Source organism: Kribbella steppae (genome assembly GCF_004342025.1).
Taxonomy (GTDB): Bacteria; Actinomycetota; Actinomycetes; order Propionibacteriales; family Kribbellaceae; genus Kribbella; species Kribbella steppae.
Window position 1 is genome coordinate 394387 of sequence record NZ_SLWN01000002.1, and the last position, 55587, is coordinate 449973.

Annotated in this window: 62 protein-coding genes (2 of these 62 cut by a window edge); 25 read left to right on the top strand and 37 right to left on the bottom strand. The window is 68.6% G+C overall.

From position 1 onward, the window contains the following. Both EV652_RS06715 and EV652_RS06720 read left to right on the top strand, forming a co-directional pair. On the top strand, nt 1-194 hold the end of the coding sequence (locus EV652_RS06715; protein ID WP_132208108.1) for a carbohydrate ABC transporter permease. The gene continues 655 nt to the left of window position 1, outside the view; only the last 194 of its 849 coding nucleotides appear in the window; the start codon falls outside the window, past its left edge; it ends in the stop codon at nt 192-194. A gap of 28 nt (nt 195-222) precedes the next feature. After that, nucleotides 223-1515, top strand: a complete 1293-nt coding sequence (locus tag EV652_RS06720; RefSeq protein WP_132208109.1) for an alpha-L-fucosidase — start codon at nt 223-225, stop codon at nt 1513-1515. 96 nt (nt 1516-1611) lie between these two features. Here the strand turns inward: EV652_RS06720 and EV652_RS06725 are convergent, their stop codons facing one another. Next, on the bottom strand, nt 1612-2121 hold the full coding sequence (locus EV652_RS06725) for a MaoC family dehydratase (RefSeq protein ID WP_132208110.1): 510 nt from the start codon (nt 2119-2121) through the stop codon (nt 1612-1614). 128 nt (nt 2122-2249) lie between these two features. Continuing rightward, on the bottom strand, nt 2250-2807 hold the full coding sequence (locus tag EV652_RS06730; RefSeq protein ID WP_132208111.1) for a YflT domain-containing protein: 558 nt from the start codon (nt 2805-2807) through the stop codon (nt 2250-2252). A 75-nt stretch (nt 2808-2882) separates the two neighbouring features. On the opposite strand from EV652_RS06730, the gene corA reads away from it, so the two are divergent. Together corA and EV652_RS06740 are read left to right on the top strand one after the other, a co-directional pair. After that, nucleotides 2883-3989 carry a magnesium/cobalt transporter CorA gene (gene corA, locus EV652_RS06735; protein ID WP_242001608.1) on the top strand — a complete coding sequence of 369 codons (1107 nt, stop codon included), beginning with the start codon at nt 2883-2885 and terminating at the stop codon, nt 3987-3989. 187 nt (nt 3990-4176) lie between these two features. Continuing rightward, nucleotides 4177-5202 (top strand): ArsR/SmtB family transcription factor, encoded by a 1026-nt coding sequence (locus tag EV652_RS06740; RefSeq protein WP_132208112.1) that lies wholly within the window; start codon nt 4177-4179, stop codon nt 5200-5202. Between the two features lie 67 nt (nt 5203-5269). On the opposite strand, the gene EV652_RS06745 is transcribed toward EV652_RS06740, so the two are convergent. Next, nucleotides 5270-6460 (bottom strand): acyl-CoA dehydrogenase family protein, encoded by a 1191-nt coding sequence (locus EV652_RS06745; protein ID WP_132208113.1) that lies wholly within the window; start codon nt 6458-6460, stop codon nt 5270-5272. A 138-nt stretch (nt 6461-6598) separates the two neighbouring features. Then, nucleotides 6599-8059 (bottom strand): serine/threonine-protein kinase, encoded by a 1461-nt coding sequence (locus EV652_RS06750; protein ID WP_132208114.1) that lies wholly within the window; start codon nt 8057-8059, stop codon nt 6599-6601. A gap of 108 nt (nt 8060-8167) precedes the next feature. On the opposite strand from EV652_RS06750, the gene EV652_RS06755 reads away from it, so the two are divergent. After that, nucleotides 8168-8836, top strand: coding sequence for a peptidylprolyl isomerase (locus EV652_RS06755; protein ID WP_132208115.1), 669 nt, complete (start codon nt 8168-8170; stop codon nt 8834-8836). 47 nt (nt 8837-8883) lie between these two features. Further along, a complete protein-coding gene (locus tag EV652_RS06760; RefSeq protein ID WP_132208116.1) occupies nt 8884-9504 on the top strand; it encodes a VOC family protein in 621 nt (206 codons plus the stop codon). A 21-nt stretch (nt 9505-9525) separates the two neighbouring features. On the opposite strand, the gene EV652_RS06765 is transcribed toward EV652_RS06760, so the two are convergent. Beyond that, nucleotides 9526-10485 (bottom strand): HpcH/HpaI aldolase/citrate lyase family protein, encoded by a 960-nt coding sequence (locus tag EV652_RS06765; RefSeq protein ID WP_132208117.1) that lies wholly within the window; start codon nt 10483-10485, stop codon nt 9526-9528. A gap of 220 nt (nt 10486-10705) precedes the next feature. On the opposite strand from EV652_RS06765, the gene EV652_RS06770 reads away from it, so the two are divergent. The 8 genes from EV652_RS06770 to EV652_RS06805 all read left to right on the top strand — a co-directional run bounded on the left by EV652_RS06770 (nt 10706) and on the right by EV652_RS06805 (nt 17378). Beyond that, nucleotides 10706-11026, top strand: coding sequence for a hypothetical protein (locus EV652_RS06770; protein WP_132208118.1), 321 nt, complete (start codon nt 10706-10708; stop codon nt 11024-11026). A gap of 13 nt (nt 11027-11039) precedes the next feature. Beyond that, nucleotides 11040-11567: a hypothetical protein gene (locus tag EV652_RS06775; RefSeq protein WP_132208119.1), complete on the top strand. Its 528-nt coding sequence runs from the start codon at nt 11040-11042 to the stop codon at nt 11565-11567. A gap of 110 nt (nt 11568-11677) precedes the next feature. Further along, a complete protein-coding gene (locus tag EV652_RS06780; RefSeq protein ID WP_132208120.1) occupies nt 11678-12940 on the top strand; it encodes a magnesium transporter MgtE N-terminal domain-containing protein in 1263 nt (420 codons plus the stop codon). Further along, nucleotides 12930-13490, top strand: a complete 561-nt coding sequence (locus EV652_RS06785) for a DUF1003 domain-containing protein (RefSeq protein WP_132208121.1) — start codon at nt 12930-12932, stop codon at nt 13488-13490. The genes EV652_RS06780 and EV652_RS06785 overlap by 11 nt, the downstream gene beginning before the upstream one ends. 50 nt (nt 13491-13540) lie before the next feature. Then, nucleotides 13541-14437 carry a zinc metalloprotease HtpX gene (gene htpX / locus EV652_RS06790; protein WP_132208122.1) on the top strand — a complete coding sequence of 299 codons (897 nt, stop codon included), beginning with the start codon at nt 13541-13543 and terminating at the stop codon, nt 14435-14437. Nucleotides 14438-14440: 3 nt separating this feature from the next. Further along, entirely contained in the window at nt 14441-15004 is a 564-nt protein-coding gene (gene pspAB / locus EV652_RS06795; protein WP_132208123.1) for a PspA-associated protein PspAB, read from the top strand. A gap of 78 nt (nt 15005-15082) precedes the next feature. Further along, nucleotides 15083-16228, top strand: a complete 1146-nt coding sequence (locus EV652_RS06800) for an Mrp/NBP35 family ATP-binding protein (protein ID WP_132208124.1) — start codon at nt 15083-15085, stop codon at nt 16226-16228. A gap of 40 nt (nt 16229-16268) precedes the next feature. Then, nucleotides 16269-17378, top strand: coding sequence for a GNAT family N-acetyltransferase (locus EV652_RS06805; RefSeq protein WP_242001609.1), 1110 nt, complete (start codon nt 16269-16271; stop codon nt 17376-17378). A 5-nt stretch (nt 17379-17383) separates the two neighbouring features. On the opposite strand, the gene EV652_RS06810 is transcribed toward EV652_RS06805, so the two are convergent. The 8 genes from EV652_RS06810 to EV652_RS06845 all read right to left on the bottom strand — a co-directional run bounded on the left by EV652_RS06810 (nt 17384) and on the right by EV652_RS06845 (nt 23457). Then, nucleotides 17384-17725, bottom strand: a complete 342-nt coding sequence (locus tag EV652_RS06810; RefSeq protein ID WP_132208125.1) for a sec-independent translocase — start codon at nt 17723-17725, stop codon at nt 17384-17386. 131 nt (nt 17726-17856) lie between these two features. Beyond that, nucleotides 17857-19155: a S1C family serine protease gene (locus tag EV652_RS06815; RefSeq protein ID WP_242001610.1), complete on the bottom strand. Its 1299-nt coding sequence runs from the start codon at nt 19153-19155 to the stop codon at nt 17857-17859. 281 nt (nt 19156-19436) lie between these two features. Next, complete coding sequence (locus EV652_RS06820; RefSeq protein WP_132208127.1) at nt 19437-20495, bottom strand: sigma-E factor regulatory protein RseB domain-containing protein; 1059 nt, start codon at nt 20493-20495, stop codon at nt 19437-19439. 2 nt (nt 20496-20497) lie between these two features. Beyond that, nucleotides 20498-21109 (bottom strand): anti-sigma factor family protein, encoded by a 612-nt coding sequence (locus tag EV652_RS06825; RefSeq protein WP_132208128.1) that lies wholly within the window; start codon nt 21107-21109, stop codon nt 20498-20500. Continuing rightward, entirely contained in the window at nt 21106-21774 is a 669-nt protein-coding gene (gene sigE, locus EV652_RS06830; protein ID WP_132208129.1) for an RNA polymerase sigma factor SigE, read from the bottom strand. Before sigE ends, EV652_RS06825 begins: the two co-directional genes overlap by 4 nt. Before the next feature lie 152 nt (nt 21775-21926). Then, entirely contained in the window at nt 21927-22148 is a 222-nt protein-coding gene (locus tag EV652_RS06835; protein ID WP_132208130.1) for a biotin/lipoyl-binding carrier protein, read from the bottom strand. Nucleotides 22149-22186: 38 nt separating this feature from the next. Further along, nucleotides 22187-22534 carry a CGNR zinc finger domain-containing protein gene (locus tag EV652_RS46125; RefSeq protein ID WP_369409999.1) on the bottom strand — a complete coding sequence of 116 codons (348 nt, stop codon included), beginning with the start codon at nt 22532-22534 and terminating at the stop codon, nt 22187-22189. Nucleotides 22535-22593: 59 nt separating this feature from the next. Further along, nucleotides 22594-23457, bottom strand: coding sequence for an SIS domain-containing protein (locus tag EV652_RS06845; protein ID WP_242001611.1), 864 nt, complete (start codon nt 23455-23457; stop codon nt 22594-22596). Between the two features lie 119 nt (nt 23458-23576). On the opposite strand from EV652_RS06845, the gene EV652_RS06850 reads away from it, so the two are divergent. Both EV652_RS06850 and EV652_RS06855 read left to right on the top strand, forming a co-directional pair. Next, nucleotides 23577-24359, top strand: coding sequence for a DeoR/GlpR family DNA-binding transcription regulator (locus tag EV652_RS06850; protein WP_132208132.1), 783 nt, complete (start codon nt 23577-23579; stop codon nt 24357-24359). Nucleotides 24360-24537: 178 nt separating this feature from the next. Next, nucleotides 24538-25227, top strand: coding sequence for an O-methyltransferase (locus tag EV652_RS06855; RefSeq protein ID WP_132208133.1), 690 nt, complete (start codon nt 24538-24540; stop codon nt 25225-25227). 25 nt (nt 25228-25252) lie between these two features. Here EV652_RS06855 and EV652_RS06860 read toward each other — a convergent pair whose 3' ends face one another. From EV652_RS06860 to glgC, 9 genes are read right to left on the bottom strand one after another with little or no spacing between them, the layout of a single operon-like run. After that, nucleotides 25253-25792, bottom strand: a complete 540-nt coding sequence (locus EV652_RS06860) for a GNAT family N-acetyltransferase (RefSeq protein WP_132208134.1) — start codon at nt 25790-25792, stop codon at nt 25253-25255. Between the two features lie 2 nt (nt 25793-25794). Beyond that, a complete protein-coding gene (locus EV652_RS06865) occupies nt 25795-26517 on the bottom strand; it encodes an alpha/beta hydrolase family protein (protein ID WP_132208135.1) in 723 nt (240 codons plus the stop codon). After that, nucleotides 26510-27508: an amidohydrolase family protein gene (locus tag EV652_RS06870; RefSeq protein ID WP_132208136.1), complete on the bottom strand. Its 999-nt coding sequence runs from the start codon at nt 27506-27508 to the stop codon at nt 26510-26512. The genes EV652_RS06865 and EV652_RS06870 overlap by 8 nt, the downstream gene beginning before the upstream one ends. Beyond that, nucleotides 27508-28026: a 3-hydroxyanthranilate 3,4-dioxygenase gene (locus EV652_RS06875; protein WP_132208137.1), complete on the bottom strand. Its 519-nt coding sequence runs from the start codon at nt 28024-28026 to the stop codon at nt 27508-27510. The genes EV652_RS06870 and EV652_RS06875 overlap by 1 nt, the downstream gene beginning before the upstream one ends. A gap of 4 nt (nt 28027-28030) precedes the next feature. Then, nucleotides 28031-28462, bottom strand: a complete 432-nt coding sequence (locus EV652_RS06880; protein WP_132208138.1) for a RidA family protein — start codon at nt 28460-28462, stop codon at nt 28031-28033. After that, nucleotides 28459-29961, bottom strand: coding sequence for a 2-hydroxymuconic semialdehyde dehydrogenase (locus tag EV652_RS06885; protein WP_199238049.1), 1503 nt, complete (start codon nt 29959-29961; stop codon nt 28459-28461). The genes EV652_RS06880 and EV652_RS06885 overlap by 4 nt, the downstream gene beginning before the upstream one ends. Beyond that, complete coding sequence (locus EV652_RS06890) at nt 29958-31253, bottom strand: FAD-dependent oxidoreductase (RefSeq protein ID WP_132208139.1); 1296 nt, start codon at nt 31251-31253, stop codon at nt 29958-29960. The genes EV652_RS06885 and EV652_RS06890 overlap by 4 nt, the downstream gene beginning before the upstream one ends. Further along, complete coding sequence (gene kynU, locus EV652_RS06895) at nt 31250-32512, bottom strand: kynureninase (RefSeq protein WP_132208140.1); 1263 nt, start codon at nt 32510-32512, stop codon at nt 31250-31252. Before kynU ends, EV652_RS06890 begins: the two co-directional genes overlap by 4 nt. Next, nucleotides 32509-33771: a glucose-1-phosphate adenylyltransferase gene (glgC, locus tag EV652_RS06900; protein ID WP_132208141.1), complete on the bottom strand. Its 1263-nt coding sequence runs from the start codon at nt 33769-33771 to the stop codon at nt 32509-32511. Before glgC ends, kynU begins: the two co-directional genes overlap by 4 nt. A gap of 122 nt (nt 33772-33893) precedes the next feature. Between glgC and EV652_RS06905 the strand changes: the two genes are divergently transcribed. Together EV652_RS06905 and glgA are read left to right on the top strand one after the other, a co-directional pair. After that, entirely contained in the window at nt 33894-34442 is a 549-nt protein-coding gene (locus tag EV652_RS06905) for a GNAT family N-acetyltransferase (RefSeq protein WP_132208142.1), read from the top strand. An 18-nt stretch (nt 34443-34460) separates the two neighbouring features. Beyond that, nucleotides 34461-35618, top strand: a complete 1158-nt coding sequence (glgA, locus tag EV652_RS06910) for a glycogen synthase (RefSeq protein WP_132208143.1) — start codon at nt 34461-34463, stop codon at nt 35616-35618. A 14-nt stretch (nt 35619-35632) separates the two neighbouring features. Here glgA and EV652_RS06915 read toward each other — a convergent pair whose 3' ends face one another. After that, nucleotides 35633-36508 carry a helix-turn-helix domain-containing protein gene (locus EV652_RS06915; protein ID WP_132208144.1) on the bottom strand — a complete coding sequence of 292 codons (876 nt, stop codon included), beginning with the start codon at nt 36506-36508 and terminating at the stop codon, nt 35633-35635. A 103-nt stretch (nt 36509-36611) separates the two neighbouring features. Here EV652_RS06915 and EV652_RS45975 point away from each other — a divergent pair, with 103 nt between their 5' ends. After that, entirely contained in the window at nt 36612-37073 is a 462-nt protein-coding gene (locus EV652_RS45975) for an aldo/keto reductase (protein ID WP_305000197.1), read from the top strand. Nucleotides 37074-37087: 14 nt separating this feature from the next. Continuing rightward, complete coding sequence (locus EV652_RS45980) at nt 37088-37465, top strand: aldo/keto reductase (protein ID WP_305000199.1); 378 nt, start codon at nt 37088-37090, stop codon at nt 37463-37465. Nucleotides 37466-37514: 49 nt separating this feature from the next. Here EV652_RS45980 and EV652_RS06925 read toward each other — a convergent pair whose 3' ends face one another. From EV652_RS06925 to EV652_RS06940, 4 genes are all read right to left on the bottom strand, one after another. Beyond that, nucleotides 37515-37967: a group II truncated hemoglobin gene (locus EV652_RS06925; RefSeq protein WP_132208145.1), complete on the bottom strand. Its 453-nt coding sequence runs from the start codon at nt 37965-37967 to the stop codon at nt 37515-37517. 113 nt (nt 37968-38080) lie between these two features. Continuing rightward, a complete protein-coding gene (locus tag EV652_RS06930; RefSeq protein WP_132208146.1) occupies nt 38081-38365 on the bottom strand; it encodes a hypothetical protein in 285 nt (94 codons plus the stop codon). 40 nt (nt 38366-38405) lie between these two features. Beyond that, nucleotides 38406-39923: a leucyl aminopeptidase family protein gene (locus tag EV652_RS06935; protein ID WP_132208147.1), complete on the bottom strand. Its 1518-nt coding sequence runs from the start codon at nt 39921-39923 to the stop codon at nt 38406-38408. A gap of 137 nt (nt 39924-40060) precedes the next feature. After that, nucleotides 40061-40228, bottom strand: a complete 168-nt coding sequence (locus EV652_RS06940) for a DUF3117 domain-containing protein (protein WP_012923066.1) — start codon at nt 40226-40228, stop codon at nt 40061-40063. A gap of 164 nt (nt 40229-40392) precedes the next feature. Here EV652_RS06940 and EV652_RS06945 point away from each other — a divergent pair, with 164 nt between their 5' ends. The 4 genes from EV652_RS06945 (at nt 40393) to EV652_RS06960 (ending at nt 43447) form a co-directional block, all read left to right on the top strand. Next, entirely contained in the window at nt 40393-41211 is an 819-nt protein-coding gene (locus tag EV652_RS06945) for a PaaX family transcriptional regulator (protein WP_132208148.1), read from the top strand. 33 nt (nt 41212-41244) lie between these two features. Beyond that, complete coding sequence (locus tag EV652_RS06950) at nt 41245-42036, top strand: enoyl-CoA hydratase/isomerase family protein (protein ID WP_132208149.1); 792 nt, start codon at nt 41245-41247, stop codon at nt 42034-42036. A gap of 87 nt (nt 42037-42123) precedes the next feature. Next, entirely contained in the window at nt 42124-42972 is an 849-nt protein-coding gene (locus tag EV652_RS06955; RefSeq protein WP_255512583.1) for an alpha/beta hydrolase-fold protein, read from the top strand. Beyond that, nucleotides 42914-43447 (top strand): SBBP repeat-containing protein, encoded by a 534-nt coding sequence (locus EV652_RS06960; RefSeq protein WP_158441103.1) that lies wholly within the window; start codon nt 42914-42916, stop codon nt 43445-43447. The genes EV652_RS06955 and EV652_RS06960 overlap by 59 nt, the downstream gene beginning before the upstream one ends. 589 nt (nt 43448-44036) lie before the next feature. Here the strand turns inward: EV652_RS06960 and EV652_RS06965 are convergent. The 6 genes from EV652_RS06965 to EV652_RS06990 all read right to left on the bottom strand — a co-directional run bounded on the left by EV652_RS06965 (nt 44037) and on the right by EV652_RS06990 (nt 50324). Continuing rightward, nucleotides 44037-44597, bottom strand: a complete 561-nt coding sequence (locus EV652_RS06965) for a DNA-3-methyladenine glycosylase I (RefSeq protein ID WP_132208152.1) — start codon at nt 44595-44597, stop codon at nt 44037-44039. Then, nucleotides 44594-45073, bottom strand: a complete 480-nt coding sequence (locus EV652_RS06970; RefSeq protein ID WP_132208153.1) for an SRPBCC family protein — start codon at nt 45071-45073, stop codon at nt 44594-44596. Before EV652_RS06970 ends, EV652_RS06965 begins: the two co-directional genes overlap by 4 nt. A gap of 12 nt (nt 45074-45085) precedes the next feature. After that, the gene (locus tag EV652_RS06975; protein ID WP_369410004.1) at nt 45086-47521 is read right to left on the bottom strand and encodes a DivIVA domain-containing protein; all 2436 of its coding nucleotides are present in this window, start codon (nt 47519-47521) and stop codon (nt 45086-45088) included. A gap of 91 nt (nt 47522-47612) precedes the next feature. Further along, nucleotides 47613-48482: an LOG family protein gene (locus tag EV652_RS06980; RefSeq protein WP_132208155.1), complete on the bottom strand. Its 870-nt coding sequence runs from the start codon at nt 48480-48482 to the stop codon at nt 47613-47615. A 74-nt stretch (nt 48483-48556) separates the two neighbouring features. Continuing rightward, nucleotides 48557-49618 carry a succinyl-diaminopimelate desuccinylase gene (gene dapE, locus EV652_RS06985; RefSeq protein ID WP_132208156.1) on the bottom strand — a complete coding sequence of 354 codons (1062 nt, stop codon included), beginning with the start codon at nt 49616-49618 and terminating at the stop codon, nt 48557-48559. Nucleotides 49619-49652: 34 nt separating this feature from the next. Beyond that, nucleotides 49653-50324 carry a VOC family protein gene (locus tag EV652_RS06990; RefSeq protein WP_132208157.1) on the bottom strand — a complete coding sequence of 224 codons (672 nt, stop codon included), beginning with the start codon at nt 50322-50324 and terminating at the stop codon, nt 49653-49655. Nucleotides 50325-50380: 56 nt separating this feature from the next. On the opposite strand from EV652_RS06990, the gene EV652_RS06995 reads away from it, so the two are divergent. Beyond that, nucleotides 50381-51055 (top strand): maleylpyruvate isomerase family mycothiol-dependent enzyme, encoded by a 675-nt coding sequence (locus tag EV652_RS06995; protein WP_132208158.1) that lies wholly within the window; start codon nt 50381-50383, stop codon nt 51053-51055. Nucleotides 51056-51074: 19 nt separating this feature from the next. Here EV652_RS06995 and EV652_RS07000 read toward each other — a convergent pair whose 3' ends face one another. The 4 genes in view from EV652_RS07000 to EV652_RS07015 are tightly spaced (at most 18 nt apart) and all read right to left on the bottom strand, a layout consistent with a single transcriptional unit that may run on beyond the window. Next, nucleotides 51075-53132 (bottom strand): DUF4185 domain-containing protein, encoded by a 2058-nt coding sequence (locus EV652_RS07000; protein WP_132208159.1) that lies wholly within the window; start codon nt 53130-53132, stop codon nt 51075-51077. 18 nt (nt 53133-53150) lie between these two features. Then, nucleotides 53151-53948 (bottom strand): carbohydrate ABC transporter permease, encoded by a 798-nt coding sequence (locus EV652_RS07005; protein WP_132208160.1) that lies wholly within the window; start codon nt 53946-53948, stop codon nt 53151-53153. Continuing rightward, nucleotides 53938-54894: a carbohydrate ABC transporter permease gene (locus EV652_RS07010; protein WP_132208161.1), complete on the bottom strand. Its 957-nt coding sequence runs from the start codon at nt 54892-54894 to the stop codon at nt 53938-53940. Before EV652_RS07010 ends, EV652_RS07005 begins: the two co-directional genes overlap by 11 nt. Then, nucleotides 54894-55587 carry the end of an ABC transporter substrate-binding protein gene (locus EV652_RS07015; RefSeq protein WP_242001612.1) on the bottom strand. The gene runs 758 nt beyond the window's last position, so 694 of the gene's 1452 nt are visible here — the last part of the coding sequence; its start codon lies off the right edge, out of view; the stop codon is at nt 54894-54896. Before EV652_RS07015 ends, EV652_RS07010 begins: the two co-directional genes overlap by 1 nt.

A 55587-nucleotide genomic window follows, 5' to 3' on the forward strand; every position in this document is an offset into this window, starting at 1 on the left:
TCATCATCAACAGCGTCGCGGAGAAGGGCACGGTGCCGCTCGGCCTGGCCCAGTTCATCGGCCAGCAGGGCACTCAGTGGAACTTGATGATGGCGGCGTCCGTGATGGCGATGCTGCCGACCGTCCTGCTCGTCATCCTCCTGCAGAAACATCTCGTTCGCGGCCTCCTCGTCACGGGGCTGGGTGGCCGGTGAATCTCTACTACTCCAAGGAGTTGCTGACATGACCGACGCGCCTCCAGCGTCCTCCGTCGAGAAGTTCCGCGACTGGCGGTTCGGCCTGTTCGTCCACTGGGGCCTGTACTCGCTGCCCGCCCGGCACGAGTGGGTGAAGAACCGCGAGCGGCTGACCGACGAGGACTACCAGCCGTACTTCGACCACTTCGAGCCCGATCTCTACGATCCGCGCAAGTGGGCCGCCGCGGCCCGTGAGGCCGGCATGAAGTACGCCGTACTGACGACGAAGCACCACGAAGGCTTCTGCCTGTGGGACTCCGAGGTGTCCGACTACACGGTCACGAAGACGGCGTGGGGCAAGGACCTGGTCGGGCCGTTCGTCGAGGCGTGCCGGGCCGAGGGGCTCGGCGTCGGGTTCTACCACTCGCTGATCGACTGGCACCACCCCGAGTTCCCGATCGACCTGGTCCACCCGCAGCGCGACGACGAGGAGGCCATCGCCAAGGCGGCCGGCCGGGACGTCCAGGTGTACGCCGACTACCTGCACGCGCAGACCCGTGAGCTGCTGACGAACTACGGGCCGATCGACATCATGTGGTTCGACTTCTCGTATCCGGGCCGCACGTACCCCGACGGCCGCGACGGACACGGCAAGGGCCGGGACGACTGGCGGTCCGAGGAACTGATGGCGATGGTCCGGGAACTGCAGCCGGACATCCTGATCAACGACCGGCTGGACATCCCGGGCGACTTCGTCACGCCGGAGCAGTATCAGCCAGACGGACCGATGATGCGCGACGGGCAGCCGGTGCTGTGGGAGGCCTGCCAGACACTCAACGGCAGCTGGGGCTACGACCGCGACAACCTGGACTGGAAGTCGCCCGAGCTGCTGGTGAAGATGCTCATCGACTCGGTCTCCAAGGACGGCAACCTGCTGCTCAACGTCGGTCCGACCGGTCGAGGCGAGTTCGACCCGCGGGCGTTGGCCACGTTGTCCTCGATCGGTGAATGGTTCCGGCTGCACGAGCGGTCGGTGCGCGGCGCCCGTCCGAGCGAGTTCACCCCGCCGGGCGACAGCCGGTACACACAGAAGGGCGATCGGCTCTACCTGCACCTGTTCTCGTGGCCGATGGGCCACGTGCACCTGCCCGGGCTGGCGGGGAAGGTGAAGTACGCGCAGTTGCTGAACGACGCGTCGGAGATCAAGCGGATCGTCAACGACCCGCACCAGACCGCGCAGAACACCACCATGGGTGGCGTCTCGTCCGACGTCCTGACCCTGAAACTCCCCATCCAGAAGCCCAACGCTCTGGTCCCGGTGATCGAGCTGTTCCTCTAGACGATCCGTCCGCGGTTGGCGAGCGGCCTGTCCCGGGGTCTCACCCCTCCCCCGGCCAGGCCGCTCGTCTGCGCCCGACCCGCTCTGGCGACGGGGTCAGTTGCGGTCGATGGGGGTGGGGCGGCCGGGTTGCTCGCCGCCGCGGGCCTCGAGGTAGCTGTTCTTCGGGACCATCACCTTGCGGCGGAACAGGCAGACGACGGTGCCGTCCTGCTTGTAGCCCTTGGTCTCGACGTACACCACGCCGCGGTCGTCCTTGGACTTCGACTCCCACTTGTCCAGCACCACGGTCTCGCCGTAGATGGTGTCGCCGTGGAAGGTCGGGGCGACGTGCCGCAGCGACTCGATCTCCAGGTTGGCGATCGCCTTGCCACTCACGTCCGGTACCGACATCCCGAGCAGGATCGAGTAGATGTAGTTGCCCACCACAACGTTCTTGCCGAACTGGGTGGTCTCCATCGCGTAGTTCGTGTCCAGGTGCAGCGGGTGGTGGTTCATGGTGAGCAGGCAGAACAGGTGGTCGTCGTACTCGGTCACCGTCTTGCCCGGCCAGTGCTTGTAGACCGCCCCGACCTCGAACTCCTCGTAGCTACGCCCGAACTGCATCTTTCGGCTCCTTATCGGTGTCCCCGCAGCCCATGGTGCCGAATCCGGACGTGACTGTGCAGTAGCCCGCGCGTGGCCTACCTCTCAACCGGGCGAGACCTTCGTCACCCGGTGCATCCGGTACGGCGTCAGTCGTGCGGCTGCTGGAACGGGGTCTGCTGCTGGACGGGCCGTTGGGCCGGCTGCTCGGGGATCCGCGGGTTGACCTCACCCTTGAGGGCGAGCTTGGCCAGGTGATTGCGGGCCTCCTCGGCGTACTTGAAGTCGCACAGTACGTCGTACGTCGTCGCGACCACCGCGGTCCGGGAGGTGAAGTCACGCCGGCCGGCCGACTGCGCGTAGCCGAGGCCGCCGAAGACCAGGCCGAAGAAGGCACCGAGGACCACACCGGTCAGCACCGCGGCGATCCAGTTGCCGGTGGTGAACAGGCCGAGCAGCAGACCCACGAACAGACCGAACCACGCACCGCTGGCCAGGCCGGCGGTCAGCGCCTTGCCCCAGGTGAGCCGACCGGTGATCTTCTCCACCTGGCGGAGGTTGTTGCCGACGATGGTCGTGTGCTCGACCGGGAACTTCTCGTCCGAGAGATAGTCGACAGCGCGCTGCGCCTCCCGGTAGGTGTCATAGGTCCCGATTGTCAGGCCGCTCGGCCGGGGGTCCATCGAGGGCATGCCCTGCGTGGTCATCGTCGTTCCTCTCCACGTGCTTCCACCCCCATCATTGCTGACGGCTGGTTACCGCGCCTTGATAGCCTCGCCGTGATGACCGGGCGACGGTGGGACATGGGTGCGACACGCCGGATGGGACGCGTCTTCGCCCGGCGTTCCCCGGGGGTGCCGGAGCCGGTCGATCTGGTCGCCAGCGGCAAGCTGGACGGCGCTCTGGTCGACTGGGCGTTCTACCGCGCCGGCCGCCGCGACACCAAGGTCAACTCCTACACCGAGGCGCTCACCCGGGCCCGGCGCGGGCAGGGGTTCGTCTGGATCGGCCTGTTCCAGCCGAACCAGCGGCAACTCGACATCATCGGCGAGGAGTTCGGCCTGCACCCGCTGGCTCTCGAGGACGCCACCGAGGCGCACCAGCGCCCCAAGCTCGAGCGGTACGACGACACGTTGTTCTCCGTACTGAAGACGGTCACGTACGTGCCGCACGGGGATCTGACCGCCACCAGTGAGGTGGTGGCGACGGGTGAGGTGATGGTGTTCTGCGGGCCTGGGTTCGTCGTCACTGTCCGGCATGGTGAGCACAGCGAGCTGGCCGGTCTGCGGCAGCGGCTCGAGCAGGAGCCGGAGCACCTGGCCGCCGGTCCGGGTGTCGTACTGCACGCCATCGCGGACCATGTGGTCGACCGGTACCTCGAGGTCGCGGACGCCGTACAGGCCGATATCGACCTGATCGAGAGCGAGATGTTCAACCCGCGTGGCTGGCGGAAGATCGACCGGGTCTACCAGCTCAAGCGCGAGGTGCTGGAGCTGAAGCGGGCAGTGGCACCGCTGACCGGGCCGATGCGGGCGCTGTCGACGTTGCGGCACCCGTTGATCAGCGACGAGACCAGGAACTACTTCCGCGACGTCGACGACCACCTGCTGCGAGTGAAGGAGCAGGTGATCTCGTTCGACGAGTTGCTCAGCTCGATCCTGCAGGCCGGGCTGGCCCAGGTGCAGGTGTCCGAGAACGAGGACATGCGGCGGATCTCGTCGTGGGTGGCGATCCTGGCGGTGCCGACGATGATCGCCGGGATCTACGGGATGAACTTCGACTACATGCCGGAACTGCGGATGAAGTACGCGTACTTCGTCGTTCTCGGCGTGATGGCCACCGCGTGCACCGTGCTTTACCGGTTGTTCAAGCGCAACCACTGGCTCTGAGCCGCCCGCTGGCAACCTTCTGCCATGGCCGCCACTACCGAGCTTTTCGATGGTTCAAACGGTTGTGGATCGTTTGAGCGGCTTGATTGAATTCGCCCATCGCGGTCGGTCAGCAACCAACCACATTCTGCGACCGACAGCAGCGCGGGAATGTCGTGACGAACGGGCATCACCAGGGAGGACCGCCGTGCTACGCATCCACTTCACGCCGCGGGACCTCGCCCGCGTCACGGTCGCCGCCACCCCCGCTCCGCTGTGGGAGGTGCTGCTCAGCCTGCACATGCTGCAACAGTCCGACGGCCGGCTGGTCTTCGAGGACTGGCGCCGGCATGTGCGGGCCAAGGTCGCGCCGGACCAGATGCGGCTGCTGCTGGAGCTGACCCCGCCCAAGGGCTACTCCCCTGACTTCCTCACCCCGGCCGAGGCCGGACCGGACTTCGAGACCACGCTGGAGATGACACTGGCGACACCACGCCAGGAGATCCGCCACCAGCTGGAGCTGTTGAGCAAGTACCGCCCGATGTCGCCGTGGACGCGGGAGCTGGCGCAGGGCGAGCGGGCATCGCTGCACAAGCTGGGCCGGGCGATCCGGACCTACCACGCCGCGGCGATCGCGCCGTACTGGAAGTCGATCGGGACGCATGTGTCGGCCGACCATGCGCATCGCGGCGAGGCACTGGCGCGGCACGGGGTGGACCGGCTGCTGTCGACGCTGCACCCGCGAGTGCGATGGGTCGCGCCGGTGCTGCAGGTGCTGGACATGCACGACCGCGATCTCTACCTGGACGGGCGCGGCATCCAGCTGCAGCCGTCGGCGTTCTGCTGGCAGGTGCCGACCAAACTGCGCGACCCGGAGCTGAAGCCGATCCTGGTCTATCCGATCCAGCACGCGCCCGGCATCCTGCGGCAGCAGTCGATGGACGCGCTCCCGTCGAGCGAGCCGCTGAGCTCTCTGCTCGGCTCCACCCGTGCGGCCGCGCTGGAAGCCGCTGTCGCGGGTTGTACGACGACTGAGCTGGCCAAGCGCTGCAAGATCTCACCGGCCGCGGCCAGCCATCAGGCGACGGTACTGCGGCAGGCCGGGCTGATCACCACGCGCCGGGCCGGTGCGTCCGTCCGCCACGAGGTCACCCAGCTCGGTATCTGGCTCCTGTCCGGCCACGGCTCCGGCAGCCTCCGCCAGCCCCAACCACAGCCCCGTATGACGGCCTAGACCCTGCCCCGCCGCGTGCTTGGGCCGACCGGCACCGCCCCGCCCGTCGACCCAGCACGCCGGCTGGTCAGAGCTTGTAGTCCTCGAGCAGGCGGCGGCCGATGATCATCCGCTGGATGTCCGCCGTCCCCTCGCCGATCAGCAGCATCGGCGCCTCCCGGTAGAGCCGCTCGATCTCGTACTCCTTGGAGAATCCGTACCCTCCATGGATCCGGAACGAGTCCTCCACGACCTGGTGGCAGTACTCGCTGGCCAGGTATTTCGCCACCCCGGCCTCGAAGTCGTTGCGGGAGCCGGCGTCCTTCTTCCGCGCCGCCTTCACCATCAGCTCGTGCGCGGCCTCCACCTTGACCGCCATGTCGGCCAGCCGGAACAGCACCGCCTGGTGTTCGGCGATCTTCTTGCCGAACGTCTCCCGCTGCTGTGCGTACGAGATCCCCAGCTCGAACGCGCGCCGCGCCACCCCGCACCCGCGGGCAGCCACGTTCACCCGGCCGACCTCGACACCGTCCATCATCTGGTAGAAGCCCTTACCCGGTACGCCGCCCAGGATCTGGCCGGCGTCGATCCGGTAGCCGTCGAAGACCAGCTCGGTCGTGTCGACGCCCTTGTAGCCCATCTTCTCGATCTTGCCCGGCACGGTGAGGCCCTTGTCCACCTCACCGAACCCCGGCTCCTTCTCGACCAGGAAGGTGGTCATGTTCTTGTAGACCGAGTCCGCGCCCTCGTCGGTCTTCACCAGTACGGCGACCAGATTGCTCGAGCCACCGTTGGTCAGCCACATCTTCTGACCGTTGATCGTGTACGCATCGCCGTCACGCACAGCCTTGGTCTTGATCGCAGCCACGTCCGAACCACAGCCGGGCTCGGACATCGAGAACGCACCGCGCACCTCACCGGTCGCCATCCGCGGCAGGTACTTCTGCTTCTGCTCGTCGGTGCCGTGCTGCAGCAGCATGTACGCGACGATGAAGTGGGTGTTGATGATGCCGGACACGCTCATCCAGCCGCGGGCGATCTCCTCGACGCACAGCGCGTAGGTGAGCAGCGACTCGCCCAGGCCGCCGTACTCCTCCGGGATCATCAGGCCGAACAGGCCGAGCTCCTTGAGGCCCTCGACGATCTCGGTCGGGTACTCGTCGCGATGCTCCAGCTCGGTGGCGACCGGGAGGATCTCCGACTCGACGAACGCGCGGACCGTCTTCAGGATCTCTTCCTGGATATCGGTCAGCCCGTCGGTCTGCTGCAACCTGCTCATCGTCGGCTCCTTGGGTGTCGGTACGCCTTACCCGCGAGTATCGCGGTTCTCAGCATCCCGGCACGAGGGTGACACCCGCTGTGACACCGACCACCTGACGGAGGTCGCGTGCCTCACTCCGGTACGACGGACAGCCTGCTAGTCACCCTGGTTGCGCTCACCGTCGCCGTCCGGCCGCGGCAGGACCTGCCCCACGGCGGCGAAGAGTGCCGAGATCTGCGGAGTGCTCTGCCAGCGATGGTTCCGCTGGGCCTCGGCCAGGCGCTGACGCGCCTCGTAGAAGTGCTTGGACGCGGACTCGATGTTGCCGTTGTCCAGCGCTTCCGCGGCCTGGTCCAGGTCGCGGGCCGCCTCGCGCGGGGCCTTGCTCCGGCTCCCCTGCTCGGTCTGCCGCACCTGCGCGGCCAGCGTCCGCAACGACTGCACCAGCGCCGCCTGCGGGTTCGGCGTCTCCTTCGGAGTCGGCTTGGGCGACGGCGTCTTGGACGGAGTCTTCGAAGGCGTCGGCTTCGGCGTGGTCTTGGGCGCGGCAGACGCCTTGGCCACCGGCGCCGACGGCGTCCCACCGGCGGCAGCAGGCGGATCGGTCGTCACACTCTCCCGCAACATCAGACCGCCGATCACAGCGGCCAGCACGACTGCCATGGGCACGAGCACCTTGGCGAACGGGAAGCCCTTCCGCGGAGCCCGGTGCGTGCCGGTAGCTGCCGGCTCCTCTTCCCAATTCCCAACTCCGAGCGCTTCGGCCGGGGCGTCGTCCTGCTCAGCTGACGGCAGAAACGGCAGCACCTGCGTGTTCGGGGCTGCGGCCAGCAGCGCGGTGACCTCGGCAGCCGAGGTCGGGCGGTCCTCCGGGTCCTTGGCCAGGAGTTGCAGGACCAGGTTGGCGAGCGCCGGCTCCACATCCGTCCGATGGATGGGCTCCGGGGTCGCGTCGAGGTGCTGACGCATCACCGACTCCACGTTCGGTCCGGTGAAGGGCGGCGTACCGCTGAGGAGTTCGTACAGGACGCAGCCGAAGGAGTACCAGTCGCTGGCCGGGGTTGCCGACTGGCCGCGGACCTGCTCCGGTGAGACGTACGACGCCGTACCCAGGAGGACTCCGACGCCGGTGGTCTCCGTGCCGGCGCCCTTCGCGATACCGAAGTCGGTGATCTTGAGGGTGCCATCCGGTGCCAGCAGGAGGTTGGCGGGCTTCACGTCCCGGTGAACGATGCCGGCCGCGTGCGCCGCGTCGAGAGCACGCGCTCCCTGAGTGGCGATGTCGGCGACCAGCTTCCCGCTCGGCAGGCCCGAACTGCGCATCAGCTGCGCCAGGTCAGGGCCGGACACGAGTTCCATCACCAGGAACACGTGCTCGTCCTCAGTACCCACGTCGTACGTCGCGACGACGTTCGGGTGCATCAGCCGCGCGGCCGCCTGCGCCTCGGCGCGGAACCGCACGACCGCGTCCATCGGGTCGCCCTCGAGCCGCCGGAGCAGCTTCACCGCGACCTGCCGGGCCAGCACGGTGTCCTCGGCCTGCCACACCTCACCCGCGCCGCCTCTGCCCAGCAGAGTCAGCAGCCGGTAACGCCCTGCCAGTACCTCGCCGTTCACAACCACACCTTCCGCAGCGGACCGCAACACCTTAGGCGGCCCGGGCGACGAGATCGAGTCCGCACCTGAAACCTCTGCGGAGAGCGATGAAAGTACTACGGTGAGCTTATGAAGCGATCAATCACCGCCCTGATCGCGGCCGCCTTGGTCGCCGCGACGCTGACCACCACGACAGCCACCGCCACGGCCGCGCCTGTTCCGGCCGGTCACCCGAAGCCGGTGGTGAAGTGCGAGTTCACCCCGACGCCGGAGAATCCCGCCGCCAAGCCGGTCCGGATCCCATCGCCGGTCGCCCGCGCGAAGGGCACGGTCGACGTGTACTTCGTGACCAACTACGGACCCTTCGTGGTCCGGATGGACCGCACCAACGCACCCTGCGGGGTGCACAACTTCGTCCACCTGGTGAAGAGCCGGTTCTACGACTCCACCCAGTGCTTCCGGCTGACCAACTCGGCCCGGCTCGGAGTGCTGCAGTGCGGTGACATCTACCGGCAGGAGGAAGGTGGCCCGGGGTACAAGTTCCCCGACGAGGTCACCGGCCAGGAGACCTACCCGCGCGGGACCGTTGCCTACGGCAACCAGGGACCGGGGACCAACGGCAGTGAGTTCTTCGTCGTGCACTCGTTCGCGAACATCGCGCCGAACTACACCGTGCTGGGCCAGGTCATCTTCGGCATGTCCACCTTCGACCGGATGGTCGCCGCCGGTATCGCCGACCCCGACCAGGACGGCCCGCCGGTCAAGCCCATCCGCATCTTCAAGGTCTGGACCCGCTGAGCCCTCGGGGGAGGGTAATTCGGCGTTCATCGGGCTAGCTTGAGGTTGTGGGTACACGTGGACGGCCCCGGCATCCCGACGTACTGACACCAGCCGAGTGGCGGGTCGTGGACATGGTGCGGCACGGGATGTCGAACCGGGAGATCGCGCGGCGGCGTGGGATCAGCACCGATGCGGTGAAGTTCCACGTCGCGAACGCGGTGCTGAAGCTCGGCCTGGACCGCCGGGCCGAGCTTCGGACCTGGCGCGGCGTACCCGTGGACAGTGCCCTGCGAGGACAAGGAGAGCCGGCCATGGCAATGCAGCTAGGTGTGATCGGGCAGATCGCCCGGCCGGTCGGTGACATCCAGACCGCGGTCGACTTCTACGGCAAGGTGCTCGGGTTGCCGCATCTGTACACGTTCGGGGATCTCGCGTTCTTCGACTGTGGCGGGACCCGGCTGTTCCTCAGTGCGAACGACGGGCCGGTGGGCGAGCCCTCGGTGCTGTACTTCCAGGTGGACGACATCCAGGTCGCGTACGACGAACTGCGCGGGCGGGGCGTGGAGTTCGAGAACGCGCCGCACCTGATCCACAAGCACGACAACGGGGTCGAGGAATGGATGGCGTTCTTCCCCGACCCCGATGGTCACCTGCTCGCGATCATGGCGCAGGTGGCGCCGGCCTAGGGTGCGTCTGAGAGACGTGCCCTAGTCCTCGGGCTGCCAGATATCGGTGCGGGTCATGCCCGCGGCGCGGCCCTTGGCGGAGATGACGAGCGCCATCTTGCGGGAGGCCTCGTCGATCATCTCGTCCCCGAGCATCACCGCGCCGCGGGCACCGCCGGCCGCCGAGGTGTAGTGGTCGTAGGCGTCGAGGATGTTCTCGGCGTGGTCGTAGTCGTCCTGGCGAGGCGAGTACACCTCGTTCGCGGCGGCGATCTGGTCCGGGTGCAGCACCCACTTGCCGTCGAAGCCGAGCGCGGCCGACCGGCCGGCCACCCGGCGGAACCCGTCGACGTCCTTGATCTGCAGGTACGGCCCGTCGATCGCTTGCTTCCCGTGCGCACGCGCGGCCATCAGGATCTGCATCAAGATGTAGTGGTAGGCATCACCGACGTCGTACCCGGGCGGCTGCTCGCCGACCACCAGCGACTTCATGTTGATCGACGCCATGAAATCGGCCGGGCCGAAGATGATCGTCTCGACGCGCGGTGACGCCTGTGCGATCGCGTTCACGTTGGTCAGGCCTAGCGCGTTCTCAATCTGCGCCTCGATGCCGATCCGGCCCGGTTCCAGGCCGTGCACCTTCTCCAACTGGGTGAGCAGCAGGTCGAGCGCGACCACCTGCTCGGCGGTCTGCACCTTCGGCAGCATGATGCAGTCCAGGTTCGCGCCGGCGCCGGAGACCACCTCGATCACGTCGGCGTAGGTCCACTCGGTGGTCCAGTCGTTCACCCGGACCACCCGGAGCTTGGTGCCCCAGCCGCCTTCGTTGAGTGCGGCGACGATGTTCTTGCGCGCGTCCACCTTGGCGATCGGCGCGACCGAGTCCTCCAGGTCGAGGAACACCTGGTCGGCGTCCAGCCCCTTCGCCTTGGCCAGGAACCGCGGGTTCGACCCCGGAGTCGCCAGACAAGACCGCCTGCTGCGCAAGACCTGTTCCGCCATCACCGTTCCCTCTCCTCGGGTTACCCGCCGGTCACCGGCAGCGTACGGCGAAACCGCCGACGCTCCGGTGACCCGGCTCACTTCCCCTCAGAGTGTGTCCCGATTCACCGTGCGGTGAGGCCGCAGGCGCGGTTGATGGTTTGTGATGGTGTTGCCGGCAGCGTCCACACCCTCGGTGCGGAGGGTGACCGCACCGGTCGTGTGCTGCAGGCGAGGGTGCTTGAGTACGGCGGTGTACTCGCTGCGACCGGACTTCTTCGTCTTGACCGGCTGCCAGGTCATGCAGGTGCAGCAGGCCGCACGGACCGAACTGCGACGACTGGTCAAGGCAGCGTACGGCCCTCCCCCACTGCATCGTGCGGACTGCAGGACCGTGTACGAGCGCGCAGTACTTGATGCTTCCGGCAACGAGGCTGCTCGCGTGCTCCCGTCGGTGCCGATCCACAAGATCGCCGCCCTGATGCAGGAGCTGGGTGCACGCACTCGCTTCCAGGCTGGCGCGCAGGCAGCCATTCGGGACCTCGGCAACGGCTCGATGTGACAGTCTTGGACCTGTGACCATCGAGGACGCTGCTGCCGAGATCGCCGGTGTCATGAAGAAGGCCGGCCTGGTCTGGCTGTCGTGGAACGATGGCCGGCCGGCTCCGGCCTGGTTCGCCACGGTCGACGGGCAGTACGTCGTACTGGCGGATGCATCCGATGGTGCGGAGCAGCCACTGCCCGGGCTGGCCACGGCAGGTGCCGCCGAGGTCGTCGTACCGGCCAAGCCTGCAACCAGCCGGCTGGCCAGCTGGAAGGCGACGGTACGGCGGCTGGAGCCTGGCAGCGAGGAGTGGACCGCTGCGGCCCAGGTACTGCGCACAGAGCGGCTGAACGCAGCCGAATTGGACCAACAGCTCGAGCGGTGGAAGTCCGAGGCCGACCTGCTCGTGCTGGAGCCCACCGGTGAAATCACCGAGCGAGGCGGCCAGTACGACGACCGCCCACGGGCCGAGTCGCCGATCGGGACCCCCGCGACCACCCGGGGCAAGCCGCCGATCACCCTGCACCGCCGCATCCGCCGCCGCCCGCGCCTGAGCTGAGACGGTGTGTTGGCGGGTTAGCCTTCGATCATGAACGAGCGGAGCGAGTTCATCATCAGGCACAGTGTGGCCTTCCGCTCATCCGCGCCCGGAGCGAAGCGAGGACGGGGATGAGTGGTTCGCCGTCGCGCGTTTACGTGGCCCGGCTGGCTGGTCTCCCGGTGTACGACCCGAACGGGGACCAGGTCGGCAAGGTCCGCGACGTCGTGGTGATGTTGCGGCAGGGCACCCAGCCGCCGCGGGTCCTTGGGCTGGTGGTGGAGGTGTTCACCCGGCGGCGCATCTTCCTGCCGATGACCCGGGTGACGTCCGTCGACGCCGGGCACGTGATCACGACCGGTCTGGTCAACATGCGCCGATTCGAGCAACGGGCAACCGAAGTGCTGGTGCTCGGAGAGCTACTGGACCGCACAGTCACCATCAACGAGACCGGCACGACCGCAGTGGTGTTCGACATGGCCATGGAGCAGTGGCGGACGCGTGACTGGGTGATGTCGAAGGTGGCGGTCCGCGAGAGCTCCAAGCGGTTCCGGCGGCGCGGGCAGTCGCATGTGCTCGACTGGACCGACGTGAGCGGGTTCGCCCAGGTCGAGGAGGGTCAGGGCGCGACTCACATCCTGGCCGCGTTCGACTCGATGAAGCCCGCCGACCTGGCCGGCGTACTGCACGAGCTGTCTCCGAAGCGGCGCAAGGAGATCGCGGCCGCGCTGAACGACGAACGGCTGGCCGACGTACTGGAGGAGCTGCCCGAGGACGACCAGGTGGAGATCCTGGCCGGTCTGGACACCGAGCGGGCCGCCGACGTACTCGAGGAGATGTCCCCGGACGACGCGGCCGACCTGATCGCCGAGCTGCCGACCGAGACCGCTGAGCGGCTGCTGACCCTGATGGAGCCGGACGAGGCGGAGGACGTACGGCGCCTGCTGACGTATGAGGAGCGCACGGCCGGTGGACTGATGACGTCGGAGCCGGTGATCCTGCCCGCGGACGCGACCGTGGCAGACGCTCTGGCGCATGTGCGGAACGCCGAGCTGAGTCCGGCGCTGGCCGCGATGATCTACGTCTGCAGGCCACCACTGGAGACCCCCACCGGACGGTTCATCGGGGTCGGCCACATCCAACGGCTGCTGCGCGAACCGCCATCCGAGCTGGTGTCCGCCGTACTGGACACAGACCTGGACGGGCTGCGGCCGGACGACAGTCTGCACGTGGTCAGCAAGTACCTGGCCACCTACAACCTGGTGGCCGCACCGGTGCTCGACGACGAAGGCCGGCTGCTCGGAGCGGTGACCGTGGACGACGTACTCGACCACCTGCTGCCCGACGACTGGCGCGAATCCGGACCGCAGGAGGTGGACCGCCATGCCCCGTGACGACCGCAGCACCGACGACCGCCGTTCGCGGAGCAGCTCGGACGACCGCCGCCTGTTCCGGAACACCAACCGCCTGGACATCCCGCGCGAGCTGCGCCGCACGATCACCCTGCGGTCCGCGTACGACGCCGACGCGTTCGGACGGTTGTCGGAGCGGATCGCGCGGTTCCTCGGCACCGGGCGGTTCCTGGTCTACATGACCGCGACGATCCTGTTCTGGGTCGTCTGGAACATCTTCGCCCCGTCGAGTCTGCGCTTCGACGAGTACCCGTTCATCTTCCTCACGCTGGCGTTGAGCCTGCAGGCGTCGTACGCCGCTCCACTCATCCTGCTGGCGCAGAACCGGCAGGAGTCGCGCGACCGGGTCCAGTACGAACGCGACCGCGATGTCGACGCGCGCACCCGGGCGGACATGGAGTTCCTGGCCCGCGAGATGGCGTCGCTGCGGATGGCCGTCGGCGAGGTCGCCACTCGCGACTTCCTGCGCTCCGAACTGCGCTCGCTGCTGGCCGACCTGGACGTGAGGGGGCGCGAGGACGACCGCGTTTGACGCCTTTCGGGCCGAGCTACTCTCGCTAGCAGGTGAGGAAGGACGATGCGATGAAGACCCGCTTCAAGCCTGATCGTGGGCTGACCCGCAGAATGGTTGTCACCAGTTTCCTGCTCGGTCTGCTGTACGTCGGTTTCGTGGCCCTGCTGATCGCGCTGACGAAGAGCGCCGTACTGGCCGTCGTGATCGCGGGTGGGGCGCTGTTCGCGCAGTACTGGTTCTCCGACCGGATCGCGCTGTACGCGATGCGCGGCCGGATCGTCAGCCCCGAGGAGGCGCCACAGCTGCACGGCGCGATCGACCGGCTGTGCGCGCTGGCCGACATGCCCAAGCCGAAGGTCGCCGTCGCGGACGTCGATCTGCCGAACGCGTTCGCGACCGGCCGCAACCCGGACAAGGCGGTCGTCTGCGTGACGACCGGGATCCTGCGCCGGCTGGACGCCGACGAGCTCGAAGGTGTCCTCGCCCACGAGCTGTCCCACGTCGCCCATCGGGACGTTGCCGTGATGACCATCGCGTCGTTCCTCGGCGTCCTCGCCGGCCTGATCACCCGCTTCGGTCTGTACGGCGGCCTGGGTCGAAACCGCGACCAGAACGCGGCGCTGGTGGTTCTGACCGTCGTCCTGGTGTCCGTGATCGTGTACGCCATCTCGTTCATGCTGACCCGGGCCTTGTCGCGCTATCGCGAGCTGGCCGCTGACCGGGCTGCCGCCATGCTGACCGGCCGACCGTCGGCGCTGGCGTCCGCGCTGACCAAGATCAGCGGGGACATCGCCCGGATCCCGTCCCGCGACCTGCGTCAGGCCGAGGCGTTCAACGCGTTCTTCTTCGCGCCGGCGCGCTCGGGCGGTTTCAGCCTCTCGTCGCTGTTCTCCACCCACCCGCCGCTCGAGACGCGACTCGACCGCCTCGCGGTGCTCGCTCGCGAGTTGGGGGAGCAGGCTTAGTCCATGGGCCTTCTCGACATCCTGCTCGGCCGGAGCAAAGCCGTCCCGCCGAACCTCGACCAGCTCTTCTCGCTGCCCTCGGCCGCGATCACCCTGGAGACCGCGGCCGGCTACCGGCCGACCGGCAGTGGTTCGGTCTGTTTCAAGGCTGCGGAGGGCGGCGGGTTCTCGACGCTGCGGGAGGAGGTCGACAAGCTGCTCGCGCTCGACAACGGCAAGTTCACCAGCCACACCGACGCGTACGGCTTCACCTGGCTCGTCCGGCAGACGACCCCCGACGACGTCGAAGGGCTCGTCACCGACCTGCACGCGGTCAACACGTCGCTCGTCGACGCAGGCTTCGGCTCCGCGCTCCTGTGCACGCTGGTCGCCTTCACCAACGGCACCAAGTCGCTCGGGCTCGTATACTTGTACAAGCGCGGGACCTGGTACCCGTTCGTCCCGGTCGGCCAGGACCGCCGCGACAACGCCACCGAGCTCCAGATCAAGTCGATCATCGGCACGGATCTGCGCTTCGAGGCCGACCTCAGCCGCTGGTTCCCCGTGTACGGCGCCCCCGGGCTCTGAAGTAAGGGTTGCCTTGCCGGACCTACGTCACACGGACCGTGGTCGGCGGGGGTTAGGCGGAGCACGTAGCCTAGGCATATGGCTCCTACCGCTGATCAGGTAACCACGGCGCTCGGTGGTGTGCTGGATCCGGAGATCAAGAAGCCGATCACCGAGCTCGGCATGGTCGAGTCCGTCGTCGTCCGTGACGACGGCGTGGTCGTCGTACGGATCCTGCTGACCGTCGCCGGCTGTCCGATGAAGGACACGCTGCGGCGCGACACCACCGCCGCGGTCAGCAAACTCGACGGCGTCACCGGGGTCGAGATCGACCTCGGCGTGATGTCGGCCGAGCAGCGGGCCGCTCTGCAGACGCAGTTGCGCGGCGGGGTGGCGGAGAAGGAGATCCCGTTCTCCCGGCCGGACTCGCTGACCAAGGTGTTCGCGGTCGCGTCCGGTAAGGGCGGTGTCGGCAAGTCGTCGGTGACCGTCAACCTCGCGGTCGCGATGGCCCAGCAGGGGCTGTCGGTCGGCGTCCTGGACGCGGACATCTACGGGCACTCGGTGCCGGCCATGTTCGGCGTCGCGGACGAGCGGCCGACCGCGGTGGACGACATGATCATGCCGGTGCCCGCACACGGCGTGAAGGTGATCTCGATCGGCATGCTGAAGCCGAAGCGCGACCAGGTGGTCGCCTGGCGCGGCCCGATCCTGGACCGCGCGCTGGTGCAGATGCTGGCCGACGTGTACTGGGGTGACCTCGACGTACTGCTTCTCGACCTGCCGCCCGGTACCGGCGACATCGCGATCTCGGTCGGCCAGCGGCTGACCAGCGCCGAGGTGATCGTGGTGACGACTCCGCAGGAGGCCGCCGCCGAGGTGGCCGAGCGGGCCGGGACGATGGCGCAGATGGTGCACCAGCGGGTCGCCGGCGTGGTCGAGAACATGTCCTTCCTGCCGTGCCCGCACTGCGGTCCGGAGCACCGGATCGAGATCTTCGGCAGCGGCGGTGGGACGCGGGTGGCGGAGACGCTGTCGGCACGGCTCGGGTACAACATCCCGCTGCTGGGCGAGATCCCGCTGGACGAGCGACTGCGCAGCGGCGGTGACCTGGGTAAGCCGCTGGTGGCGGCCGACCCGGAGACTCCGGCGGCGCAGGTCCTCGACGGGATCGCGGCCAGGCTCGGTGGACGTCCCCGCGGCCTGCTCGGCCGCCAACTCGGTCTCTCCCCCGTCGGGCGGTAAACGGCTGAAGGTCGCCGTCTGCTGGTGTTGACTTGGCCGTGTGCCGATTCCTGCTGAGCATCCGGTTCTGACCGACGGTGTGGTGACGCTGCGCGCGCCGCGGCCTGACGACGTACAAGGGCAGGTCGAACGTCATCTTGAAGACCCGGACCGGGGGTTCGACGAGGACGACGCGCGCCGGTGGATCGGCTACGGGATCACCGAGGCCTGGAAGACCGGCGAGCGGTTCGCGTTCGTGATCGAGTATCAGGGCCGGTACGCCGGTACTGCCTCGCTCCAACCGGATGCCGACGGCAACGCAAGGGTGCACTACGGCCTGTCGCGGTGGGCCCGTGGTGCCGGGGTGGCGAGCCGGGCGGTGCGGCTGCTGCTCGAGTTCGGGTTCAGCACGTGCGGGTTCCACGTCGTGCACTGGTGGGCGCGGGTCGGGAACTGGCCGTCCCGCCGGGTGGCGTGGGCCACCGGGTTCCGGATGGGCGAGCTGATCCCTGAGCTTGCCGAGGAGGGCGGCCGCCGGGTCGACGCATGGACGGGCTGGATCGGGCCAACGGATCCGCGGGAGCCTCGCAGGCCGTGGTTCGAGATTCCGGTGCTGGAGACCCCGCGGCTGCGGCTCCGCGCCTGGCGCGAGGACGAGATCGAGCGGATCGCCACCGCCCGCACGAACCAGGCGACGGCCCACTTCCTCCCCTTCATCCCCCAGCCCTTCACCGCCGCGGACGCCCGCTTCTGGCTCAAGGACATGGCCGAGCAGGCTGCAGCCGGCCGCCGCTTCAACTGGTGCCTGGCGGACGCTGACACCGACCTGGGCCTCGGCAACCTGACCCTCTTCAACATCTACCGCGACGCGGTCCGCGATGCCGAACTCGGCTACTGGGCCCACCCCGAAGCCCAAGGTCGCGGCGTGATGACCGAGGCAATCGAGCGAGTGGCCCGGTGGTACTTCGCACCCGAGACCGAGGGCGGCCTGGCCGGCCGCAAGCTCGTGATCCGCACCGCCGCCACCAACACCGCGGCCCGCCGGGTCGCGGAGAAGGCCGGCTTCCAGCACGTCGGCACCGAACGCGAGGCCTTCCCCCTGGCCGGCCGCACGCTCGACGCCCGCGTCACCTACGACCTACTCGCCTCGGACGTTCCGCAGCAGTCCTGAGCGGCTCAGGTGGACTCTGGGTCGAAGGGGGCGCGTTGGCCGGCGGGGAGGCGCTGGGGGGTGTCGGAGAAGTCGGGAGTGGAGTGGGGCTTGTCGTCGTAGTCGTCGTCGCCCTCGAGGAGGTGCTTGCGGACGAAGTTGCGCGGGTTCAGGTCCTGGATGTCCAGGTCGGCGAACTCCGGGCCGAGCTCGTTACGCAGGTCGTTCTGCGCGTTGCTGACCATCTGACGGACCTGACGCAGCAGCCGGCCCGCCGTACGGGCGAACTCCGGCAGCCGATCCGGACCGAAAACGAGCACGGCGACGATCGCGATCACCACCAGCTCGAGTGGCCCGATGCCGAACATGTCCCCACCTCTCTGTACGTCGTTCCAGGCGACGTCTGCGACGGCGACCAGCGTAGCCGGAACATGGTGACACCGCCTGCCGGGTCAGCCGATTCCGGACACCCCGGGGCCTGCCGTCGTACCAGCAACTGTCAGCCGGTCCGCTGGCCGAGGGTGACGCTGGCCTGCCGGGCCTTGCCGCCGCGCTCGTACACGAGCCGCACGCTCTCACCCGGCTGGTGCGTGCGGATCGCCACGATCAGTGCCTCGGCGCTGGTGACCGGTTGGGCGTCGATCGAGGTGATCACGTCACCGACGCGCAGCCCCGCGCGCAGGGCCGGGGAAGCCGGGGTCACGGTGCTGACCCGGGCGCCGCCCTCGAACTGCATGTCGACCTCGGCGCCGATCACCGGGTACGTCGCCGTCCCGGTGGCGATGATCTGTTGTGCGGTCCGCCGGGCCTGGTCGATCGGGATCGCGAACCCGAGCCCGATGTTGCCGCTCTGCTCCGACGATCCGCGGACGGTGGCGATGGCGGAGTTCACCCCGATCACCCGCGCGTTCATGTCGACCAGCGGGCCACCGGAGTTGCCCGGGTTGATCGCGGCGTCGGTCTGCAGCGCGCTGATGAACGACGACTCCTGGCCGGGTTCGTCGCCGCCGGTGGTGACCGGGCGGTTCTTGGCCGAGATGATGCCCGACGTCACCGTGCCGGCCAGACCGAGCGGCGAACCGATCGCGACCACGTCCTGGCCGACGATCGCCAGCTCGGAGCGGCCGAACTGCACCGATGGCGCGTCCAGGCCGACCACCTGGACGACGGCGAGGTCGTAGACCGGCGAGCGGCCGACCAGCCGTGCGGTCGAGGACTTGCCCTTGTCGTTGATGATCTGGATCGCCCCGCCCTTGGCCGCGGCCGCGACGACGTGGTTGTTGGTCAGGATGTGGCCGACGTTGTCGATGACGAAACCGGAGCCGGTCGCGTTCGTGTTGTCGGCGCCTTCGACCTTCAGCTGGACGACGCTCGGCAGCAGCGTGGCGGCGACCGCGGAGACCGAGCCGCTGCGGATCTTCGGGTCCGCGCCGGTGCCGACCGGCGGTCCTGGCTGCTCGGCGACCGGGCGGTTGTCGTCCAGCGCGACGACGGTCACGGCCGCACCGGCGCCGGCCAGCAGACCGATGACGAGGGCGACGACGGCCGCGATGGCGATGACCCGGTTGCCCTTCGGCGGCGGGGCCGGCGTGTACGCGCGGGCCTGCTGCTGGTGCCAGTCGAGCGGCGGAGGCGGCGTGTACGTGGGCTGGTAGGCCGGGCGCTGGGTCGGCCAGGCCTGGCCCGGGTACACCGGCCGGAAAGTCGGCTCCTGCGCCTGCGGACGGCCGAAGCTGCGCTGCGTGACGGAGCGACCGCCGTTCTGCCGGTACGTCTGGTCACCGCCTGGCGTCGGCAAAGGAGCCGCCCCCGCTGCTGGTGAAGGTGGCAGCAAGGCGCTCAACGGCGAGTCGGCGTCAGGAGCTGAAGAAACCGAAGAGCCGGTGGTAACGGGGTCCGGGGAGGGCGCGACGGGCGGGCCGGAGGGGTCGGCCGGGAGGACACGGGTCGGTTCCGTGCTCGGCGTTGGAACTGTCGGCTCGGCGTCGTCGCTGGTCACGGTGCCCCCGCCTCACGTCGTCGTCGTGGTCATCGGTCGGCGGCCGCTCACCGGGTCGCGGTAGGGACTGCCAAATTCGATTATCCCAGCTTCCCGGAAAGTGCACCCATCGGAGTGAGCCAGGTCGCGATTTTCGCCAGCCCGGCGCCCACCCGCTGGACCGCGGTGAGCTTGATCGGGACGTCCTGTGGGAACGAACCGACCACCTGCCCGAGCATGTCCGGCGGCAGGTCGCCGATCAGCGTGTAGACGATCCCGCCCGAGGACCAGACGACGTACGACGGCATCCCGTAGCGCAGGTAGACGCCCGGGGTCTCGGTGGTGCTGAACCCGGCGACCGCGGCCGGATCGAGGGCTCCGCGCTGCTCGAAGAGCGAGACGTTGAACAGCCCGTCGGAGTAGGAGAACTGCAGCGACCCGTTCGCGGTGTCCTGATGGACGTCGTACAGCTTCAGCGACGCGGGCAGCTCCGGCGCGCAGACCCAGCCCTCGGAGCGCAGGCCGTCGACCTTGCCGAGGCCCAGCGACTCGATCCCGTTGGGCGCCATCGGCGGCAGGTGGCCGAGGAACTCCGATTCCTCGATCTCCAGCTGGGTGAACACTGTCGCCCGGACCATCGTCTTGCCGTCCACACTGAACAGCTGCCGCTGCAGCAGCAGTCCGGTCTCCTTGTCGATCCAGAACCGGGCGGCCAGTGTCTGGTTCTCCCGCAGAGCCTCCACGAGTACGGCGGCCCGCCCGATGGTGTCCGTGCAGCACTTGTAGACGAGCTGGTACGTCGCCTGCAGCAAAGTCAGCGGACCACCGTCGATCGCCGCATCCGCATTCGTAGCACGCTGTACGAACGCCTTGGCCCCCGGTGACGACTCGGAGCCGACCACACTGATCTCAGACCCCTGTGAGGCGGCGTGGACGATGTCCAGCATCGCCGAGCTGGCGCCCTGCGGTCCCCACGAGGTGATGATCTGCGTGCCGTGGTACGAGACGTTGTTCGGGGCCGTGGCGGCGCGCGCCAGCCAGCTGATCGCCAGGGGCGAGTCCTCGCGGGACGTGGTGGGTGGCGCCGCGACAGCGGGCGCGGGCAGGCCGAAGCCGATCAGTGCGGTGCTGACCAGTACGGCGAGCCGGGAGAGGCTCACGGTCAGCGTCCTGTCAGGGCCACCGGCTGCAGCGTCGGGCTCAGCCCTGCATACCCAGCCCCGTTGTAGGAGTTCAGCAGCGCCACCGGGTCGGTGAACGGCGCTCCGCTCGTCGTGCTGGCGTGATCGGACGAGAAGCTCGCCACCGGCGGCTGCAGCGTCGGCGGCTGCTCCTGCCGAGACGGGTCCCCGACGACGAAGGCTGTGCCCAGCAGTGACGCGACGGCCGCAGCAGAACCAGCAGCCCCCAGTACGCCGGTACGACGCCGGCTGCGCGTGGTCCGGGAAGCACCCGGACGGGTAGCACCAGTGCGACCGGCCGGGAACGCGGACCGCTGCGGGAAGAGTGAGACGGCCGGTGTCAGCACCGGACGGATCTCCTCGCGCGGCTCCAGCGAGAACGACGAGACGCCCATCAGGCGCTGCATCAGGTCGGTGGAAGGCTCCGGCGACTCGAGCGCCGCGATCCGGGCCTTCAGCCGGCGCTGAGCGTCGACCTCGGACCGGCAGGTGTCACAGCTGACCAGGTGACTCAGGACCCTGTCCCGCGAGTCGTGGTCGAGCGCCCCGTCGACGACGGCGCTGAGCTTGTCCAGGGGATGCTGCAACGTCACCGGTGCTCACCTCCGGCGCTGAGGGGGTCGTCGGTGGGCGGGCCGCCGACGCGGGTCTGGCCGGACCGCGGTGCCCGGTGCTCGAGGTGCTTGCGCAGCATCGAGCGGCCCCGGTGGATCCGGCTGCGAACGGTGCCGAGCTTCACGTCCAGCACGTCGGCGATCTCGTCGTACGTCATGCCCTCGATGTCGCAGAGCACCACGGCGGCGCGGAAGTCCTCCGGCAGCGCGTCCAGCGCGTACTGCACGTCGTGGTCGAACAGGTCGGAGTCCAGCTTCTCGGCCGGGCCCACACCCTTGGCGGGCAGCCGGTCGTGCGCGTCCTCCGGCAGGCCGTCGAAGCGGATCCGCTGCTTGCGGCGGGCGCCGTCCAGGAACAGGTTCGTGGTGATCCGGTAGAGCCAGCCCTCGAAGGTGCCGGGCGTGTACGACGACAGCGAGCGGAAGACCCGGACGAAGACCTCCTGGGTGAGGTCCTCGGCGTCGTGCTTGTTGCCAGTCAGCCGGTACGCGAGCCGGTACACGCGGGCAGAGTGGGTACGAACGATCTCGTCCCAGGACGGCAGCGCGTCCGGAATCGGCTGGGGCGCGGGCGCCACGGAGATGTCGGCCGGCTTCACCGCAACGCCTCCCTGGGTCCTCTCGGCAATAAGCGTGAAGGCCATGGTGCCGCGGTCACCGTCCTCTGCGCACGTCGGGAACACCCGGGTTCTACCCTGAGTTGCTCGTACGACGGCTCAACGCGGCTCCTCAGCCGGAAGTTCCCGGCGAAAGCCTCCCAAGGATCGGACGCGTTGACAGTCATATTTGTTGCGGCCTACTTCTCCTCGATCACCGCGATAGGGTCGCCGTCACGGACGACCTCACCCTCGACGACCTTCAGTTCGACGATGGTGCCGGCCACCTCGGCCAGCACCGGGATCTCCATCTTCATCGACTCCAGGATGACCAGGGTGTCCTCCGGCCCCACCGTGTCCCCGGCCCGGGCTGTGACCTTCAGCACATTCGCCACCAGCTCTGCCACCACGGTGTGACTCAACTCGCACTCCCTCGTTTCCCGGACGTTCCGCCTCGATCCTAGGCCTCTCGTCCACCGCTCCGGCGGGCGCGGTGGGACGCGACCCGGGTGCGACTGGAACACGTCGGCGAGCAGAACCGCCGGGGCCGCCGCTCGGCCGCGTTCACGAAGACGCGCTCACAGTCGACAGCCGCACAGGTCCCGATGGCGGCGAACCCGTGGCCGGCAGCGAACCCGGCCAGTCCGAGCGCCGTCATCGCAGCCAAACACTGGCCCCACGTCCCACCCGGCTTGGCGACAGCCGCCAGCCTCCGCGTCGGCGCCTCAGCCCTCGGCCAGGTCGCCGCAGGACTCCTCGTCCCCGTCATCGGCACCCACAAGGTACTGCTGGCCGTAGCCCTGACCATGGTTGCCGCGGCAGGCTTGGGCCGGTTGGCGGCGCTGGACCGCCAACCGGCCGCAGCCGTCAGTCGAGGATGACGGAGCGGGAGAGGCTGCGGGGCTGGTCCGGGTTGAGGCCCAGGGCGAGGGACTTGGCGACGGCGACGCGTTGGGCGACCACCAGGGACGCCATCGGGTCGAGGTCGGGATGGTGGACGATCGTGGCGCCGGTGGCGGTGACGTCGTCGAGCAGGCCGGCCGGCGGCGTACCGAAGATCCAGACGCCGCGGCCGGGCTGGGCGATCGCGATCGGGCCGTGCCGGTAGTCCATCGCCGGGTACGCCTCGGTCCAGGCCGACGCGGCCTCACGCTGCTTCAGGCCCGCCTCATGCGCCAGGCCGACGGTCCACCGCGTGCCGAGGTACGTGACCTGCTCCAGCTTTGCCAGCTCGTCCACGTCCAGCGTCAGCGCGGTCTCCGCGTCGGCAGCCGCCTGCTGCAGGTCCTCCCCCAGCGACGCCCGCAGCAGCGCCAGAGTGGTCGTCGCGAAGCGCGTTTGGACGACGGACTGCTCATCGGCGAAGTCCAGCAGGATGATGTGGTCGGCCAGCTCAGTGATCGGCGAGCCGGGAGTCGCGGTGATCGCCACGGTCGGCACATCGGTCGCCCGGATCAGGTCCAGCACCTCGGTCGTCGTACCGGACCGGCTGATCACGACCACCACGTCGTACGCCCGGCCGGCCGGGAACTCCGAGCCCGCGAACGCGTCCGTCTCGCCCTGACCGTTGTCCTCACGCAGGGCGGCGTACGCCATCGCCATGAACCACGACGTGCCGCAACCCACGGCTGCAACCCGTTGACCGGGCTTCGGCAATGCACCACCGTACTGCGCGAAACCGTTCGAGACCTGCCGCCAGAGGTCCGGCTGAGTGGCGATCTCAGTGCTCACAAATGGCGTCTGCGTCATCTTGTCTCCGCGCTTGTCGTGGTCGAAACTGCTCGAACGTGATCGAATGGTGCCAACCAGCCGCCACCCGGCTGACTGATTGTGTGAAGGAGGAGCCGCGGGTGAAGCGTTATGAACGCCTCAACACCTTGCTCGAGTCGCTCGCCGAGAAAGGCGCCATCGACGTCGACGAGCTCGCCGAGCAGTTGCACGTGTCCGCGGCGACGATCCGGCGCGACCTGGACCACCTGGGCAAGCAGCAGCTCCTCACCCGGACCCGCGGCGGCGCCGTCGCCAACGCGGTGTCGTACGACCTCCCGCTGCGCTACAAGACTGCGCGTTTCGCGTCGGAGAAGCAGCGGATCGCGCAGGCTGCGGCCACTCTGGTCCGGCGCGGCATGGTGATCGGCATGAACGGCGGCACCACCATCTCCGAGGTGGCCCGCACGCTGGCGACCCGGCCGGAGCTGTCCGCCGAGCACGGCGAGCCCGCGTTCACCCTCGTCACCAACGCGCTGAACATCGCCAACGAGCTGATCGTCCGGCCGCACGTCAAGATGGTCCTCACCGGCGGCGTGGCCCGGCCGCAGTCCTACGAGATGATCGGGCCGCTGTCGCACCGGATCCTGGCCGACCTGTCGCTGGACATCGCGTTCATCGGCGTCGACGGGATCGACGAGACCGGCGCCACCGCCCACCACGAGGGTGAGGCGAACATCAACCAGCTGATCGTCAGCCGGGCCGCCAAGGTCGTCGTGGTCGCCGACTCCTCCAAGCTGGGCCAGCGCGCCTTCGCCCGGATCTGCGAGCTGAGCGAGATCGACACCCTCGTCACCGACGCCCAGGCCGACGAGAGCCAGCTGGGCGTCTTCAAGGAAGCCGGGATCGACGTCATCCGGTCCTGAGCGCGTACGACGTACTGCCTGACACCGCATTTTCCGCCGTACCTCCTCTCCGAGGACGAGTCTGTCCTGCTAATGCCGATCATATCTGACTCTAGGCGCAGTGTTATGAGCAAGAGTGCGCAGTCCCAGCGCGGGAGACACGGAATGCGGACCTCGTGACGCTAGGCTTCGGTCCAGGATGAGTAACGCAGCGCCAGAACACTGGGCAGAACACAGGGAGGGCATCATCGCCACCGGCATCGACCCGACGTCCTGGGCGTACGCCGAGGACTACACCGGTGAGGACGAGGTCGTCACCGGTGCACGGGCGAGCGCCGAAGACAGCGGTATCGCCCCGATCGGCCCCGGCACAGCCGCTGCGCTGAGCCTGCTGGCCGCCAGCGTGAGCGCCAAGGCGGTGGTCGAGATCGGCACCGGCACCGGCGTCTCCGGGCTGGCGCTGCTGCGCGGCATGCGCACCGACGGCACCCTCACCACGGTCGACATCGACGCGGAGAACCAGCGGCTGGCCCGCAAGACGTTCCTCGACGCCGGCGTCGCGTCGAACCGGTTCCGCCTGATCGCCGGCGCCGGGCTGGACGTCGTCACCCGGCTCACCGACGGCCACTACGACCTGGTCTTCTGCGACGCCGACCGGCGCCAGAACACGGCGTACCTGCACGAGGCCCTCCGCCTGCTCCGCCCCGGCGGCGTCGTCGCCTTCGCCGGCATCCTCACCGGCGGCCGCGTGGCGGACCCGGCCCACCGGGACCCCGAGACCAACGCCCTGCGCGACCTCATCCGCGCTGTCCGCGACGACGACGACCTGGTCTCCGCCCTCCTCCCCACCTCCGAGGGCCTCCTCACCGCCGCCAAACGCCTCAGCTGACGGCCTGCTCGCGGCTGAGAGTGCCCTACGTAGGGGTGTGCCAAGGGCGGGGGTCGTCGCGGAGTAAGGCGTAGATGAGTACGTCGACGTTGCGGCCGCGGTTGAAGAAGGCTCCGCGGGCCGTGCCCTCGAGCTGGAATCCACACTTCTCCGCGATCCGCCGGCTCGGGGCGTTCTCGGGCACGATCACCAGGGAGAGCCGGTTGACCTTCTTCGCCGCGAACAAGTAGTCGACCAGCAGGCGCACCGCCTCGGTCGTGTACCCCTGGCCGGCGTGCTCCGGGCCGTAGAGCTGGTAGGAGAGCTCGTACGCGTCCCAGTAGTTGACCGGCCGGAAGAACTCGATGTGGCCGACCAGGACATCGTCCCGGTCCCAGATCAGCAGGGTGCCCTCGTCCCGCTCCCAGAAGCCTGTCTCGGCGTACGCTCGCCGGAGGACCGACTCCGGCCGGACGCCGAGCGGGAAGAACTCGCCCCGGTTGGAGATCTCGGTGTGCGCGGTGATGAAGGCCGCGAGATCGCGCTCACGCACCGGACGCAGGACAACCCGTTCCCCCTTGAGCATGATCAGCCTGTCAGCCGGGTGAGTTCGGCAGTGACGTCGTGCCAGGCTTCGGCGAGCGGGTCGATGAGTTCGAAGTGGCCGGCGGACTCCACCCGGGTGAAGCGGGCGGTGGGGTGGGCGGCGAAGTAGGACTCGGTGACGGTGATGGGGACCCGGGAGTCCAGGGTGCCGTGGATGAGGCTGACCGGGGCGATCGAGGCGGGTAGGTGGACCGGGTCGAGGTCGTTGCGGACCCCGCTGCCGATGAAGTCCTGTACGGCGCCCTTGTCGAGGCCCATGCGGTCGGCCATCAGCAGGTCGGCGAGCGGGGCCAGCGCGATCACACCGCGGAGCCGGACCGGGTTGAGCGTCGAGGCCGCCCACAGAGCGAGTTGACCGCCTGCGGAATGGCCCACCAGCACGTAGCCCGCGTGGACGTCGACCAGGTCGGGCAGGCTCTGGAGCGCCGTACGGATGTCTGACGTGCTGGCGTCGGGATCACCCGGCTCCCGGCGGTACTCCAGTGACAGCACCGGCCAGCCCATGTCGGACAGGGCTTCACCGAGCGGCCGGGCGTGCATCCGGTCGTACTCCGGCCGCCAGAAACCGCCGTGGACGAAGACGACCAGCGAGCGGTACTCCTTGGCGTGCCAGTAGTCGATCACCTGGTCCGCGTGGTCGCCGTACCGGAGCTCCTCGTCCGGCTCGCGCGCTGCGCGCGTCAGAACCGATCGGTCTTCACTCATCAGACCTCCCGAGATAACGCAGGGCGTTCGTCGACAGCAGCTTGTGCTGCTGGTCCGCGGTCAGGAAACCGGCCTTTCGTACCACCTCCCCGACCGGCCGCTCACCCAGTGGATAGGGATAGTCACTGCCGACCAGAACGCGGTCTTCCCCCACGGTATCCACAAGAAGCCGTAATGACGCTGATTCGAACACCACTGTGTCGACGAAGAAACGATCCAGGTAGTACGACGGTGGATGCTCGGAGCAACCACGGACGATGTCCCCGCGCCGGTGCCAGGCGTTCTCCACCCGCCCCAGCCAGAACGCGAAACTCCCGCCGCCGTGGGCGAAACAGATCCTCAGGGACGGCGGCAGCGCGTCGAACGCACCGCCGAGGATCATCGCCAGCAGTGACAAATGGGTCTCGGCCGGCATCCCGGTCAGCCAGCGAGCCATCCAGCGGTCCAGTCGCGGGCCGCCCGGCATGTCCCACGGGTGCACCAGGACCGGAGTACCGGTCTCGGCGCAGTGATTGAGAAAGGCAACGATCCCGGCGTCGTCAAGGTCCTTGTCGCCAACGTGGTTGCCGATCTCGACGCCCACATGCCCGGCCGCCCGGCACCGGTCCAGCTCGGCGCAGGCCGCGTCCGGGTCCTGCAGCGGCACCTGGCAGAACGGGACGAACCGGTCGTCGCCGGCCAGTGTCTCCAGGGTCAGGTCGTTGAAGATCCGGGCCACCTTGACCGCCTGGTCGGCCGGTCGGTCGTAGGCGAAGAACACCGGCGTCGGCGACACCACCTGGATATCGATGCCATCGGCATCCATATCGGCCCGCCGGACGGACGGATCCCACGTCTGCGGGCCGATCGGGCGGAACTCCGAGGAGCCGACCATGATCATCGCCGCGCGCTCGGAGTCGATCCGCAGCCACGGCCAGCCGTCGCCGCCGCACGCTACCGAGAGATCCGGCCAGCCCTTCGGGACCAGGTGGGTGTGGACATCAACCGCCATCAGCCTTTACCGCGGTGCAGTGTGCCGCACTGCGGGCAGGTGCGGGCGTCCTCGCTCTCGTAGAAGGCTTTGAAGACCGGCGGCAGGTCGGCGACGATGTCGTTCACCTGCAGCTCCACCTCGTGCACGATGGCGTTGCAGTTGTCGCAGTACCAGCGGAACTTCTCCAGCGTGCCCTGCTCCCGGACCCGCTCGATCACCAGGCCGATCGAGTCCGCGTCGCGCTGCGGCGAGTGCGGCATGTTCCGCGGCAGCACCCACATCTCGCCCTCGTTGATGTCGACGCGGGCCGGGCCGGCCTCCGTCATCACGTCGACGTGCATGGTGCCCTTGATCTGGTAGAAGAACTCCTCGTACGGCTCGACGTGGAAGTCGGTGCGCTGGTTCGGCCCGCCGACCACCATGGTGATGAAGTCGTCACCGGTCGGGAACATCTGCTTGTTGCCGACCGGCGGCTTCAGCAGGTGCTTGTTCTCCTCGATCCACTGCGGGAAGTTCGTCGACTCCAGATTGGCCATTGACCTACTCCTTTGCGCTCAGCTGGCCTTGTCCTCGTGGGACGGCCGCGACGGCAGCTATCTCGATCAGCAGCTGGGGATGCGGCAGCTGATGGACTGCGACGGTGGTCCGGGCCGGCCCGGACTCGTCGAAGAATTCGCCATACACCTCGTTGTACCCCCCGAAGTCGTTCATCGACACCAGGTACGTGGTCACACTGACCAGATCCTCGAGCCCGGCCCCGACTGCCGCCAGGACGTCCCGGATGTTCTCCAGTACGGCGCGTGTCTGCTCCCGGATGTCCAACGACACGGTGCCCATCGAGTCCACCGACGCCCCGGCGATCGTGTTGTCCGGCCGCCGGCTCGACGTACCGGAGACATAGGCAAAACCGTGAGCGACCTTCACATGCGGAAACCGCCCCCGCGGCACCGCCTTCCCGGGGACGACTGTCATGTCAGCTCCACGCAGACGTTGGTTGGCTCCGAGTAGAAGTCGAGGGAGTGGCGGCCGCCTTCGCGGCCGACGCCGGACAGTTTCATGCCGCCGAAGGGGGTGCGGAGGTCGCGGAGGTACCAGGTGTTGACCCAGACGATGCCGACGTCCAGGGCGATGCCGGCGCGGTGGGCGCGGCCGACGTCGCGGGTCCAGACGGTGGCCGCGAGCCCGTAGTCGGAGTCGTTGGCCAGGGCGTACGCCTCCTCCTCGGTGTCGAAGGGCGCGATGTGGCAGATCGGGCCGAAGATCTCCTCGGTGTTCGTCCGGGCGTCCGGCGGCAGACCGGTGACCACGGTCGGTTGCACGTAGCAACCACCGTCGCGAGCGTCGCCGAACGACGGTACGCCGCCACCGGCCAGCACGGATGCACCTTCGGCCCGGGCCAGGTCGTAGTACGAGAGGACCTTGTCCCGGTGCTGTTTCGAGATCAGCGGCATGTTCATCGTCGCCTCGTCCGCGGGCCAGCCGTAGGCCAACCCGGCGGCCCGCTCAGCCAGACGCTCCACGAACTGATCGAAGACCGGCCGCTCGACGTACAGCCGCTCCGTGCACAGGCACACCTGGCCGCCGTTGGTGAAGACCGAGCGCACCGATCCTTCGACCGCAGCGTCGAGATCGCAGTCGGCGAAGATCAGCCCCGCGTTCTTCCCGCCGAGCTCGAACGACACCGACTTGACCCGGTCCGCGGCGACCTTGGCGATCGCCGTACCGGTCGTCGACTCACCGGTGAACGTGATCGCGTCCACCCCCGGATGCCGCGTCAGGTACTCCCCCGCCGACGACGGCCCGAACCCGTGCACCAGGTTGAACACACCAGCCGGTACGCCCGCCTCCGCCATCACCTCGGCCAGTACGGTCGCGGACGCGGGCGTCTCCTCGGACGGCTTGACCACCACAGCGTTGCCACAGGCAAGCGCCGGCGCGACCTTCCAGGTGAGCAGTAGCAACGGCAGGTTCCAGGGCACGATGATCGCGACCACACCGACCGGTTTGCGTACGGCGTAGTTCAGCGCCCGCCTGCCATCCGGCAGCACGGTCGTGTACGACTCGCTCGACGCGGTCGTCGCGAAGTCCGCGAAGGCGCGGAAATTCGCCGCGCCTCGCGGGATGTCGAGCGTCCGCGCCTGACTGATGGACTTGCCGGTGTCGCCGACCTCGGCCGCGACCAAGTCCTCGAAGCGAGCTTCGAGCCCGTCCGCGACCCGCCGCAGTACGACGGCCCGCTCCTGCTCGCTCATGCGGCCCCATGGACCTCGCAGCGCAGCCCGAGCAGCCTGGACAGCCGCATCGACAGTCTCGGCCGAAGCCTCGGACACGTCGAAGATCTGCTCACCTGTCACCGGACTCAGCTTCGCGAACGTCGACCCGCCCTCGACGAACCCACCGTCGACGAAGTTGCGCAGCAGACCGGGCCGCGACACCTTTCCGGCCAACAGGTCGGAACTCCACAGGTTCATCGCCGCCTCCGCAGTAGTCCGACCGCGACCACACCGGCACCGGCAATCACCGCACCGAGGATCTGGTGCTGGCGACGGACGCGTTGCCGCACTTCGGCGTACGGCGTGGTCGAGAAGGAGACGAGCTCGTAGCGGGAGACGTACCGGCCGGGCAACGCCCGCTCCAGCGCGTGCTCGATTCGCTTGGTCAGCCGGAACACCGGGGACGCCACCTTGTCGCGCATCTCGACGAAGTTCGCCAGCGCCATCTCCGCGATCGCCTCGGTGTTCTCCCGCCGGCGCGCCTCGAACAGCGGCAGCGCCCGCGCCCACGACCCACCGGTGTCGCCGAGGCAGCGGTCCAGCTCGACCACGTCCTCGAAGGCACAGTTCGCGCCCTGCCCGTAGAACGGCACGATCGCGTGCGCGGCATCACCGAGCAACGCCGTCCGGCCGTGTGCCTGCCACGGCAGGGTGTGGACGGTGCCGAGCACACCGACCGGGTTGTTCAGGTAGTCGTCTACCAGATCCGGTGCCAGCGGCACCAAGTCCGGGTAGTGCTGAGCGAAATGCTGCTCGATCTCGGGTGCTGAAATCAGCGCGTCGAAGGATCCGGCCGGCCAGAACAACGTGCAGGTGAAGGAGCGGTCCGGGTTCGGCAGCGCGATCATCATCGACGTACCGCGCGGCCAGATGTGCAACGCGCCCGGATCCAGCGCGAATTCACCGTCGGCGGCCGGGATCGACAGCTCCTTGTACCCGTAGTCGAGGAAGTCGACGTCCTCGGCAACGATGCCCTCGGCAAGCAACTGCTCGCGGACCGCGGACCCCGCGCCGTCGGCTCCGAGGACGACGTCTGCCTCGGCCGAGACCTTCCCGGACGGGGTCGCGAACACCATCCGCCCGGCCTGTGAGTCCAGCTCCACCAGCCGATGCTCGAACTCGACCGTCACCCCGGGAGCCTCCGAGGCCGCGGTCAGCAGTGCGTTGTTCAGCGTGCCCCGGCTGATCGAGTTGATCGCCCGGTCGCCGGCGGCGGAGTACTGCTGGAAGTCCAGCGGCCCTTCGACCGGATGGATCATCCTGCCCTTCATCGGCAGCGCATCGGCCATCACCTGGTCGACCAGGTCGATCCGCCGCAACGCGTCCAGACCGCGCTCGGAGATCGCCAGGTTGATCGACCGGCCCCGCTCGGCCGGCCCGATCCGCGGATCCGGCCGATGCTCGTACAGCGTCACCGTCAGCCCGCGCCGGGCCAGGAAGCAGGCGAGCAGACTCCCGGTCAGTCCCGCCCCGACGATCGCGATCTTCACGCCGGCACCGCCTCGGTCAGTGCCGACGCCGCGCGCCAGCAGTCGTGGTACGTCGAATACAACGGCACCGGAGCCAGCCGCAGTACGTCGGGCTCACGCGCGTCCGCGATCACGCCGTACTCGAAGCGAAGCCGCTTCGCCAGCTCACCCGCCCGCAGCGAACCACTGATCCGCAGCGACAACTGTGCACCCCGCTGATCTGGGTTCGCCGGCGTGATCACCCGCAGCGGCCGTCCCGGCGTGACACCGGCCAGCAGCTTCTCCAGGTACGACGTCAGTCGCAGACTGCGCTCGCGCAGCACCTCCATGCCGATCTGGTCGAAGATCGTCAGCGAGGTCCGGACCGGGCTCATCGAGAAGATCGGCGGATTCGACACCTGCCAGGCATCCGCGGACGCGGGCGGGCGCGACTCCGGCGCCATCTCGAACCGCGTCGACGCCTCGGTGCTCCACCACCCCTCGAACCGTGGCCGATCCCCACCGAGGTGCCGCTCGTGCACGAAGGCGCCCGCGAGCGCACCCGGGCCGGAGTTCAGGTACTTGTACGAGCACCAGGCGGCGAAGTCCACGCCCCAATCGTGCAACGACAACGGGACGTTTCCGGCCGCGTGCGCGAGGTCCCAGCCGACGACCGCACCGGCCGCATGACCGGCCTTGGTGATCGTCGGGATGTCCATCAGCTCGCCGGTCAGGTAGTTCACTCCACCCAGCAACACCAGCGCCACGTCGCTGCCCAGTTGCTCGACGACGTCCGCCGTACGCAGGGAGTCCTCGCCGGGGCGTGGCCGGAGGCGGATGATCGCGTCGTCGGCGTCGTACCCGTGGAAGCGGGCCTGGGAGCGGACCGCGTAGCTGTCGGACGGGAAGGCCGAGTCCTCGACCACGATCCGGTGCCGCGAGCGGGTCGGGCGGTAGAACGAGACCATCAGCAGGTGCAGATTGACCGTCAGCGAGTTCATCACCACGGTTTCGCTGGGCAATGCACCGACCAGACGGGCAGCCGGGCCGGTCAACAGCTCGTGGTACGGCAACCACGGTCTGACCGCATCAAGGTGTCCCTCGACCCCGAGCGCGGCCCAGGCGTCCAGATCCTCGAGCAGCTCGGTCCGGGTCGCCTTGGGGCGCAGGCCGAGCGAGTTGCCGGCGAAGTACGCGACCTCCGGGTAGTCGCCACCCTGGGCCGACGGTACGTCGAAGAGCTCGCGGTTCCCGGGATCCGCGAGGTCGAGCTCCAGCGCCTCCTTCTCCAGCGCGCTCACGCCTCGGCGACCTCGCCCTTCGCCTCAATGGGGGCGGCCTCGATCACCTGGCCCTTGCCGAGTACGGTCACGCCGCCCTTGGACACGATGAAGCCGCGCTCCCGGTCGTAGTCCGGGTCGACGCCGATCTCGACCCCGTCCGGGACGACCACGTTCTTGTCCAGGATGACGTTCTTGAGGACGGCGTTCGCGCCGATCTTGCAGTTGTCCATGATCACCGAGCGCTCGATCGTCGCCCCCGAGCTGACGATCACGTTGGCGCCGAGCACCGAGTGCTCCACGGTCGCGCCGGAGACGATCGACCCCTGGCAGATGATCGACTCGCCGACTGTCGCGTCGTCGGTGAACTTCGCGCCCGGCAGTTGCGGGTGCGAGGTGAAGATCGGCCAGTCGGAGTTGTAGAGGTTGAACACCGGCTGGATCGAGACCAGGTCCATGTGCGCCTCGTGGTAGGAGTCCAGCGATCCGACGTCGCGCCAGTACGAGCGGTCCCGGTCCAGCGCGCCCGGGACGTCGTTGTCCTTGAAGTCGTAGACGCCGGCGTTGCCCTCGGCAACCAGCATCGGGACGATGTCGCCGCCCATGTCGTGCCGGGACGCCGGGTTAGCCGCGTCCTTGCGCAAGGCCTCCACCAGGACGTCGGCGCTGAACACGTAGTTGCCCATCGACGCGAACGTCTCGTCCGGCGAGTCCGGCAGCCCAGGCGGGTCGGCCGGCTTCTCCAGGAACTCCTCGATGGCGTGGCCGTCCGGCCCGGTCTTGATCACGCCGAACTCGGTCGCCTCGACCCGCGGCACCCGGATCCCGGCCACGGTGACGCCGTTCCCGCGCTCGATATGCGCCGCCACCATCTGGGAGGCGTCCATCCGGTACACGTGGTCGGCGCCGAACACCACGATGATATCGGGTCGGTGGTCGTTGATCAGGTTCATCGACTGGTAGATCGCGTCCGCGCTGCCCTGGTACCACTGCGGGCCGAGCCGCTGCTGCGCCGGGACGCAGGTGACGAAGTTGCCCAGCAGGGTCGACATCCGCCAGGTCAGGGTGACGTGCCGGTCCAGCGAGTGAGACTTGTACTGGGTGAGCACGCACAGGTTGCGGTACCCGGCGTTGACCAGGTTGGACAGCACGAAGTCGATCAGGCGATAACTGCCGCCGAACGGCACGGCCGGTTTGGCCCGGTCGGCCGTCAGCGGCATCAGCCGCTTCCCCTCGCCACCCGCCAGCACGATTCCGAGAACTTTGGGCGCCTTTGCCATGCCCGCACCTTAGGCCATGTGCACCCCTCATGTGCAGTGCGAGCAGGCACTCGGCGGGCACATGGCCTTAGCTCTGGAACCCCCGGGGCATAGGCGCTTGCGAGTGTCGCGACACTGTAAAGATGCCGATCCTCACCGAACCCACCGTTGCCGTTCACCGCTCGTTCCTCGCCGCGTGGGACGAGGCGGGACCGGAGCACGAGCGGTGGATGGGTGCCCGGACGATCGCCGGCGACGAGGAGGAGGAGTGGAGCCGGGACCAGGCGGAGGATCCGGGCGAGTTCGCCCGGCTGATCGAGGTGATCAGGACCGAGGCGGATCCGGAGACCGAGCTGGCGCCGGACCTCGTGCACCAGACCGTGCTCTGGTTCGTCGACGGACCCGAGTGGCTCGGCCGGCTCTCGATCCGGCACCGCCTCACCCCGGCCCTGGAGGAGCTCGGCGGCCACATCGGGTACTTCGTCCGCCCGTCGTACCGGCGGAAGGGGTACGCGACCGAGATGCTGGCCCAGTCGCTCCCGTTCGCGGCCCGACTCGGCATCGACCCGGCGCTGCTCACCTGCGACACGGACAACCTCCCGTCCCGCCGCGTGATCGAGGCGGCCGGTGGCGAACTGGAAGACGAGCGACACGGAAAGCTGCGCTTCTGGGTACCGACACGAACGTCCTGATGTCCTAGGGTCGGCTGCATGAAGGTGGCGATCCTGACGCGTGAGTTTCCTCCGGACGTGTACGGCGGGGCGGGGGTGCACGTGGACTTCCTGGTCCGCGAGCTGCGTCGCCTGCTCGACGTGGAGGTGCACTGCATGGGCGAACCACGCCACGGTGCGACCGCCCACTCCGAGGACGACCCGCGCATCCCACAGGCGAACGCGGCGCTGCGCATCCTCTCCACCGACCTGACCATGACGGCCGCGGTCGGCGACGCGCAGCTCGTGCACTCCCACACCTGGTACGCCAACATGGCCGGCCACTGGGCGAAGCTCCTGTACGGCGTCCCGCACGTGGTGACCGCACACTCGCTGGAGCCGCGCCGCCCGTGGAAGGCCGAGCAGCTGGGCGGCGGCTACCGCCTGTCGAGTTGGGCCGAGCGTACGGCGTACGAGGCGGCCGACGCCGTGGTCGCGGTGAGTCGTGGGATGCGGGACGACGTACTGGACTGCTACCCGGCGATCGACCCGGCCAAGGTGCACGTGATCTCGAACGGGATCGACGCCGACTTCTACCGCCCGGACCCGAAGACCAACGTGCTCGAGCGGCTCGGGGTCGACCTGAATCGGCCGTACGTGACGTTCGTCGGCCGGATCACCCGGCAGAAGGGCGTCCCGCACCTGCTCCGGGCCGGCCTGCAACTGGACCCGTCGGTCCAGCTGGTGCTGCTCGCCGGCGCAGCCGACACGGTCGAGCTGAAGGCCGAGACGGACGCGCTGATCGACGACCTGAAGGCGGCCCGGGACGGCGTTTTCGTGGTCTCCGAGATGTTGCCGCGTGAGGACGTCCGGCAGGTGCTGACCCACGCGCTGGCGTTCTGCTGCCCGTCGATCTACGAGCCGCTCGGCATCGTCAACCTGGAGGCGATGGCGTGCGAGACGGCCGTCGTCGCGAGCGCGGTCGGCGGCATCCCCGAGGTCGTCGACGACGGCGTCACCGGCACCCTGGTCCGGTACGACGAGAACGACATCGACACCTTCGAACGAGACCTGGCCGCAGCCATCAACGACCTGATCGGCAACCCGGCCAAGGCCGAAGCCATGGGCAAGGCCGGCCGCGACCGCGCCGTCTCCGAGTTCGGCTGGGACGCCGTCGCCGATCGCACCGTCCAGCTCTACACCAACCTGCTCGGGTAGCTCGCCCGCTGGGTCTAGCCGTCGCCGGTGGGCTGACTGCTCCGCTCGGGCACCTCGTCGCTGGACGCGATGAGGCTGCCCAGCAGTGCGAGCAGCTCGGCGTCGCGGCTGCCAGGCGTGGCGTGGTAGACCACCAGCGTCATCGAGTCGGTGCCGCCGATGGTGAGCTTGTTCTTCTTCAGCTCGATGTCGCCGACCTGCGGATGGGTGAGCAGGCTCGTCCGCCCGCGCCTCGTCCGCACATCGTGGCGAGCCCACAGTTCCCGGAAGCGGTGGCTGCGGACCGACAGGTCGCCGACCAGTTCGACGAGTCGCGGGTCGTCGACGTCCGACCCGAGCTCGGACCGCAGGGCGGCGACAGCTTCCTCGGTCAGGTCCTCCCAGTCCCGGTGGAACGTCTGCTCCGCCGGGTCGAGGAGAACCGTGGTCAGCAGGTTCACGCCGACCCTCAGTTTGGGGTTGATGGCCTGCCCGAGCGTGTTGACCGCCAGCACATCGGTGTACTTGTTCTGCACGTACGCCGGATTGTCAGTCCAGCTGTCGACCAGCTCGAGGATGCTCGGTGGCACCGGCTCGGCCTTCGGCCGCCGGCCGCCCTTCGGGGCAGCTCGCGGACGCTCTTGGGCAAGCCCGATCAGGTACGCCGTCGCATCCGCGTCAAGCCGCAGTACTTCGGCCAACGCCGCGAGCACCTGGACCGACGGGTTGCGGTCCCGGCCCTGCTCCAGCCGCAGGTAGTAGTCCGAGCTGATGCCGGCCAGCATCGCGACCTCCTCGCGCCGCAGCCCCGGCACCCGTCGCAACCCGGCCCGCCGGATCCCGACGTGCTCCGGCTGGACCTGGTCCCGCCGGGACCGGAGGTACTCGCCGAGCGCGTTCGTGCTCTCCATGCCTTCCACCGTAGCCGCGCCCGCGGCCCGTTGACTGGCCCTGTCACTCCCAGGATCAGCAGGGCTCTCCCAGGTCTGCTGACCCGGAGGAACAGTGGGAAGCATGACAGACAAGACCATCACGCTCGCCGACGACCTCACCATCACCCGGATGGGGTACGGCGCCATGCAGCTCGCCGGTCCGGGTGTCTTCGGACCACCCAGGGATCGCGACCAGGCGATCGCCGTACTGCGGGAAGCGGTGGAACTGGGCATCACCCACATCGACACCAGCGACTTCTACGGTCCCACGGTCGTCAACGAGCTCATCAGGGAAGCACTCCACCCGTACCCGGCGGACTTGCACCTCGTCACCAAGGTCGGCGCCCGCCGCGGCGACGACGCCAGCTGGAACCCGGCGCTGGCGCCAGAGGACCTGAAGGCCGCCGTCCACGAGAACCTCGACCACCTCGGTCTCGACGTGCTCGATGTGGTCAACCTGCGGACCGCGGAACACGACGGCGGCGGCGAGGCCTCGATCGCCGAGTCGTTCACGGCCTGGCCGAACTGCAGCAGGAGGGCCTGATCCGCCACCTCGGCCTGAGCGCCGTCACCATCCCCCAGATCCGCGAGGCCCAGGCGATCGCCCCGGTCGTGACCGTCCAGAACCTCTACAACCTGGTGCAGCGTGCCGACGACGACGTGGTCGACTTCTGCGCCGCCGAGAACATCGCGTTCGCCTCGTTCTTCCCCCTCGGCGGCTTCAGTCCGCTGCAGTCCGAGACCCTGGCGAAGGTGGCGACCCGCCTGAACGCCACTCCCCAGCAGGTCGCCCTGGCTTGGCTCCTCCAACGCTCCCCCACCAGCATCGTCATCCCAGGCACGTCGTCCGTAGCCCACCTCCGCGAAAACACAGCCGCCGCCGACCTCGTCCTCCCATCCGACGCCATCACCGAACTCGACACGATCACAGGCTGAACCAACCGCCCCGCGCCGGAGTCTGCCGAGGCGGCCGCGGTTGTGTGTCTCAGTCGGCGACCAGGCCGTCCCACGACCAGCGAGGGATCGACAGGTCGGTGGGTACGTCGGCGGCGGAGGCGTGGTACTTCGTCATCGCGACCGTCGTCGCCCAACTGAAGTAGTCGTGCAGCACGGCGTACAACCGGTCGTCGTCGGCCAGGCCAATGTCGGTCAGTGCCTGGTCGAAGCAGGCGACGGCGCGACGATCCATCTCCTCGTGCGGACCGTTCCCACTGTGCATCCGCACGACCGTCGACTCGTCGCCGTAGGCATCCGTGTACGTCGCCGGCCCACCGAGCGCCTCACCCCAGTACGCCGCCAACCGCACACTGTGGTCGTCCCGAAACCCATGGCTGAACGCGTGACTAACCACCTCATCCGCCATCACCCGCTCATGCCACGCATGAGCCAGCCGCAGCATCCCCGCATCCCCACCAGCCGCCTCGAACACCGTCACCATCCCCCCACCCTGGCACCCCCACCAAACCTCAGCAACCGCCCCAGACGAGGCGCTCGCAGACAGCGGACACATCGTGGCCGGGACGCCGCTCAATCGGCGTCGCGCTGAAAGTTCTAGGCCGCGCGCAGCGCTGACGCCACGACGGCCGGCTCCGCATCCGTGAGGCGAAGCACGACCTTCATGTGCGCGTCGAACCGTGGAGGCACGAAGAACAGCTCCGGATGCGCACGCAGCAACCGTTCCCGCTCCTCGAACCCAATCCGGAGGACGATCGCCGAGTCGTCGTACTGCCGCGCAACCAGCCGCCCATCCAGCGTCCACCGCAGCATCCCGCCCGCCGTCGACTCCTTCACCCCATCAAGCGCCAGAGCAACCCCGCTGACCTCCGCAACCTCCACCCCGCCACCCTGCCACGCCCCCGCAGATCTGCGGGAGGGGTCAGGCGATGCCGGCGGTGGGGGTTTTGGAGGTTAGCCAGGTGGTGAGGAGGCGGGCGCCGGCGCCGGTGGCGCCGGGGGAGTATTCGAAGCGGTCGGCGGGGGACTCGGCGATGGACGAGAGGTCGAGGTGGGCCCAGGGGATGTCTCCGGCGAAGGCCTTCAGGAAGAGGGCGGCGGTGATGGAGCCCGGGCCCTTGGAGCTGTTGACGGAGTCGGCGATCGGGGTCGCGATCAGCTCCTGGTACGCCGCGGACAGCGGCATCCGCCACAGTTCCTCTCCCGACACGCGCCCGGCGTCGGCCAGGTTGTCGGCGAGTGCGTCGTCGGTGGCGAACAGGCCGCCGTACAGCATCGAGCCGAGGGAGACCTTGATCGCGCCGGTCAGGGTGGCGATGTCGACGATGACGTCGGGTTCGAGTTCCTTGACCGCGTAGGCGAGTCCGTCGGCGAGGACGAGCCGGCCCTCGGCGTCGGTGTTCTTGACCTCGGTGGTGCGACCGCCGTAGTGCCGGATCACGTCGTCCGGGCGGTACGCCGTACCGGACGGCATGTTCTCCGCCGCGCAGATCAGACCGGTCACGCGGACCTGCGCACCGAGCTCGCGGAGCGCGGACAGGGTCGCGATCACCGACCCGCCGCCGGTCATGTCGCGCTTCATCGACACCATGCCCTCGCGCGGCTTCAGCGACAGACCGCCGGTGTCGTAGGTGATGCCCTTGCCAACGAGTACGACGTACGGCGTGTCGTCGTCGGCGCCCGCCGGGACGTAGTCGAGCCGGATGAACCGCGGCGGCCGGGTCGAACCCTTGCCGACCGCGAGGATGCCGCCGAACCCGTCCGCGGCCAACTTCTTCTCGTCCCACACCGAGACCTCGAGGCCGGACTCCGCGGCCAGCTCGGTCGCGCGCGCGGCCAGCCAGGCCGGGTCCTTCTCGTTCGACGGCGTGGTGGCGAACTGCCGCGCCAGCCAGCCGGTCCGGCCGATCACGACGCCCCGGTCGAGCTCGACCTGCCGGTCGTCGTCGGAACCGTCGGTCAGCGTCACCCGCGCGACCACCGGCTTACCTGGGTCGACCGTCTTCAGGGTGTAGGTGAAGGAGCCGAGTACGACGCCCTCGGCGAACGCCTGCAGCCTCGCGTCCTCGATGCCATCAGCAACTACCGTGGTGAGCTCGTCCTTGCCGCGGCCGAATCTCGCGATCGCCGCTCCGGCGTGTCGCAGGTCCTTGGCACTGCCGTCACCGGCCCCGACCAGCAGGATCTCGGTCACCTCACCGGTCAGCAGCGGGTACGCCGCGGTCGAACCGGCGGTCGTGGTGAAGCCGGTCGCCTGCTGTACCTCCAGCAGCCGGCTGAGGTCCACCCCGAGCCGCTCCCCGGCGTCCTTCGCGGCGGCGGGCAGGCCGCTCTCACCGACCACGATCACCCAGGTCGGGGCACCGTGCACCGGCAGGCCGGGCTGCCAGGCCACGGCCGGAAGAGTCGGGAACGCGAACTTGCTGCTGCGGCGAGCCACTAGAAGGACCTCACTGTTTGATCAAAGATGTCTGGGCACCACGGGCAACCGTAACGACCCCGGCCGGTGCCGCAAAAGGGCACCCACCGGGGTCGCATAGATATGTAGGGATGCGAGGACACCCCGGGAGTATTCGCTCAGCCGACGACGGCCTTGAGCGCGTTGCCGAGCTCGGTCGCTTCGTCGGCGTTCAACTCGACGACGAGCCGACCGCCGCCCTCGAGCGGAACCCGCATCACGATCCCCCGCCCCTCCTTGGTGACCTCGAGCGGACCATCGCCCGTCCGCGGCTTCATCGCCGCCATGCGCGCACCCCTTCCCAGTGTCGGTGTTGAGCGACGACACCGCACTGGGTACCGTCTCCGGCGCCGTGCGGTGATGCGCCGTCGGCGCGTATCGCAGTGTGTATCAGGACCCATTATTCCCGATCACAGGCCAGAGCCGCGCACCATACGGCAGACTCAGGCACGTGCACGCCCGTTCAGCCCTCTTCGACCTGTACGGCGACCACCTGCGCGCGCGTGGTGCGCGAGCCCCGGTCGCGGCCCTGGTCAGGCTGCTCGCGCCGCTCGGCGTCCACCCTCCGGCGGTCCGGACCGCGGTCTCGCGGATGGTCCGCCAGGGCTGGCTGGAGCCGGTCCGGATCGAGGGGCAGCCCGGATACGCACTCACGTCCCGGGCGCGTCGCCGGCTGGACGACGCCGCGGCCCGGATCTACCGCACGACGCCGGAAGGCAACGGATCCGGCCTCAGCGGCAACGGCTCCGGCGGCTGGGACCGGCACTGGCATCTGGGCATCCTGCGCGAGGTCCCGAACGCCCGGCGCCGTGAGCAACTGGCGAGCCAACTCGCCTTTCTGGGTTGGGCTCCGCTGTCCGACGGGGCCTGGGTCGGCCTGCGCAACGACGCCGAGGTCGACCAGATCCTTGGCATGGAAGGGATCGCGGCGGACCGGTTCCGGGCACCGGTCGACGACGGCGCCGTCGAGTTCGCCCGCCGGGTGTGGAAACTGGACGCGCTCGGCGCGTCGTACGACGCCTGGCTGATCGAGGCCAAGGCGCTGGTCGAGACCGCCGGCGACGACACCTCCGACGAGCAGGCGTTCGCCGTACGGTCGGAACTGGTGCACGAATGGCGCAAGTTCCTGTTCCTGGATCCGGGCCTGCCGGCCGAGCTTCTGCCGGACGACTGGGCCGGCACCAAGGCCGCCGCGTTCTTCGATTTCCACGCCGAACGGCTGAGCCCCGCGGCCGGGCGTTTCGTCGACAACTGCCTGACCTATCACTGAAATTCCTTACCGATTGTCAAGGAGCTGACCACGATGAGTGACTCCGTCACCTACGCCCTGACCGATGGGGTCGCCACCATCACGCTGAACCGGCCGGACGCGATGAACGCCCTCGACACGCCGACCAAGGTTCTGCTCCGTGACACCGTCCTGGCCGCCGCCGAGGACGACTCCGTCCGGGTCGTCGTCCTGACCGGGACCGGGCGGGCGTTCTGCGTCGGGCAGGACCTGAAGGAGCACATCGGGCTGCTCGAGGCGAACGACACGGACGCGCTCTGGAGCACCGTGCCGGACCACTTCGCGCCGATCGCCCTGGCTCTGGCCGAGATGCCGAAGCCGGTGATCGCGGCGGTGAACGGGGTCGCGGCCGGGGCCGGCGCGTCGATGGCGTTCGCGTGCGACTTCCGGGTGGTGGCGGACACGGCCGGGTTCAACCTGGCCTTCACCGGGATCGCGCTGTCGTGCGACACCGGGATCTCCTGGACGCTCCCCCGGCTGATCGGGCAGGCGAAGGCGCTCGAGCTGCTGTACTTCCCGCGCACGGTCCCCGCCGACGAGGCGCTGACGCTCGGCCTGGCGACGAGCGTCGTACCGGCGGCGGAGTTCTCGTCGGCGGTCGACGCGCTGGCCGCGAAGCTGGCGGCCGGGCCGACGGTCGCGTACGGCGCGGTGCGGCAGTCGCTCGGGTACTCGGCGACTCACACGCTGGCCGAGGCGCTGGTGTTCGAGGCCGGGAAGATGCAGCACACCGGCGACACCGAGGACCACCGCAACGCGGTCGCCTCCTTCGTCGCCAAGCAGAAGCCCACCTTCAACGGGCGGTGAGGTACCGAAGGACAGGAGGTACGGCGCTCCGCCGGGCCGTCCCGGCGGCCGCCACGCGGCGACCGGTGACTCATCCAAGGACACCTCCTGTCCTTCGGTCCCGGTAGCGGCAGCTCAGCCGGCGGCCGCCGTACCGCCCGGAACGATCTCGGCCGCGAGCGTGCGGTGGCGGGGTACTCGATGGGCGGCGCGGGGGCGTTGCGGTACGCGATGGCGCATCCGGAGGTGTTCGGCGCGTCGATCGCGCTCAGCCCGGCGGTGTACTTCCCGCTGCCGCCGGCCGACTCGAGCGCACGTGAGTTCGGTGCCTTCGGCAAGGGCAAGGATCCGTTCTCGGAAGCTGCCTATCTTCGGTTGAACTATCCGTCCGCGTTCAAGTCGTTCGCGGCGAAGGGTCTGCTGTCGCATCTCTTCATCGCGGTCGGCGACGACGAGTGGAACCCGAAGCCGGTCGACTACACCCACGACCTGGACTCCGAGGCGCACGTCGTGTTCAACCAGGCCGTCCGGGTGCCGAACCTGACCTCGGAGCTCCGCGTCGTCGACGGCGGCCACGACTGGGACGTCTGGGGGTCGACGTTCGCCGGTGGGGCGAAGTACATCTTCCAGTACATCGGCAAGCCGCCCGCCGTACCGATGAAGGCGACGGTGACCGGTACGGCGGGTGAGGACCGGCCGGCGGGATCGCTACTGATGCCTCAGGCAACGTCTATCAGGCGGCCGCTGTGGAGGGGTCGCTGGACGGCTCACCGTCCGCAAGGATGTGGCGCTGACCAAGTACGCACCGGACGGGACGCGGGAGTGGACGCGCTCGATCGGGACAAGCGGGACGGAACGCGCGTACGGCGTGGCGGTCGACGCGCAGGGCCGAGTCGTGGTGACCGGGTACACGACGGGGAATCTCGACGGCGCACATGCCGGGAACACGACCGATGATGCGTTCGCGGTGCAGTACGACGCGGCCGGGAATCAACGGTGGATAAGGCAGTTCGGCGTACCGGGGGTGGCGGGGTTCATCACGCGGTACTCGGTCGATGGCGATGCGGTATGGCTGAAGCAGTTCGGGACCTCTGCGTCCGACGAGGCGTGGGGGCTGGCGGCCGATCCAGCCGGTGGTGTGTATCTGACGGGCTACACCGCGGGCGACTTCTCGGGTGCGTTGGCGGGCGACAAGGACATCATCGTTGCGCGCGTCGACGGTGATGGGGTGCTGACGTGGCGGGACCAACTCGGTACGACGGGGAACGACAAGGGTGCTGCCGTTGCAGTCGATGGGTCAGGCAACGTGTACGTCGCCGGGTTCACCGATGGGGCGGTGGAGACGAGCATCGGAAAGTTCGACGGCGTAGTGACGAAGTACTCGCCCGAAACTCACCCGCACCTGGATCCGTCAGTTCGGTACGACGAATGACGACGCGGCGGATCCGTTCGCCGAGGCCAACGTCTACTTGACGACGACGCAGGACGGGACGCAAGTGTCCGGTCTGACCGCGACGGACGTGTTCCGTACTGCCTTCAGTGCGGACGGCGAGAACAAGGCGCCGTAGAAAGTTTGGTGGGCTCCCCGGCCGCGTTCCGGCCGGGCGAGTCACGGCCGGACAACCACCTGACAGACGGGGAGCCCGGTGAATACCTCATCACGTTCAGTGCCCGGAACACAACTCGTTCAGCCGTTTGTGTTCCCTTATTTTCAACATTCCTGAGCGCAACTTGCAGATGCACAAGCTACCTGCACGTGCATCGGATCAACCGCCTCTAAAACCCGTCAAACAACTGCCCGATCGGGTTACCGGGCTATACAGGTCACCCTGCTGTTCGTCCCCCACCACCCGGCGGATCAACGGGGCGATGCAGCTCACCGCCACCCCTCCCCACCACCACCCACAACGGTCAGCGGGCAACGCGGCTCACCGCCATCCCATCTGCTCTTCACCCCACCGTCCCACAACAGTCAGCGGGCAATGCAGCTACCTGCTCTTTCCACCAACCGCCCATGACGATCAGCGGGCAACGCACGTTGAGAGGTGGTCGTTGACGATGCCTGTTGCTTGCATCAGGGCGTAGGCGGTGGTCGGGCCGATGAAGACGAAGCCCTTCTTCTTCAGGGCTTTGGACATCGCGACGGACTCCGGCGTGGTGGCTGGAACGTCAGCCAGGGTCTTCGGGGCCTTGCGCTTGGCCGGCTCGAACGACCACAGCAGCTCGGTGAACTCACCGTCGTCCAACTCCAGCAGGGCACGCGCGTTGGAGATGGTCGCGTTGATCTTCAGCCGGTTGCGGACGATACCGGGATCTGCCATCAAACGCTCGAAGTCGTCGGCGCCGTACTTCGCGATCACCGTCGGGTCGAAGTGCGCGAACGCGGCCCGGAAGTTCTCCCGCTTGCGCAGGATGGTGATCCACGACAGCCCGGACTGGAACCCCTCCAGCGTCATCCGCTCGAACAGTCCGAGGTCGTCGCGGATCTCCTTGCCCCACTCGTTGTCGTGGTACTCGACGTACTCCGGCGCCGACGTCGCCCACCCACAACGCGGCTGCCCGTCCGGCCCGATCACCGTCACCGCGCCACCTCCCGCGCCAGTCGCCGCAACGACACCCGCATCATCACCTCGAACGCCGGCCGAACGACCGGCCACACCGCAACTCCAAGCTTCCCCAGCGGCGGTACGACGTCCTCCGACCAGGTGAACGTACTTGTCCCCGCCCCCGCGGCCGGGCCGTCGACTCCCCAGCGTCCGGGAGTGACTGCAAAGGTGCCGGTCCCGCGGACGACGGTGCCCAGGTGTTTCACCGTGCATTCGCGCGGCGGATCCCAGTGTGTGATGACCATGTCGTCAGTGAACCCCAAGGCACCGACAGAAGTTCGCGCCGCGACCCCGCCGCCGAGACCGACACCGTCGTTCTCGGTCGCCCAGACGCGGGTAAGCAGCATCCAGCGCGATTGCCGGTCCCAGTCCATGACCACGTCCCAGGCCGCCTGCGGATCCAACGGCAGGTCGACCGAGGCTTCGGCGTGGCAGATGCGCGCGGAGTTCATCAGCCGAACAGATCAGCTCGGCCGCTGATACGCGCCCTGCTCAGGTGCCGGATGCCCGTGCTGCTCCTGATCACCCTGCTCAGGCGGCACGTACCCCTGCTCGGCCGTCGGATAGTCGCCGTGCTCATCCGGTGCGTATGCACCTTGCTCAGGCGCCTGACCGTTCGACGGTGGTCCCGCAGGCTGCTGACCCTGAGCCGGCCACTGCGGCGTGGCGGGCTGCTGGTCCGCCGGCGGCCAGAACTGCCACGACTCCTGCTGCCCCTGCTCCTGCTGCTGAGCAGGAGGCTGCTGGGCCTGCTCTGGATACTGCTGCCCGTACTCCGGCTGCTGCTGGGCCTGCTGTTGGTGCTGCTGCACCTGCTCCGGCTGCTGCTGAGCCTGCTGTTGCCGCTGGGCGTACGGGTCCTGGGCAGGCTGCTGGTCCGCGTACGGCGCCTGCGCCGGGTACGACTGGGCAGGCGCCTGCGACGGATACGGCTGGGCTTGCTCGGAGTAGGTCGGCTGGGCCTGCGGCTGCTCGGAGTAGGTCGGCTGCTCGGGCGGCTGCTCGGAGTAGGTCGGCTGCTCGGAGTAGGTCGGCTGCTCGGGCGGCTGCTCGGAGTAGTTCTGAGCGGGTGGTGGCGGTGACGGCTGCTGCCACTGCGGGGCGGGCTCGGGAAGCACCCACTGAGGCGCAGGAGCGGGCTGGGCGTTCTGCGGTCGCGGATCCTGCTGCGACTCGGCCTGAGCGGCCTGTGACTCGGGCTGAGGAGCGGGCTGAGCGGTCTGCGACTCCGGCTGAGTGGTCTGCGACTCCGGCCGAGGAGCGGGCTGACTGGCCTGCGGCTCTGGCTGAGGAGCGGCCTGCGCCTGGGGGTCGGCAGACGGCGCGGGCTCGGCCGGGAACCACGGCTCGGGCTCGGGCTGCTGCCCCACGTATGAGTCGGTCTGCTGCTCGTAGGACTGCGACTCGTGCGACTGCGCGTAGGGCTGCTGCTGGCTGTAGGGCTCAGGCTGCTGAGCGATGTACGGCTCCCGCTGCGAGCTGTACGACTCCTGCTGCTGGGTGCCATACGACTGCTGCGCGGCGTAGGGCTGCGGCTGGCTGTACGGCTGCTGCTGGCTGTACGGCTCAGGCTGCTGAGCGATGTACGGCTCCCGCTGCGAGCTGTACGACTCCTGCTCCTGCGGGCTGTACGACTCCGGCTGCCGCTGGGCGTACGACTCCTGCTGCTGCGGTGCGTAGGAGTCCGGCTGCTGCTGGGCGTTGGGGCCGGGCTGCTGCGACGCGTAGGGCTCCGGCTGCTGCGGTGCGTAGGAGTCCGGCTCCTGCGGCGCGTGGGAGTCGGGCTGCTGCGGCGCGAACGAGTCCGGCTGCTGCCGCGCGTGGGCGTCCTGCTGCTGGACGTTGGGGTCCGGCTGCTGCGGCGTGTAGGAGTCGGGCTGCTGCGGCGGGAACGAGTCCGGCTGCTGCCGCGCGTGGGTGTCCTGCTGCTGGGCGTTGGGGTCCGGCTGAGGCGCGTAGGCGTCCGGCTGCTGCGGCGTGAAGGAGTACGGCGCGGACGCGGGTTGCTGGAGGACGATCGGCGACTCGGTCGGAGCGGCCTGTGCCTGGGGGGACTCGCTCTGGTGTGACTGGTCGCCAGCCGACGTCGGGGGCTCCGGCTCTACTGGGGACCTGCGGGGAGAGCTGGGCTGGGACTGGGCGTCCAGCAAGGCACGTGCCTCGGCCTGGAGGCGTTCGTACTCGTCCGCCGCGCCGTGGGACTCCCCCACCGGCACTTCCTGGGTCTCAGGCTCGGACTCATCCCGTTCCGACTCGACACCAATCGACCCGGCAACCGCCGCCGCCCCAGCGCCCTTCTCGTCAGCACCAGACGAGCCAACAGCGGGCGAGCCACCAGTCGGGCCAGCAGCAGACGAGCCAGCAGCCGGCGTGTCAGCCGCGCCGGAGTCAGCAGTCGGCGAGCCAGCAGCATGCGCGTCAGCAGACGGTGAGCCAGCAGTCGGCGAGCCGGCCGCAGGTGCCTCGGCCGGCTGGTCGATGGCGGTCTGCTCGGCGGTCTCGGGCTCGTTGACAGATTCCGGGAAGTCGCCGCCGACCATGATCGGCTTCTGCACGCCGGTGTCGTCGAAGTCGGACGGGTCGTAGTCGGCGCCCGAGGCGAACCCGGGCCCGTCGATGATCGGCGACACCGCGCGCTCCAGGTCGGCGATCCGCCGGTCCCGCTCCGCCACCTCGCGGGCGACCCGCTCGAGCAGCGTGTCCACCTCGTCCATCCGGTAGCCGCGCAGGCCGACGCCGAACCGCGCCGACTCGATATCCGTGGCGGTGAGCGTCTGCCGGGCCGGGACACTCAGGTCGGGCCGGTCGTCGTACGCCGTACTCATGGCACCCCAACGACCCGAGGCCACCACCGCGACAGCCCCGATCAACAGCACCACGATCAGCCCGAAGAACCACATCACGGGACCGATCGTGCCATGCCGACGAAGTCACCCGCACAATCGGAGCCGGATTCGGCCCTCGGCGTAGTGCCGACCGAGGCGTGAACCCTCAGCTACCGTCCGAGCCCAACCGGTGCGCTTCGCGCCGCTCGCGCGCCTCTGGGCTGTCCGCGTCGGCCACGTCCCGGGCGGCCGCAGCCGCTGCCTCTTCGGCCGCCGCGTCGGCCAGTTCACCGGCCTTGACGATGTAGCTGATCGCCTCGTCCACGTCGTCGGTCACCACGAACATGTCCAGGTCGGCCGCCGAGATCTTCCCGTCCGCGAGCATCGACTCGCGCAGCCAGTCGACCAGCCCGCTCCAGTACGACGTACCGAAAAGGACGACCGGGAACGAGGTGACCTTCCGCGTCTGGGCCAGCGTGAGCGCCTCGAACAGCTCGTCCAGCGTGCCGAAGCCGCCCGGCATCACCACGAACCCCTGGGCGTACTTCACGAACATCGTCTTGCGGGTGAAGAAGTAGCGGAAGTTCATCCCGACGTCGACCCACTCGTTCAGGCCGTTCTCGAAGGGCAGCTCGATGCCGAGCCCGACCGACACGCCGCCGGCCTCGGAGGCACCCTTGTTCGCCGCCTCCATCACCCCCGGTCCACCACCGGTGATCACCGCGTAACCGGCGCCGACCAACTTCCGGCCGAGCTCCTCCGCAGCGGTGTACATCGGGTCGTCCGGCTTGGTCCGGGCCGAGCCGAACACGCTGATCGCTACCCCGAGCTCGGCCAGCATGCCGAACCCCTCGATGAACTCCGACTGGATCCGCAGCACCCGCCACGGGTCGGTGTGTACCCAGTCCGACGGGCCGCGGCTGTCGAGCAGCCGCTGCTCGGAGGTGGATTGCTGCACCTGGTTGCGGCGCATCACGACCGGCCCGCGCTGCTTCTGGCCGATCGGGCGGTCGGGGTGGATCGAGGGTTCTGCCATACCTCCAGATTAGTGCGGACATTTCAACCGGCGCGCCGACGCGAGCCAGGCCACGCGGGGTACGGCGTACGGAACTACGCCGTCAACCAGGCCCTCAGCCGCTGTTCACACAGCTCGATCTCCGCCTCGGGGACGAATTCGTTCTGCTTGTGCGCGTACAGCGGGTCACCCGGCCCGTAGTTGACCGCCGGTACGCCGAGCAGCGTGAACCGGGCCACGTCGGTCCACCCGAACTTCGGCTTCGGCTCACCCCCGACCACCTGCAGGAGCGCCGCCGCGGCCGGCCGCTCCAGCCCGGGCAGCCCGCCCGGCGCCGAGTCGGTGACGGCCAACTCGAACCCGTCGAACACCTCCCGCAGATGCGCCTCGGCCTCCGCCTCCGACCGGCTCGGCGCGAACCGGTAGTTGATCTCCACCGTGCACAGATCCGGTATGACGTTGCCCGCGACGCCGCCGTGGATGCCGACCGCGTTCAGCCCCTCGCGGTACTCGAGCCCGTCGATCGGCACCCGGCGCGGCTCGTACGCCGTCAGTCGCGCCAGGATCTCGCCCGCGGCATGGATCGCGTTCGACCCCATCCAGGACCGGGCCGAGTGCGCCCGCTCGCCGCGGGTGGTGATCTCGACCCGCATCGTGCCCTGGCAGCCCGCCTCGACCACGCCGTTCGACGGCTCCATCACGACCGCGAAGACACCCTCGAGCAGCTCCGGGTTCGACCGGGTCAGCTTGAACAGGCCGTTCCGCTCGGACTCGACCTCCTCGCAGTCGTAGAAGACATAGGTGACGTCCCGGTTCGGCTCGGCCAGCGTCGCCGCCAGCCGGAGCCCGACCGCGAGACCGCCCTTCATGTCGCAGGCGCCGAGCCCGTGGATCAGGCCGTCCGCGCGCCGGGCCGGGAGGTTGTCGTTCAGCGGCACGGTGTCGATGTGCCCGGCGACGACGATCCGCTCGTCCCGGCCGAGGTCGGTCCGCGCGACCACGGTGTTCCCGTGCCGGAAGACCTTGAGGTGCGGGTACGCCGACAGCGCCGCCTCGATCGTGTCCGCCAACTGCTCCTCGGTCCCGCTGACCGACTGGTGGTTCACCAGCGCCACGGTCAGATCCGGGCCGGACATGTTCAGGTCGAGCAGGGTCATGGGGCCTCCCGGCAATTCAACAAGGCGCGGCAATTCAACTCAGGAACACACAGAACTCGTTGCCCTCGGGGTCGGCGCACACGTGCCAGCCGATCTCGTCGTCCTTGGGCCGCAGCAGTGTCGCACCCGCGTCCAGCACCGGCTGCAGGGCGGGCGCGGTGACGTCCCAGTGGATCCGGTTCTTCACCGTCTTAGCCTCCGGCACTGGGACGAACACCCAGTACGGGAACGGCAGTCCCGGCACGTTTTCCAGCCAGTAGTACGGCTGGCCCGGCCTACTCCCGACATCGCCGCCGACTACGCCGGCCCACCAGCGCGCCTGCGCCTCCGGGTCGGCCGAGTCGACCACCAGTTCCATCAGCCGGTACGCCGGGACCGTGTCGCGGACGAAGCCGCAGAACTCACCGCCCTCGGGGTCCTCCATCACGGTCCAATGCTGCTCTTCTGTCGCGGGCGACTGCACCGTCGCGCCCTCACGCACCAGGCCGTCGATCGAGCCGGTTTGCACGTCCAGGTGCACCCGTTGCTTCACCGTGCGCGGCTCCGGGACCTGGCACATCCAGATGGTCTTCTCCGGTACCTCGCCGACCAGCACGTTCGGGTTGTCGGCCGGTGAGGTCAGCCCGAGCACCCGCCCCCAGAACGCGACCATCGCACTAGGGCACGACACGTCCACACACAGGTCCTTGAACCGGGCCACGCTCATGCAGCCAACCCTAATCCGAGCGACCGACAAACACTTGCTTGGTTAGGCTGACGTCCATGCGCGACATCCGGCCCGAGGTCAAGGCAGCTGCTCAACGCGTCAACGACACCGTGGCGACGGTGGACGAGGCGGCGGTCCGGGCGCCGTCAGGCCTGCCCGGCTGGTCGCGCGGCCATGTCATCACCCACATCGCCAACTTCTCCGAGGCGATGACGCGGCAGGTCGAGGAAGCGCTCCAGGGCCGCCTGGTCGAGGTGTACGACGGCGGCCGCCCGGCCCGGGACGCCGGCATCGAAGCCGGCGCCGGCCGACCCGCCGCCGAGTTGCAAGAACACCTGCTCCAGGCGACGACCGCCTTGATCGCAGCCTGGGAGAGGGTCGGCCCCGACGACTGGGAACGCCCGGTCATGCACCGCAACAGCAACCTCGCCGCCGCCATCTACGCCACCTGGCGCGAGTTCGCCGTACACGCCGTCGACCTGGCCCTCGAGCCCACCCCGGACGGCTGGTCGAAGGAGTTCTGCCTCCACCTCCTCGACTTCCTCCGCCCTCGCACCCCTGACGGCATCCACCTGATCGTGCAGGCGACCGACGGCACCACCTGGGAGACCGGCGCCGGTGAGGACCGAATCCTCACCGGCACCCTCACCGACCTCACCGCCTGGTACGCCGGGCGCACGCCAACCGGCCCGATCACCGGCCAACCACCAGAACTCCTCCCCTGGCCATAGTGCGTCGGCGCGGCTCCGGCTAGCTCACGGTGAAGTCGTCGGGCTGGATCCACGTGTCGACGTTGGGGGCGTTGAAGCCGGCGTAGACCGTCAGCTCGTGGACTCCGGGCGGGACGGTCACGGTGACCTCGTGGTGGACGTAACCGGTTGACGCGCCGAAGGTTTTCGACCCGAGGTCCTGGGTCCCGAGGCGGACACCGAAACGACCCTGATCAGCGGGCAGCCCCGCCGACGCGTTGATCCAGGATCCGAAGGTGTACGTCGTACCAGGGTTGACCGGGACCGTTTGGTAGAGGGCACTCCAGCCGGTGCAGGTGCAGCGGATCCAGCCGTTGTTGGCCCCGGAGTGCGCGAACCCGAGACCACGGTCGACGCCGTTGGCCGCAGTTCCTTCGAAGAGCCAGGCCGGTTTGCCACCGCCCGTTCCCTCGAATCCACCGTCGGCGAGTTGGGCGACGTACTTGACCGCCAACTCGGAGACCGACGTGTAGCTGCGGGTCCCACCCGGCAGTCCGATCACGCGCACCCCGTCGGTCTCCTGAACCGGGAAGGTGATCGTGTACGTCTTGTTGGCACCCGCGGACGCGTCGCCGGGGTATGCCGGTGACACGGTCTGTGCGGCAACCTCCACCCAGGCGCCGTCGACCTTGACCTGAACCCGCGGCCGACCGGTGAAGTACCCGCCCTCAGCAGACACCGCACCGGATGTGAACTCAACCCTGTTCACCTTCTGCCGAGCAGGCCACGTGTAGCCCCACAACGAGGCACCCTTCACCTCGTCGTCGAAGTCGGTCTCGCTCCCCGTCACAGCACCGTCGTTCATCAGCGCGAGGCTGCCCGACTGCGACGACTTCGAGATCGCGCCGGCACCCGTCGACGGCGCCGCGAGGTTGTCATCCGACGGCAGGTTGTCCGCAGGCTCACCGGAAGACGGCGTCAGCACGAGCTTGCGCAGGTTGAAGTTGTAGACCGACGTACCGATCCCGCCGCCACCGCACGGGCAGACGTTCGCCTGGACGTACATCGTCTTGCCGTCCGGCTGGACGAACTTGGACGGGATCGTCACGCCGTACCCGCCGTACTTCGAGGTCGACCACGGGTACCCGCCGAAGTCCTTGCTGAGGAAGTGTTTCCACGGACCCCACGGCGTCGGCGCCTCGTAGAACTCGAAGGTGTACTCCGTCCAGGACGTGTAGACATATCGCTTCTGCTTCGCCAGGTAGGTCACGCCGCCTTGGCTGATCACGCTCAGGTTCGAAGCATTCGTCCCGTACGTCTGGGCGTACAGCCGACGCTGGTCGGTCAGCACCGGCTTGCGCTCGGCGATCTTCGAGGTCCACGACGGCTTCCCGCGATCGTTGCTCCCGGCATAGAACTCCCAGGCACCGCGGTTCTGCACCTTGCCTTTCGGGACCCGTGCCATGAACACACTCTGCGGATCGGCGACGGTGTCGTCGAAGGAGTCCCGCCAGTTCCCGTCCAGCCCGTAGGCATAGACGTACCCGTCCGGCGCGAGAGCTCCGCCCTTGCCGAAGTCCGCGAACCAGATCGTGGTGAAGACATGGTCGGAGAACATCGGCTTGCGCTGGTCCCATGTCCAGGTCCGGCCGTGATCGGTCGACTTGAGGATCGTCGCCGCCGGTACGTCGTTGAAGTCGAGGGCCAGATCCTGGACGGCCAGATACATCGTGTCCCCGACACAGACCATGCCGGTCGGTTTCCGGTTGTACCCGCCACCGCTCCAGATCGGCCCGACCTGGTCACCCTTCGAGATCGTCGTCCCGGACAGGTTCCAGGGTGAGCCGGTGACCTCGCTGACCGCGATATCGGAGAACTCCTGGTCCAGGCTGAACCCCTTGCCGTCACCGTTGGCGGCGTACAGCTTGTCGTTCCCGGCCCAGCAGGACGGCCACAGGTCGCCGTCGCTCTGGCTCGGCATTCCCTTGGACTCGACCGTGGTCGTGCCGATGTAGGTGCTGTTGGCACCGTCCGGCGAAGCGGAATCACCGGACTGGGTGAGCAGCGCCGCCGAGCCGAAGACCAGCGGCAGGACAGCAAGCAAGGCCCCACGCTTCATGAGCTATCCCTTTCGGAGCTACTTGAGACCGGTCGTCTTCATCGCGTCGACCAGCCGGCGCTGGCCGGCGACGAACACCACGACGGTCGGGATGGCCGCGATCACCGCGGCCGCGAGGATGAGGTTCCAGGCGGAGGCGTACTGACCCTGCATGCCGGAGACGCCGAGCTGGATGACGCGAAGGTCCGGGTTCCGGGTGATGGTCAGCGGCCAGAGGAACGCGTTCCAGTTGGCCAGGAAGAACAGCACCGACAGCGAGGCCAGCACCGGCCGGCTGAGGGGCAGGATGACACTCCAGTACCGGCGCCAGTAGCCGCAGCCGTCCAGGTCGGCGGCTTCCTCCAGCTCGCGCGGGATGTTCAGGTAGTACTGCCGGAGCAGGAAGATGCCGAAGGCATGGAAGATGCTCGGCACGATCAGCCCGGCGTAGCTGTCCAGCAGGCCGAGTTGCTTGGCCACGAGGAACAGCGGCACCAGGATCACCGGCAGCGAGACGAGCAGTGTCGACATGATGCCGGAGAAGATGATCGCGCGGCCCGGGAACCTCAGCCGGGCCAGCGCGTACGCCGCCATCGAGTGGAAGAACAGCGCCACCACGGTGACGACCACCGAGATGATCGCACTGTTCATCAGGAACGTCGGCATCGGGATCTTGAACAGCACGTACTGCAGGTTGTCCAACGTCCAGTTCGTCGGCCAGCCGAACGTGAACACGTCCTCGGCCGGCCGCAGTGCGCTGACCAGGACCCACAGCAGCGGCGCCACCACGATGAACGCCAGAACATGGGCCAGGACCGGGAAGAATCTAGTCCTCATCGAAACGGCCTCCCTTCGTGAAGGCGAACATGAGGCCGGTACACGCCACCAGGATCGCGACGACCACGGTGGTCAGCGCTGCGGCGTACCCCATGTTGTTGAAGGTGAACGCCTGTTCGTAGATGTAGAGGACGACGGTGCTGGTGGCTCGGGCCGGACCGCCGTGGGTCAGCACGAAGACCAGGTCGAACGCCTGCAGGCCGGTGACCGCGCCGATCGTCGAGTTCACCACCACGAAGAAGCTGGTCGGGCGCATCAGCGGCCAGATCACGTAGCGGAACCGCTGCCAGGTGCTCGCGCCGTCGATCTGGGCGGCGTCCTCGAGTTCCTTCGGGACGTCCTTGAGACCGGCCAGCAGCACCAGCATCTGGTAGCCCATCACGAACCAGACACTGATCACCACATAGGTGCCGAGGGCAAGCGACGGCGTACCGAGGAAGGACACGTCACTGAGGCCGAACGGCGCCAGCAGCTTCGAGAGCGCACCGCGCTTGTCCACCAGCAGGAACTGCCAGATCAGGCCGACGACGACCAGGCTGACGACGTGCGGGAGGAAGAACGCGGACCGCACCCACCCGATACCGCGGAAGTGGTTGCGGACCAGCATCGCCAGCGCGAAGCTCACCACGAACGCGAGCGGCACGAACGTGACGACGTAGATCGCGGTGACCTTGAGCGACGCCCAGAGCTGATCGTCGCCGCCCATCAGCTTGTAGTTGGCCAGACCGACGTACTGGTAGTTGCCGAAGCCGTCGACCTTGAAGAACGCGACGCCGAAGGCGAGCACCATCGGCAGCGCGACGAAGATCAGCAGACCGATGGCGTCCGGCGCGAGGAAGGCGTACGCCGCCAACGCCTCGCGCCGTTTCCGGGTCAGCGGAGCCTTGCCTCGCGCCGGCGAAGCCTTCACCAGCGGCTTGGACGGAGGAGCTGTCGTGGTCACCATCAGCTGATGGGCGCGCCCTGGTAGGTCTTCAGGAACGTGTCGATCCGCGCCGCCGCATCGGCCGCTGCCTTACCCGGGTCGGCCGCGTTCAGCTGGCAGGCCTGGATGGCGTCGGCGATCGGCTGGTACACCTCCGGTGGGAACCGCGGCTCCGGCTTGCCGGTCGGCGCGATCTCGCTGACGAACTGCTTCAGCACACCTTCGGCGAACGCACCCTTGGCGTCCGCGGCCTGCTGCACCGACTTGCGCGGCGGCACGTTGGTCTTCACCACGGTGTTCCACTGCCGCTGCCGTTCGATGCCCGCGGCATCGGTCGAGCCGAGGGCCCACGCGATGAACTTGGCCGCGGCCTCGGGGTTCTTGCCCTTGGCATTGGCGACGAACGCCCAGCCGCCGAGGTCGGTGGCCGGCTTGCCGCCGTCCGGGGTCGGGTGCGGGATGATGCCGTACTTGAAGTTCTTCGCCTTGGCCCGCATGTCCGCGACCGCCCAGATACCGCTCTGCTGCATCGCGGCCGCACCGGAGCCGAGGTTGGACACCACGTCACCGCCGCCGTCGCCGAGTGCCTTGCGCGGAGCCACCTTGTTCTGGATGGTGTCCTGCCAGAACTTCAGCGCCTGTACGGCGGCCGGCGAGTCGAACGCGACCTTGCCGTCCTTGATGGGCGTACCGTCGCCCTGCCAGAGGAACGGG

Excerpts from the sequence above, each read along its gene's own strand:
- EV652_RS06720 (WP_132208109.1), top strand. The coding sequence starts at position 223 with ATGACCGACGCGCCTCCAGCGTCCTCCGTCGAGAAGTTCCGCGACTGG.
- EV652_RS06725 (WP_132208110.1), bottom strand. The coding sequence starts at position 2,121 with ATGCAGTTCGGGCGTAGCTACGAGGAGTTCGAGGTCGGGGCGGTCTAC.
- EV652_RS06730 (WP_132208111.1), bottom strand. The coding sequence starts at position 2,807 with ATGACCACGCAGGGCATGCCCTCGATGGACCCCCGGCCGAGCGGCCTG.
- corA (WP_242001608.1), top strand. The coding sequence starts at position 2,883 with ATGACCGGGCGACGGTGGGACATGGGTGCGACACGCCGGATGGGACGC.
- EV652_RS06745 (WP_132208113.1), bottom strand. The coding sequence starts at position 6,460 with ATGAGCAGGTTGCAGCAGACCGACGGGCTGACCGATATCCAGGAAGAG.
- EV652_RS06755 (WP_132208115.1), top strand. The coding sequence starts at position 8,168 with ATGAAGCGATCAATCACCGCCCTGATCGCGGCCGCCTTGGTCGCCGCG.
- EV652_RS06765 (WP_132208117.1), bottom strand. The coding sequence starts at position 10,485 with ATGGCGGAACAGGTCTTGCGCAGCAGGCGGTCTTGTCTGGCGACTCCG.
- EV652_RS06780 (WP_132208120.1), top strand. The coding sequence starts at position 11,678 with ATGAGTGGTTCGCCGTCGCGCGTTTACGTGGCCCGGCTGGCTGGTCTC.
- EV652_RS06785 (WP_132208121.1), top strand. The coding sequence starts at position 12,930 with ATGCCCCGTGACGACCGCAGCACCGACGACCGCCGTTCGCGGAGCAGC.
- htpX (WP_132208122.1), top strand. The coding sequence starts at position 13,541 with ATGAAGACCCGCTTCAAGCCTGATCGTGGGCTGACCCGCAGAATGGTT.
- pspAB (WP_132208123.1), top strand. The coding sequence starts at position 14,441 with ATGGGCCTTCTCGACATCCTGCTCGGCCGGAGCAAAGCCGTCCCGCCG.
- EV652_RS06800 (WP_132208124.1), top strand. The coding sequence starts at position 15,083 with ATGGCTCCTACCGCTGATCAGGTAACCACGGCGCTCGGTGGTGTGCTG.
- EV652_RS06810 (WP_132208125.1), bottom strand. The coding sequence starts at position 17,725 with ATGTTCGGCATCGGGCCACTCGAGCTGGTGGTGATCGCGATCGTCGCC.
- sigE (WP_132208129.1), bottom strand. The coding sequence starts at position 21,774 with ATGGCCTTCACGCTTATTGCCGAGAGGACCCAGGGAGGCGTTGCGGTG.
- EV652_RS46125 (WP_369409999.1), bottom strand. The coding sequence starts at position 22,534 with ATGGTCAGGGCTACGGCCAGCAGTACCTTGTGGGTGCCGATGACGGGG.
- EV652_RS06855 (WP_132208133.1), top strand. The coding sequence starts at position 24,538 with ATGAGTAACGCAGCGCCAGAACACTGGGCAGAACACAGGGAGGGCATC.
- EV652_RS06860 (WP_132208134.1), bottom strand. The coding sequence starts at position 25,792 with ATGCTCAAGGGGGAACGGGTTGTCCTGCGTCCGGTGCGTGAGCGCGAT.
- EV652_RS06865 (WP_132208135.1), bottom strand. The coding sequence starts at position 26,517 with ATGAGTGAAGACCGATCGGTTCTGACGCGCGCAGCGCGCGAGCCGGAC.
- EV652_RS06870 (WP_132208136.1), bottom strand. The coding sequence starts at position 27,508 with ATGGCGGTTGATGTCCACACCCACCTGGTCCCGAAGGGCTGGCCGGAT.
- EV652_RS06875 (WP_132208137.1), bottom strand. The coding sequence starts at position 28,026 with ATGGCCAATCTGGAGTCGACGAACTTCCCGCAGTGGATCGAGGAGAAC.
- EV652_RS06880 (WP_132208138.1), bottom strand. The coding sequence starts at position 28,462 with ATGACAGTCGTCCCCGGGAAGGCGGTGCCGCGGGGGCGGTTTCCGCAT.
- EV652_RS06885 (WP_199238049.1), bottom strand. The coding sequence starts at position 29,961 with ATGAACCTGTGGAGTTCCGACCTGTTGGCCGGAAAGGTGTCGCGGCCC.
- glgC (WP_132208141.1), bottom strand. The coding sequence starts at position 33,771 with ATGGCAAAGGCGCCCAAAGTTCTCGGAATCGTGCTGGCGGGTGGCGAG.
- EV652_RS06905 (WP_132208142.1), top strand. The coding sequence starts at position 33,894 with ATGCCGATCCTCACCGAACCCACCGTTGCCGTTCACCGCTCGTTCCTC.
- glgA (WP_132208143.1), top strand. The coding sequence starts at position 34,461 with ATGAAGGTGGCGATCCTGACGCGTGAGTTTCCTCCGGACGTGTACGGC.
- EV652_RS06915 (WP_132208144.1), bottom strand. The coding sequence starts at position 36,508 with ATGGAGAGCACGAACGCGCTCGGCGAGTACCTCCGGTCCCGGCGGGAC.
- EV652_RS45975 (WP_305000197.1), top strand. The coding sequence starts at position 36,612 with ATGACAGACAAGACCATCACGCTCGCCGACGACCTCACCATCACCCGG.
- EV652_RS06925 (WP_132208145.1), bottom strand. The coding sequence starts at position 37,967 with ATGGTGACGGTGTTCGAGGCGGCTGGTGGGGATGCGGGGATGCTGCGG.
- EV652_RS06940 (WP_012923066.1), bottom strand. The coding sequence starts at position 40,228 with ATGGCGGCGATGAAGCCGCGGACGGGCGATGGTCCGCTCGAGGTCACC.
- EV652_RS06950 (WP_132208149.1), top strand. The coding sequence starts at position 41,245 with ATGAGTGACTCCGTCACCTACGCCCTGACCGATGGGGTCGCCACCATC.
- EV652_RS06970 (WP_132208153.1), bottom strand. The coding sequence starts at position 45,073 with ATGAACTCCGCGCGCATCTGCCACGCCGAAGCCTCGGTCGACCTGCCG.
- EV652_RS06975 (WP_369410004.1), bottom strand. The coding sequence starts at position 47,521 with ATGTGGTTCTTCGGGCTGATCGTGGTGCTGTTGATCGGGGCTGTCGCG.
- EV652_RS06980 (WP_132208155.1), bottom strand. The coding sequence starts at position 48,482 with ATGGCAGAACCCTCGATCCACCCCGACCGCCCGATCGGCCAGAAGCAG.
- dapE (WP_132208156.1), bottom strand. The coding sequence starts at position 49,618 with ATGACCCTGCTCGACCTGAACATGTCCGGCCCGGATCTGACCGTGGCG.
- EV652_RS06990 (WP_132208157.1), bottom strand. The coding sequence starts at position 50,324 with ATGAGCGTGGCCCGGTTCAAGGACCTGTGTGTGGACGTGTCGTGCCCT.
- EV652_RS06995 (WP_132208158.1), top strand. The coding sequence starts at position 50,381 with ATGCGCGACATCCGGCCCGAGGTCAAGGCAGCTGCTCAACGCGTCAAC.
- EV652_RS07000 (WP_132208159.1), bottom strand. The coding sequence starts at position 53,132 with ATGAAGCGTGGGGCCTTGCTTGCTGTCCTGCCGCTGGTCTTCGGCTCG.
- EV652_RS07005 (WP_132208160.1), bottom strand. The coding sequence starts at position 53,948 with ATGAGGACTAGATTCTTCCCGGTCCTGGCCCATGTTCTGGCGTTCATC.
- EV652_RS07010 (WP_132208161.1), bottom strand. The coding sequence starts at position 54,894 with ATGGTGACCACGACAGCTCCTCCGTCCAAGCCGCTGGTGAAGGCTTCG.